This window comes from Rhizobium sp. Leaf321, from assembly GCF_001423215.1.
Classification (GTDB): Bacteria; Pseudomonadota; Alphaproteobacteria; order Rhizobiales; family Rhizobiaceae; genus Neorhizobium; species Neorhizobium soli.
In genome coordinates, this window is the sequence record NZ_LMOF01000007.1 from 74,957 (window position 1) to 131,856 (window position 56,900).

At 59.8% G+C, this 56,900-nt stretch carries 55 protein-coding genes and 3 tRNA genes (2 of these 58 running past the window's edge); 42 read left to right on the forward strand and 16 right to left on the reverse strand.

All coding sequences use genetic code 11. The annotated features are described in order from the left end of the window. Positions 1-815, reverse strand: partial view of a cysteine synthase A gene (locus tag ASF70_RS13145; protein ID WP_062580321.1) — the 5' portion only. 223 nt of this gene lie to the left of the window's left edge; only the first 815 of its 1,038 coding nucleotides appear in the window; its start codon is at positions 813-815; the stop codon falls past the left edge of the window. Between the two features lie 401 nt (positions 816-1,216). Here ASF70_RS13145 and ASF70_RS13150 point away from each other — a divergent pair, with 401 nt between their 5' ends. Further along, positions 1,217-1,768, forward strand: a complete 552-nt coding sequence (locus ASF70_RS13150; protein WP_244474036.1) for a cupin domain-containing protein — start codon at positions 1,217-1,219, stop codon at positions 1,766-1,768. Positions 1,769-1,851: 83 nt separating this feature from the next. Here the strand turns inward: ASF70_RS13150 and ASF70_RS13155 are convergent, their stop codons facing one another. Then, entirely contained in the window at positions 1,852-2,094 is a 243-nt protein-coding gene (locus ASF70_RS13155; RefSeq protein ID WP_062457603.1) for a DUF982 domain-containing protein, read from the reverse strand. Positions 2,095-2,422: 328 nt separating this feature from the next. Here ASF70_RS13155 and ASF70_RS13160 point away from each other — a divergent pair, with 328 nt between their 5' ends. Then, entirely contained in the window at positions 2,423-2,707 is a 285-nt protein-coding gene (locus tag ASF70_RS13160; protein ID WP_156461830.1) for a hypothetical protein, read from the forward strand. A 232-nt stretch (positions 2,708-2,939) separates the two neighbouring features. Here ASF70_RS13160 and ASF70_RS13165 read toward each other — a convergent pair. Next, positions 2,940-3,014: transfer RNA gene (locus ASF70_RS13165), tRNA-Asn, on the reverse strand. A gap of 181 nt (positions 3,015-3,195) precedes the next feature. On the opposite strand from ASF70_RS13165, the gene ASF70_RS13170 reads away from it, so the two are divergent. Then, a complete protein-coding gene (locus ASF70_RS13170; RefSeq protein ID WP_062457597.1) occupies positions 3,196-3,459 on the forward strand; it encodes a PGPGW domain-containing protein in 264 nt (87 codons plus the stop codon). A 63-nt stretch (positions 3,460-3,522) separates the two neighbouring features. Here the strand turns inward: ASF70_RS13170 and ASF70_RS13175 are convergent, their stop codons facing one another. Both ASF70_RS13175 and ASF70_RS23985 read right to left on the reverse strand, forming a co-directional pair. After that, the gene (locus tag ASF70_RS13175; protein WP_062580325.1) at positions 3,523-4,164 is read right to left on the reverse strand and encodes an exopolysaccharide biosynthesis protein; all 642 of its coding nucleotides are present in this window, start codon (positions 4,162-4,164) and stop codon (positions 3,523-3,525) included. A gap of 797 nt (positions 4,165-4,961) precedes the next feature. Continuing rightward, complete coding sequence (locus ASF70_RS23985) at positions 4,962-5,138, reverse strand: hypothetical protein (RefSeq protein ID WP_156461831.1); 177 nt, start codon at positions 5,136-5,138, stop codon at positions 4,962-4,964. A gap of 308 nt (positions 5,139-5,446) precedes the next feature. On the opposite strand from ASF70_RS23985, the gene ASF70_RS13180 reads away from it, so the two are divergent. Together ASF70_RS13180 and ASF70_RS13185 are read left to right on the forward strand one after the other, a co-directional pair. After that, on the forward strand, positions 5,447-6,142 hold the full coding sequence (locus tag ASF70_RS13180; RefSeq protein ID WP_139283852.1) for a hypothetical protein: 696 nt from the start codon (positions 5,447-5,449) through the stop codon (positions 6,140-6,142). Between the two features lie 139 nt (positions 6,143-6,281). After that, the gene (locus tag ASF70_RS13185) at positions 6,282-6,470 is read left to right on the forward strand and encodes a hypothetical protein (RefSeq protein WP_062580327.1); all 189 of its coding nucleotides are present in this window, start codon (positions 6,282-6,284) and stop codon (positions 6,468-6,470) included. A gap of 184 nt (positions 6,471-6,654) precedes the next feature. On the opposite strand, the gene ASF70_RS13190 is transcribed toward ASF70_RS13185, so the two are convergent. Further along, positions 6,655-6,728: transfer RNA gene (locus ASF70_RS13190), tRNA-Cys, on the reverse strand. A 308-nt stretch (positions 6,729-7,036) separates the two neighbouring features. Between ASF70_RS13190 and ASF70_RS13195 the strand changes: the two genes are divergently transcribed. The 6 genes from ASF70_RS13195 to exoR all read left to right on the forward strand — a co-directional run bounded on the left by ASF70_RS13195 (position 7,037) and on the right by exoR (position 15,123). Continuing rightward, complete coding sequence (locus tag ASF70_RS13195; RefSeq protein ID WP_062457584.1) at positions 7,037-7,234, forward strand: hypothetical protein; 198 nt, start codon at positions 7,037-7,039, stop codon at positions 7,232-7,234. Positions 7,235-7,366: 132 nt separating this feature from the next. After that, complete coding sequence (locus tag ASF70_RS13200) at positions 7,367-8,014, forward strand: protein-L-isoaspartate O-methyltransferase (RefSeq protein WP_062580328.1); 648 nt, start codon at positions 7,367-7,369, stop codon at positions 8,012-8,014. Between the two features lie 241 nt (positions 8,015-8,255). Then, complete coding sequence (locus ASF70_RS13205) at positions 8,256-9,206, forward strand: DUF2497 domain-containing protein (RefSeq protein ID WP_082471943.1); 951 nt, start codon at positions 8,256-8,258, stop codon at positions 9,204-9,206. 119 nt (positions 9,207-9,325) lie between these two features. Next, on the forward strand, positions 9,326-12,241 hold the full coding sequence (locus tag ASF70_RS13210) for a valine--tRNA ligase (RefSeq protein WP_062580330.1): 2,916 nt from the start codon (positions 9,326-9,328) through the stop codon (positions 12,239-12,241). A 376-nt stretch (positions 12,242-12,617) separates the two neighbouring features. Further along, on the forward strand, positions 12,618-13,853 hold the full coding sequence (locus tag ASF70_RS13215) for an OmpP1/FadL family transporter (RefSeq protein WP_062580332.1): 1,236 nt from the start codon (positions 12,618-12,620) through the stop codon (positions 13,851-13,853). Positions 13,854-14,328: 475 nt separating this feature from the next. Beyond that, positions 14,329-15,123 carry an exopolysaccharide production regulator ExoR gene (gene exoR, locus ASF70_RS13220; RefSeq protein ID WP_062580334.1) on the forward strand — a complete coding sequence of 265 codons (795 nt, stop codon included), beginning with the start codon at positions 14,329-14,331 and terminating at the stop codon, positions 15,121-15,123. 55 nt (positions 15,124-15,178) lie between these two features. Here exoR and xth read toward each other — a convergent pair whose 3' ends face one another. After that, a complete protein-coding gene (gene xth / locus ASF70_RS13225) occupies positions 15,179-15,988 on the reverse strand; it encodes an exodeoxyribonuclease III (protein WP_062580336.1) in 810 nt (269 codons plus the stop codon). Positions 15,989-16,083: 95 nt separating this feature from the next. Then, positions 16,084-16,413: an iron-sulfur cluster insertion protein ErpA gene (erpA, locus tag ASF70_RS13230; protein WP_062580337.1), complete on the reverse strand. Its 330-nt coding sequence runs from the start codon at positions 16,411-16,413 to the stop codon at positions 16,084-16,086. 186 nt (positions 16,414-16,599) lie between these two features. On the opposite strand from erpA, the gene ASF70_RS13235 reads away from it, so the two are divergent. From ASF70_RS13235 to ASF70_RS13295, 13 genes are all read left to right on the forward strand, one after another. Next, entirely contained in the window at positions 16,600-17,820 is a 1,221-nt protein-coding gene (locus ASF70_RS13235; protein WP_062580339.1) for a deoxyguanosinetriphosphate triphosphohydrolase, read from the forward strand. A 63-nt stretch (positions 17,821-17,883) separates the two neighbouring features. Next, a complete protein-coding gene (gene argS, locus ASF70_RS13240; protein ID WP_062580341.1) occupies positions 17,884-19,641 on the forward strand; it encodes an arginine--tRNA ligase in 1,758 nt (585 codons plus the stop codon). 212 nt (positions 19,642-19,853) lie between these two features. Beyond that, positions 19,854-22,598: an SPOR domain-containing protein gene (locus tag ASF70_RS13245; RefSeq protein WP_244474037.1), complete on the forward strand. Its 2,745-nt coding sequence runs from the start codon at positions 19,854-19,856 to the stop codon at positions 22,596-22,598. Positions 22,599-22,676: 78 nt separating this feature from the next. Continuing rightward, complete coding sequence (nagZ, locus tag ASF70_RS13250) at positions 22,677-23,693, forward strand: beta-N-acetylhexosaminidase (RefSeq protein WP_062580345.1); 1,017 nt, start codon at positions 22,677-22,679, stop codon at positions 23,691-23,693. 25 nt (positions 23,694-23,718) lie between these two features. Then, complete coding sequence (locus tag ASF70_RS13255; RefSeq protein ID WP_062457551.1) at positions 23,719-24,567, forward strand: ScpA family protein; 849 nt, start codon at positions 23,719-23,721, stop codon at positions 24,565-24,567. A gap of 17 nt (positions 24,568-24,584) precedes the next feature. Next, positions 24,585-25,280, forward strand: coding sequence for an SMC-Scp complex subunit ScpB (gene scpB, locus ASF70_RS13260; RefSeq protein ID WP_244474064.1), 696 nt, complete (start codon positions 24,585-24,587; stop codon positions 25,278-25,280). Positions 25,281-25,475: 195 nt separating this feature from the next. After that, positions 25,476-25,706 (forward strand): twin-arginine translocase TatA/TatE family subunit, encoded by a 231-nt coding sequence (locus ASF70_RS13265; RefSeq protein WP_062457545.1) that lies wholly within the window; start codon positions 25,476-25,478, stop codon positions 25,704-25,706. A gap of 31 nt (positions 25,707-25,737) precedes the next feature. Beyond that, on the forward strand, positions 25,738-26,493 hold the full coding sequence (gene tatB, locus ASF70_RS13270) for a Sec-independent protein translocase protein TatB (RefSeq protein ID WP_062580348.1): 756 nt from the start codon (positions 25,738-25,740) through the stop codon (positions 26,491-26,493). Then, positions 26,493-27,317, forward strand: coding sequence for a twin-arginine translocase subunit TatC (gene tatC, locus ASF70_RS13275; protein WP_062457539.1), 825 nt, complete (start codon positions 26,493-26,495; stop codon positions 27,315-27,317). Before tatB ends, tatC begins: the two co-directional genes overlap by 1 nt. A gap of 54 nt (positions 27,318-27,371) precedes the next feature. After that, positions 27,372-28,652 carry a serine--tRNA ligase gene (serS, locus tag ASF70_RS13280; protein ID WP_062580349.1) on the forward strand — a complete coding sequence of 427 codons (1,281 nt, stop codon included), beginning with the start codon at positions 27,372-27,374 and terminating at the stop codon, positions 28,650-28,652. An 11-nt stretch (positions 28,653-28,663) separates the two neighbouring features. Beyond that, positions 28,664-29,419 carry a 5'/3'-nucleotidase SurE gene (gene surE, locus ASF70_RS13285; protein WP_062457534.1) on the forward strand — a complete coding sequence of 252 codons (756 nt, stop codon included), beginning with the start codon at positions 28,664-28,666 and terminating at the stop codon, positions 29,417-29,419. 31 nt (positions 29,420-29,450) lie between these two features. Then, positions 29,451-30,104 (forward strand): protein-L-isoaspartate(D-aspartate) O-methyltransferase, encoded by a 654-nt coding sequence (locus ASF70_RS13290; RefSeq protein WP_062457531.1) that lies wholly within the window; start codon positions 29,451-29,453, stop codon positions 30,102-30,104. Between the two features lie 156 nt (positions 30,105-30,260). Beyond that, positions 30,261-31,850 carry a peptidoglycan DD-metalloendopeptidase family protein gene (locus ASF70_RS13295; protein ID WP_062580351.1) on the forward strand — a complete coding sequence of 530 codons (1,590 nt, stop codon included), beginning with the start codon at positions 30,261-30,263 and terminating at the stop codon, positions 31,848-31,850. Positions 31,851-31,928: 78 nt separating this feature from the next. Here ASF70_RS13295 and ASF70_RS13300 read toward each other — a convergent pair whose 3' ends face one another. Then, a complete protein-coding gene (locus ASF70_RS13300) occupies positions 31,929-32,798 on the reverse strand; it encodes an ATP-binding protein (protein WP_062581391.1) in 870 nt (289 codons plus the stop codon). A gap of 212 nt (positions 32,799-33,010) precedes the next feature. Here ASF70_RS13300 and yajC point away from each other — a divergent pair, with 212 nt between their 5' ends. The 4 genes from yajC to ASF70_RS13320 all read left to right on the forward strand — a co-directional run bounded on the left by yajC (position 33,011) and on the right by ASF70_RS13320 (position 35,249). Continuing rightward, complete coding sequence (gene yajC, locus ASF70_RS13305; protein WP_062457522.1) at positions 33,011-33,364, forward strand: preprotein translocase subunit YajC; 354 nt, start codon at positions 33,011-33,013, stop codon at positions 33,362-33,364. 58 nt (positions 33,365-33,422) lie between these two features. Beyond that, positions 33,423-33,809: an Mth938-like domain-containing protein gene (locus ASF70_RS13310; protein WP_062581393.1), complete on the forward strand. Its 387-nt coding sequence runs from the start codon at positions 33,423-33,425 to the stop codon at positions 33,807-33,809. Between the two features lie 3 nt (positions 33,810-33,812). Beyond that, entirely contained in the window at positions 33,813-34,679 is an 867-nt protein-coding gene (locus ASF70_RS13315; RefSeq protein ID WP_062580353.1) for a phytoene/squalene synthase family protein, read from the forward strand. Positions 34,680-34,769: 90 nt separating this feature from the next. Further along, positions 34,770-35,249 carry a hypothetical protein gene (locus tag ASF70_RS13320; protein ID WP_342366082.1) on the forward strand — a complete coding sequence of 160 codons (480 nt, stop codon included), beginning with the start codon at positions 34,770-34,772 and terminating at the stop codon, positions 35,247-35,249. A gap of 4 nt (positions 35,250-35,253) precedes the next feature. On the opposite strand, the gene trmFO is transcribed toward ASF70_RS13320, so the two are convergent. The 3 genes from trmFO to ASF70_RS23645 form a co-directional block, all read right to left on the reverse strand. Further along, positions 35,254-36,675, reverse strand: coding sequence for a methylenetetrahydrofolate--tRNA-(uracil(54)-C(5))-methyltransferase (FADH(2)-oxidizing) TrmFO (trmFO, locus tag ASF70_RS13325; RefSeq protein ID WP_062580357.1), 1,422 nt, complete (start codon positions 36,673-36,675; stop codon positions 35,254-35,256). A gap of 165 nt (positions 36,676-36,840) precedes the next feature. After that, complete coding sequence (locus ASF70_RS23640) at positions 36,841-36,984, reverse strand: DUF1127 domain-containing protein (RefSeq protein ID WP_082471896.1); 144 nt, start codon at positions 36,982-36,984, stop codon at positions 36,841-36,843. 258 nt (positions 36,985-37,242) lie between these two features. After that, positions 37,243-37,389, reverse strand: coding sequence for a DUF1127 domain-containing protein (locus ASF70_RS23645; RefSeq protein ID WP_082471897.1), 147 nt, complete (start codon positions 37,387-37,389; stop codon positions 37,243-37,245). A 395-nt stretch (positions 37,390-37,784) separates the two neighbouring features. Between ASF70_RS23645 and ASF70_RS13330 the strand changes: the two genes are divergently transcribed. The 3 genes from ASF70_RS13330 to ASF70_RS13340 all read left to right on the forward strand — a co-directional run bounded on the left by ASF70_RS13330 (position 37,785) and on the right by ASF70_RS13340 (position 41,309). After that, a tRNA-Leu gene (locus ASF70_RS13330) sits at positions 37,785-37,869 on the forward strand. A 146-nt stretch (positions 37,870-38,015) separates the two neighbouring features. Beyond that, a complete protein-coding gene (tig, locus tag ASF70_RS13335) occupies positions 38,016-39,500 on the forward strand; it encodes a trigger factor (protein WP_062457509.1) in 1,485 nt (494 codons plus the stop codon). 186 nt (positions 39,501-39,686) lie between these two features. Then, complete coding sequence (locus ASF70_RS13340) at positions 39,687-41,309, forward strand: ABC-F family ATP-binding cassette domain-containing protein (protein ID WP_062580358.1); 1,623 nt, start codon at positions 39,687-39,689, stop codon at positions 41,307-41,309. Positions 41,310-41,384: 75 nt separating this feature from the next. On the opposite strand, the gene ASF70_RS13345 is transcribed toward ASF70_RS13340, so the two are convergent. The 3 genes from ASF70_RS13345 to ASF70_RS13355 form a co-directional block, all read right to left on the reverse strand. Continuing rightward, a complete protein-coding gene (locus ASF70_RS13345; RefSeq protein WP_082471898.1) occupies positions 41,385-41,723 on the reverse strand; it encodes a hypothetical protein in 339 nt (112 codons plus the stop codon). A gap of 225 nt (positions 41,724-41,948) precedes the next feature. Continuing rightward, complete coding sequence (locus tag ASF70_RS13350; protein WP_244474038.1) at positions 41,949-42,392, reverse strand: GNAT family N-acetyltransferase; 444 nt, start codon at positions 42,390-42,392, stop codon at positions 41,949-41,951. Positions 42,393-42,471: 79 nt separating this feature from the next. Then, complete coding sequence (locus ASF70_RS13355) at positions 42,472-43,686, reverse strand: NADP-dependent isocitrate dehydrogenase (RefSeq protein WP_062457500.1); 1,215 nt, start codon at positions 43,684-43,686, stop codon at positions 42,472-42,474. 242 nt (positions 43,687-43,928) lie between these two features. Between ASF70_RS13355 and ASF70_RS13360 the strand changes: the two genes are divergently transcribed. The 6 genes from ASF70_RS13360 (at position 43,929) to rpsD (ending at position 49,337) form a co-directional block, all read left to right on the forward strand. Then, positions 43,929-44,459, forward strand: coding sequence for a hypothetical protein (locus ASF70_RS13360; protein ID WP_062457497.1), 531 nt, complete (start codon positions 43,929-43,931; stop codon positions 44,457-44,459). An 81-nt stretch (positions 44,460-44,540) separates the two neighbouring features. Continuing rightward, positions 44,541-45,380: an RNA methyltransferase gene (locus tag ASF70_RS13365; RefSeq protein ID WP_062580361.1), complete on the forward strand. Its 840-nt coding sequence runs from the start codon at positions 44,541-44,543 to the stop codon at positions 45,378-45,380. Further along, on the forward strand, positions 45,364-46,161 hold the full coding sequence (gene murI / locus ASF70_RS13370; protein WP_062580363.1) for a glutamate racemase: 798 nt from the start codon (positions 45,364-45,366) through the stop codon (positions 46,159-46,161). The genes ASF70_RS13365 and murI overlap by 17 nt, the downstream gene beginning before the upstream one ends. A gap of 61 nt (positions 46,162-46,222) precedes the next feature. Then, positions 46,223-46,861 carry a LysE family translocator gene (locus tag ASF70_RS13375; RefSeq protein WP_062580365.1) on the forward strand — a complete coding sequence of 213 codons (639 nt, stop codon included), beginning with the start codon at positions 46,223-46,225 and terminating at the stop codon, positions 46,859-46,861. Between the two features lie 111 nt (positions 46,862-46,972). Beyond that, the gene (locus ASF70_RS13380) at positions 46,973-48,496 is read left to right on the forward strand and encodes an ATP-binding protein (protein WP_062457485.1); all 1,524 of its coding nucleotides are present in this window, start codon (positions 46,973-46,975) and stop codon (positions 48,494-48,496) included. 223 nt (positions 48,497-48,719) lie between these two features. Then, positions 48,720-49,337, forward strand: a complete 618-nt coding sequence (gene rpsD, locus ASF70_RS13385; RefSeq protein WP_062457482.1) for a 30S ribosomal protein S4 — start codon at positions 48,720-48,722, stop codon at positions 49,335-49,337. 123 nt (positions 49,338-49,460) lie between these two features. On the opposite strand, the gene sthA is transcribed toward rpsD, so the two are convergent. Beyond that, positions 49,461-50,960: a Si-specific NAD(P)(+) transhydrogenase gene (gene sthA / locus ASF70_RS13390; RefSeq protein WP_062580367.1), complete on the reverse strand. Its 1,500-nt coding sequence runs from the start codon at positions 50,958-50,960 to the stop codon at positions 49,461-49,463. Positions 50,961-51,195: 235 nt separating this feature from the next. Here sthA and ASF70_RS13395 point away from each other — a divergent pair, with 235 nt between their 5' ends. From ASF70_RS13395 to ASF70_RS13415, 5 genes are all read left to right on the forward strand, one after another. Then, a complete protein-coding gene (locus tag ASF70_RS13395; protein WP_082471899.1) occupies positions 51,196-51,963 on the forward strand; it encodes a FadR/GntR family transcriptional regulator in 768 nt (255 codons plus the stop codon). A 78-nt stretch (positions 51,964-52,041) separates the two neighbouring features. After that, positions 52,042-53,550: an ABC transporter substrate-binding protein gene (locus ASF70_RS13400; protein WP_062580371.1), complete on the forward strand. Its 1,509-nt coding sequence runs from the start codon at positions 52,042-52,044 to the stop codon at positions 53,548-53,550. A 64-nt stretch (positions 53,551-53,614) separates the two neighbouring features. Continuing rightward, entirely contained in the window at positions 53,615-54,562 is a 948-nt protein-coding gene (locus ASF70_RS13405) for an ABC transporter permease (RefSeq protein ID WP_062457470.1), read from the forward strand. Then, positions 54,559-55,431 (forward strand): ABC transporter permease, encoded by an 873-nt coding sequence (locus ASF70_RS13410; RefSeq protein ID WP_062580373.1) that lies wholly within the window; start codon positions 54,559-54,561, stop codon positions 55,429-55,431. Before ASF70_RS13405 ends, ASF70_RS13410 begins: the two co-directional genes overlap by 4 nt. A 38-nt stretch (positions 55,432-55,469) precedes the next feature. Then, on the forward strand, positions 55,470-56,900 hold the 5' portion of the coding sequence (locus tag ASF70_RS13415) for a gamma-glutamyltransferase family protein (RefSeq protein ID WP_062580375.1). It continues 354 nt past the right edge of the window; only the first 1,431 of its 1,785 coding nucleotides appear in the window; its start codon is at positions 55,470-55,472; the stop codon falls past the right edge of the window.

Consider the following 56,900-nt stretch of genomic DNA (forward strand, 5'->3'; position numbering starts at 1 on the left):
TCGTTCTCGATCAGATCGAACACGATCGGCAGCGCTTCAGCGTCCGAGATGCGATAGGAAAAGTCAGGCGCAAACCCTTCGAGATTGGCGGTGATACGTCCCTGACCGATGCCCTCGGTGATCGAACTTCCCTCGGATTTCATCTCGCCGTGCGCATAAAATTCGTAGAGTGCCGCGCCTTCCGGATCCGCGATGCCGATCTTGACGCCGGGCTTAAGCGCCCGCAACGCCATGGCTGTACCGACCAGCGTACCGCCGGAGCCGACTGCGCACACGAAGCCGTCCACCTTGCCGCCCGTCTGTTCGAAGATCTCCGGGCCCGTCATCTCGATATGGGCCTGCCGGTTGGCAACATTGTCGAACTGGTTTGCCCAGATCGCGCCCGCGGGCTCCGTCTTGGCAAGCTGCTCGGCAAGGCGACCGGAAACCTTCACATAGTTGTTCGGGTTCTTGTAGGGAACAGCTGGTACTTCCACGAGCTCGGCGCCCATCAGTCTCAGCGCGTCCTTCTTCTCCTGGCTCTGGGTCTCCGGAATGACGATGACGGTTCGATACCCCAATGCCTTCGCGACCAAGGTCAGACCGATACCGGTATTGCCGGCGGTCCCTTCGACGATCACTCCGCCCGGCTTCAGAAGCCCCTTCTTCTCGGCATCTCTAATGATATAGAGCGCTGCGCGATCCTTGACCGACTGACCGGGATTGAGAAATTCGGCCTTGCCGAGAATTTCGCATCCGGTTGCATCGGATGCAGCCGCCAGCCTGATGAGCGGCGTATTGCCGATGAGGTCGAGAACAGAAGATTGTATTGCCATGGGAAATGCCTTCTTTTTCAAGGATCATGTAATCAGGCTGCATTCGGCGGGCAAGGCATCCGCGCCAAGAAAATCCTTTCCGCGCATCGCGCGCGATGGGATCGCCCCCGCATACCGAGGACTGTCATCTACCGGACAATACCGGCAGGTTTATCGACATGGCTCGGATGCAACTGTATAATACATCCTTCGCCCTGCACTACGCAGAGTGGAGCGCTCGGTTTTGGTTTCAGACGATTCGACCTGATGGCATTGATTTTGAGAACTGAATTTCGTTCACGCCAACGATTGCGGCTTAGTTTATGCATCTGAATATTGAGAGAGTCGATTTTCTGATCTCGCAATACGTAGCCGGCTCTCTGCCAAAGGCAGCCCACGTCTTGTTAGGTTCCCATCTGCAGATGCAGAAACCCAATGCCCAGCTTGTCGATGCCCTTCAGCGACTGGCCGGCGACGGGTTGGAAGACATGACCTGCGATGAGACGTTGTCCCGTGAATTTCGAGACAGGGCCATCAGCGATATTGTCAGATCGGACCCGCCGGCATGGAGCGTGTTGCCACCGGAGCAAGGTTCCCAGTTGCCGGCACTGTTGCGCGGTTATACGGGGAAAGACCTGACCTCTATTCCGTGGCGGCGCAAGCTGCCGGGACTGCGCGAGCATGTTATCGAGCGGTCGCCCGACGTGGAAGCGAGTCTCCTCTGGGCCCGTCCTGGGAGGGCACTTCCAAACCATGGCCACAACGGTCTCGAACTCACGCTGGTGATCGAAGGCGAATTCCACGATCACCGCGGAAACTTCACGCAGGGCGACATATCGGTCGCTGACGAGACGCTCGATCACCGGCCGATCGTTGGTGATTCGGGGCCGTGCGTCTGCTTTTCCGTCCTGTTTGCACCGATCGCTCTCAGCGGATCGCCGATCCAGCTCATGGGCGATATGATCGGACTTTAAAGCCGAACACTGTCATCGAATGGTTGGTCCGCTGCCAACCATTCGTCAATCGGCCAGAACTGAAGACGCAGCAGTCAGACCAATCAGTTTACGTGCATTTGCGCTTCGCTCACGGCCTGCTCGAAAAACTGTCGTGCGTCCTCCGGCGAACGACGGCCGTCGAGGGCAGCCCGGCAGGCACTGCGCGCCCGCACGAAATGCGGACCCCGAAGATCCGGCCAGTGGTCCAGTAGCAGGATGAGGGCCTCGGATGGCCCATTGATTACCTCGGTCCCAAGATTCCCAAACGCGACTTTGACCGGTTTTTGCCAGTTCGGCTGCGGCATAGTTGTCTCCTCCCTAAGTCAACTGTCCTCTACCTCCAGCCTAGCGCAATGTTCCATTAGGACAAGCGGATTTTCCCGGTTCGGATGTGTGTTGGGAGCATTTAAGGGGCGGCATCGCCGGGCACTGTGCCCAGGGACGGGGCGTCGTGACACCGCCCCAACGAACGCGATCGAATTAGCCTGTCTGCTCACTTCAAGGCACGAGAACAACTGTCGCCACTCGCGACGTCGCGCGGCACCAGCCTGCAACAGTCGCGTCGGTGAGGCGTCTCCGCTGGACGCGGAACTTCGGCCAGATACGCATGTTCTGGTTTCAGGAGGAAAAATAATGGCTAATTACATGTGGTTTATCGTCGTCGCAGGCGGAGCAGCAATGCTTGGGCTCGCACTTGCGTACGGTTCCTACAAGGAGAGCCGACATCGCTCTCTGATTCCGTTGGCCGGCTTGGCCGTTGCGATCGCCGTCGGCGTCGCGGTTAGCATCGGCGTCACGCAGGCTCCGACCGCCAACAGTGTGCCGCCCGATCCGCAGGGCACGCATTACGATACGCCGGCTGCCCCATCCCGCGAAAACGCGCTTCCCGGCACGCCCGCACCCTCGGATCAGAAGTGAAGACGACTTTGAGATGAGCGCGGGGAGCAAACACAGAACTCACGTTGCGACTTAGCGGACGCGACCGGCTTTCTTCTTTGGCAGTGGAACTGCACGCAACAGCGTTACACATCCCCGAACGCGAAACCAATCGCCATATCAAGTTGCTTTTTCGCTTTGTCAAAATAGGGGAAGTGGAGAAGCGCCTGTCTTCGGATACGGATCAACAAAAACAGGCGCTTATCGCAGAATTTGGCTCCCCGGGCCGGATTCGAACCGGCGACCTGTCGATTAACAGTCGAATGCTCTACCGCTGAGCTACCAGGGAACAACCGCGCTTGCGGTGTGAGCGGGGTAATACAAATGCTTCACGCATTTGCCAAGCGGTTTTTTCAAAAAAATTAGGTCCGGCTTGTTTTATCCCCATGCATCCCCATCTCGCCCCTACAAAAAAGCGTTTAGTTGGAGCCGTATACGTGGTGGAAAAACCTCAAGGCAGGCGGTTTGGAATGGATCCGGGGCAGGGTCGTCTCTTCATCGCAGGACGGTCCATTCCGATGCCGCGCTCGCGCGTGGCGCGGCTCTGCATCGGAACCGTTCTTATCGTCGGCGGCATTCTGGGCTTCCTGCCGATTCTGGGCTTCTGGATGGTGCCGCTGGGTATCTTGATCCTGTCGCAGGATCTCGCTTTCGTCAGACGTCGTCGTCGTCGTCTGGAAGTCTGGTGGGGTCGCAGGCGCCGCGAGAAACAAGCAGCTTCGCTTCGGAAATGACATGATGTCAACCAGACCGGGAGAAGCTGTCGCCTGGTGCGAGAGCTTCTCCCGGAATGAGGCTTATCCGGCGAGTGACGCCAGGCCCTGGCCGGCGGCGAACGCGCCATAAGCAAGCGCCCCGAAATAGACGATCGTTGCAAGGTTGAAGAAATAACCGCCGAGAACGACGAGACCATCCCGCTGAACCATGCCTGTCGACAGAAGCAGAATAGCAATGCCGGGCAGCGTGTTGGACAGGGGGATGAGGCCGAGCGGAAACATCAGCAGCACACCGGCGAACGTGATTGCGAGGCCATTGACCCTGTTGGCAATGGGCCCGGTCGTGATGCCGGCCATGCGGTGCTTCAGATATTTGTCGAGCCTGGAGACGATTTTCACACCTTTCTCAAGGGTCGGCACCAGCTTTGCGCTGTCGAGTTCCCGATCGAGAATCGCACGAGGAAGCCAAGGCATCCGGTTCAGCACCACAGCAATGCTGATCATTATGATGGCCGCGCCGAACACGGTGCTAACACCCGGGATCGAAACGGGCAGCAGAAAGGGGAGGGATGTGACCGCGCAGATCAGCAGAAGACCCTGTTCACCGACGCCATCCATCAACTGACGCAGCGTCACGGTGCCGCCGTCAATCCGACCGATCAATTTCCTCAGCGTTTCGCTGAGACCTGCCGATGTATCTTCGAATTCCGCGTTATCCTGCAAAGCTGCACCTCTATCATAAGAAATGCAGTCTGAATAACAGCAGAAACAAGCAACTCAAAGGCAACAAAACGAACTCGCGCGACGCGCGGCGCGTCAGTCGACCATCAAGCCGCCTCCAGATGTACCGGTTATTGACACGAGCAACGCGTCGCGATTTCCCGGCTGCGCATGCAATCCACTATTTCGGTTGCGCCCAGCGGTCGTAGAGGCCGCAGGCCACCACGACAGCAAGAGTGCACAAAACGAATGGATTCAACGCGGCTACAAAATCGAGATACTGCATAACGGTCTCCTCTTCCCGTTACCCAAGCCGCCAGATGTCTCCCACACCTGACTTCAGACACTCTAACACGATTTTGATCCGTGAGCGAGAATGTTGATCAGGGCGAGCGTGCGGCTTGTGGGGGACGAGGAGAGGCCGTCAGTCAGCGTGTCTCGGTGAGACCGTCAAAACAGGGCAACGAAAAGATGCCCCACATAAATGATGCTGACGAGGGATATAATAGTCGTGAACGCCATGACGGCGTCGGAAGATGAGAGCTTCATATCGAACCATCGCCGTCATGGCGATCCTCTGACAAGGGTATGGCGGCAACATCGCCGTCTGCCTATTTCTAGGACAAATAGTTTAACGCAGCCCTATGGAGGAACGTTAATATCTGGTTACGACCCGATCGTGAAATGTTGCGGCATCGTGTCGATGCTATGGGCGGGGCTCTCTCGGCACCCGCGCAGACCCCATACCGCTGCGCGACCATGTGATCACGGCAAGCTTGTCCGATACGAGCCGTTCAAGTCTAATTGATGCTGTTTGGGAGAGGGGTTTTGGGCTCGTCCGGCTTGTCGCGGCCGGCCGGCAGAAGCTGACCGGACAGTTCCACCAGCGGCGTCTGCGACAATGCCTTGGCTGCCTCCGCAAGCAGTGCGAGTTGCCGCGCAATATCTGCGAGTTGTGTGGCGGGATCATCCTTCAAATCGGCCTCGCTGCGATCATTCCGTGAGGGGCCGGAAATAGACGCGCCTGCAGAAATGTAAAGGAAATTTGCTAATAGAAGCAATAAATCAACGGCGTGAAGGACTGCTCGACAGTTTTTCGGGTTTGCCGGTTTCCTTGGAAACAGGGGCCGAGCAGAATCTGTCCGCCGTCAAAAACATGGACTACCGGCTTCTCCAGTAGTAGACCGTTTTCATCCAGAATCGGCGCGCACGGCACCGGTCAGCGGTCCGCTAAGCGGTCCACGCCCTCAATCAACACTCGTCGACATGAATTTTGAGAATCGAAATGCTCCCACACCACGCCTACGCTGTTACTTCCCGTCCTTGGTATCTTTTGACACTGGCATTGGTCGGGGCTGCCGTTCTGTTCGCTATAGACCTTGCGAGTAACGGTTTTACGACAGCACTGACGAAGGAAACCGGCGCGCTCGAGATTTCGACGGCCCTTCTTTACGCCTATACCGCAATGGTGTGGCTGTGGACGCGCACCGGCGACATATGGCGGCGGGACTGGCAGGTTGCGGCCATCATGCTGTTGATGATGGGGCGAGAACTCGACCTCGACAAGCGGCTGACCAGTGTCGGCATGCTCAAGAGCAACCTCTACCTGACGAACATGGCGCAACCTGTCGAGCGCGTCTTTGGCGTTCTGGTGATCCTGTTCGTGGCAACCGTCGCGTTCCGGCTGATCGTTCGCAACGGCCCTGAGCTTCTCTCCGGCGTCAGGTATCGCGCGTCCTGGGCTTGGAACATCATCGCGGCGATCGGTCTTGCCATTGTGTCCAAGTCGATCGATGGGCTGGATCGCAAGCTTGCGCCTTTTGGCGTCATTGTCAGCGATCACACCAATCTTCTGTTGGGTATCGTCGAAGAAGTGCTGGAATTCGGCATTCCGGTCATGTTCCTGGTGGCGACCATAAGCTCGATCGATCTTTCCGCGGCAGCCAGGGGACGCAAGCCGGCAGCGGCGTCTGCTCTCTGACATCATCACGCTTCGCGCCCAATCCTTGAATTCTTGACACAAACCAGCGACCGGTGCCGATAAACGTCCGGTCTCTGGCATCCCGCTTATTGCCTCGAACGCAAAGCGCGGTAGTTGTTCCGGTTCACAGGAGCCGAACATGCAGCCGGAAAATCGCGTCCAACGCTATAAAGACACTATCCAAATCCTTCGTGCGGACATCGAGTGGCTAACCACGAGCGGGTTCAGGACGCAGACGACATCGAACGAGACCCTCATCGCGGAGTTGGAACTGGCCGCAGAGGCGTATCGTGGCTTGGTCGAAGAACTGGTGCGGCCGGTGGGCTGATCCGGGCAGGCGACAGCTTCAGTCGCGAATTGGCGGAAGGCTGGCGGGCGTGAAAGAAGATCCGCTGGCGTTCTCGTGCACCAGTCGCAATACCTAAATAACATCGAGGAATGTGCGCGACCGGACATATCGTGTCGATCGGCTGGAGCCGATGCTAACCTATTGCGATATATCAAGAAAGGGATGGAGGCCTCGCCCGGAATTGAACCGGGGTACGAGGATTTGCAGTCCTCTGCGTCACCACTCCGCCACGAGGCCATCCGATGCTAAAAAAGCGAGTGGTGGCGCCGAATTAGAACGAATCTCCGATGGGTGCAATACCCTTCTGTTCAATCCTCGACGTTTTTATCCACTTCGTCAGCGGCGCCTGTCTGTACCGGTGATGAAGGGCGCCTGCAAAACGCGGCGTCCTCGGAAGATACCCCTGCGGGGGAGGCTGTATGCAGCGTGTTCGCGTCATCTGGCTGTGTTGATCCTATGGTAAATATTTCACGAATATTCCTCGCGGTCAGGGGAACGGAACCGAGCTCTTCCGACTTTAGTGAGCGAAGCCCACGGAGTGAAAAATGCTGAACCGATTGATCACCGCACTCTACAGACCCGTCACCGAAGATGATGCGACTGGCACGTTTGCAGATGGAGCCTTTCATCTGAGTGCTGCCGAGCAGTTGGCATTCGATCGCAGCCATAGCCTGCGCAAATCCTACGGACACGATGTCGTCCTCGCCAAGAAGCGCGAGCTTCCGACCCTTATCCTGCACTAAGCAAGAGTTGCACGAGCGCCTGCATCACCGTGTTTTTTCCAATCGATGCGCGCGCTATCTTGAAAGCGCAGCGAGAGGCAAGTAACACGGCTGAAGGATTGGCCGGTACGCCGGCGCTGTGAGGCAGATGACATGATTGATTTCGAAGCAGCCCGTGTGAAGATGGTCGAGAACCAGATCCGCACGACAGACGTGACGGCACATTCCGTGCTTCAGGCGTTTCTCACGGTACAGCGCGAAAACTTTGTTCCGGCCAAGTCGAAGTCACTGGCCTATATCGACAACGATGTTGAAATCTGTCCCGGTCGCTTCCTTATGGAAGCCTCGCCTCTGGCCAAGCTTTTGCAGTTGGCTGCGATTACCAAGTCGGATACGGTGCTCGAGGTCGGCACAGGCAGCGGATACATTTCTGCGCTTTTGTCGCTTCTCGCGAAATCGGTCGTGTCGATCGAATCCGATGAAGCGCTCGCCGAGCAGGCAATCGCCAACCTCGCGGGCGCCCACAACGTGACTGTCGTCACGGGCGACATGGAAAAAGGCGTTGCGAACCAGGGCCCTTACGATGTCATCTTCATTGCCGGCTCGATCGAAGACGTGCCGGCTGAACTTAGTGCGCAGCTCAAGGATGGCGGGCGTCTGGTCGCCGTTCTCGGATACGGAAATGCCGCGCAGGCGACGCTCTTCGTCAAAGAGCAGGGTGCACTGTCAAAAAGCGCTCACTTTAACGCGTCGATCAAACCGTTGCCGGGATTCCGCCGCGCGAAGGATTTCGTATTCTAAAATCGGCTTGCTGACGATTTGCGAAGTTTAGAAAGGGGGCCTTGGCCTCCTTTTTGTTTTTCCAGCGCGATACAAATCGGCAGCGGGGATTCACGTCGGCAACAAATCTGTGTATCGCTAGAGTCGTTGATGCGCCCGTCGTTGTATCGCGAGACGAGGTTCGTAAAGTGAAAACGAATCAGACCTTTGAAAAGAGGTCGTCTGCCGACCTGGCACCCAGTCGGCGAGAACGGGGATGAAAATGGCTCAGCCAAGTGTAGCGCGTGAACCGTCAATGGAAGAGATCCTGGCTTCGATCCGCCGGATCATCGAAAGCAACGAGCCGGTCGGCGAGGGTTCACCAGATCAGGCATCGCGTTCGCCCTATGCGGATGACGATCTGATCGACGATATCGACGATACGGACTTTGCGTCCGATCTTGCCGCTGGCATCGCTGCAAACGACCCGGGCCTTCCTCTTCGTGCCCATTCACCGGCCCCGATGCCGTTCCAGTCGGAACCCTACGCCCCCGCATCTGCAAACGACGCACCCAAGCCTGTTTCCGCATCGACAGTCGACCCTGAGATTTCATCATCGGGTGAGCGCTCGCTCTCGCTTGCCGACGTTGCGGCCCGCGTCCGCGCCGCTTCGGCCCGCCAGCAGGAAAATGCGATGAGCCGCCCGGCACCGGCGCCGCGCCTGTCGATGCCCGCAGCCGAGAAGGCATCCGCTGCAATCTCGGCCTTTGCCGACGTCGCGCTGCGTGACACCATCGCCCCTCTCGAAACAAGGCCTGCGGCAATGGTATCCAAGCCGATCGAGACCCCTATGGCGAAAGACGTCGAGCCTGCAGGACCATCGCCCATTCCAGCGCTGAAGCCGCAACCGGCAGTCGCGCAGCAGCCGGAGATGTCCGAGCCGGTCGAACAGCCGGCACCGAAGGCGCAACCGGCTCAACAGGAAAATCTTCCTGCGATGATCGAGGAGGCCGCTGCAACGCTCCTTTCGGTCGAAGCGGGCGCGCAGGTGACAAAATCGTTCAACGAACTTGCAGCCGTCTTCGATGGGCTCGAGCGTCGCTCTGTCGAGGATATGGCGCAGGAAATGCTGCGTCCGATGCTGCAGGAATGGCTGGACGACAACCTGCCGACACTGGTGGAGCGTCTCGTGCGCGAGGAAATCGAGCGCGTCGCCCGCGGCCCGCGTCGCTAAATCGCCTCCAATGCCTGTCATCAAGGCCGCTCCAACCGGGGCGGCTTTTTTATTGACTTCACGGCCTCCACGTCTTTAACACCGCACCATCTCATTCAAAAAGAAAAACGGGTCAGGAAATGCTCGAAAAGACCTACGATTCCGCCGCCGTCGAACCGAAGATCGCCAAAGCCTGGGACGATGCGGACGCCTTCCGTGCCGGTGCCAACGCAAAGCCTGGTGCGGAAAGCTTCACCATCGTCATCCCGCCGCCGAATGTGACCGGCTCGCTGCACATGGGGCACGCGCTCAACAACACGCTGCAGGATATCATGGTCCGCTTCGAGCGCATGCGCGGCAAGGACGTGCTGTGGCAGCCGGGCATGGACCATGCGGGCATTGCCACGCAGATGGTCGTCGAGCGCCAGCTGGCCGAGCGAAAGCTTCCCGGCCGTCGCGAGATGGGCCGCGAGGCCTTTGTCGAGCGCGTCTGGGAATGGAAGGAAGAGTCGGGCGGCCTGATCTTCAACCAGTTGAAGCGCCTCGGCGCATCCTGCGACTGGTCGCGCGAACGCTTCACCATGGACGAGGGTCTGTCCAAGGCCGTTCTCGAAGTCTTTGTCACGCTCTATAAGGAAGGCCTGATCTACCGCGGCAAGCGGCTGGTCAACTGGGATCCGAAGTTCGAAACGGCGATCTCCGATCTTGAAGTTGAGTCCAGGGAAGTCGAAGGCCACATGTGGCACTTCAAATACCCGCTGGCCGGCGGCGAGACCTATACCTATGTCGAGAAGGATGCGGACGGGAATATCGTGCTTTCCGAAGAGCGCAATTATATCTCGATCGCCACGACGCGTCCCGAAACCATGCTGGGTGATGGTGCGGTTGCCGTCCATCCGTCGGACGAGCGCTATGCGCCGATCATCGGCAAGCTGTGCGAAATCCCTGTCGGCCCGAAGGAGCATCGCCGCCTGATCCCGATCATCGCTGACGAATATCCGGAACCGGATTTCGGCTCGGGCGCGGTCAAGATCACCGGCGCGCATGACTTCAACGACTACCAGGTCGCCAAGCGCAACAAGATCCCGCTCTATCGCCTGATGGATACCACCGCCTCGATGCGCGACGATGGCGACGCTTATTCTGTCTATGCGGCCAAGGCGCTGGAGATCGCCAAGTCCGGCGAACTGCCGGGCGAAGCCGATATCGACGAGATCAATCTGGTTCCGGAAGAGTATCGCGGCCTCGACCGCATGGTCGCCCGCAAGAAGATCATCGAGACGATCAATGCCGAGGGCCTTGCCGTTACCGTCAAGGACAGCGAAGGCAACGACATTCCGTATGTCGAGGCAAAGAAGATCATGCAGCCGTTCGGCGACCGCTCCGGCGTCGTCATCGAGCCGATGCTGACGGATCAGTGGTTCGCCGACGCCAAGACGCTGGCAGAACCGGCGATTGCTTCGGTTCGCGAAGGCCGCACCAACTTTGTCCCGAAGAACTGGGAAAAGACCTATTTCGACTGGATGGAAAATATCGAGCCCTGGTGCATTTCGCGCCAGCTCTGGTGGGGACATCAGATTCCTGCCTGGTACGGTCCTGATGGTCAGTGCTTCGTCGAAAAGTCCGAGGAAGAAGCACTCGACGCGGCCATCCAGCATTATCTGGCACACGAAGGCCCATGGAAGGCCTGGGTTCAGGAGAAGCTCGAGAACTTCAAGCCTGGCGAGATCCTGATCCGCGACGAGGACGTGCTCGACACCTGGTTCTCGTCGGCACTGTGGCCCTTCTCGACGCTGGGCTGGCCGGACAAGACGCCGGAACTGGAGCGCTATTACCCGACCAGCGTTCTCGTCACCGGCTTCGACATCATCTTCTTCTGGGTTGCCCGGATGATGATGATGGGCATGCATTTCATGAAGGATGCGGAAGGCGAGCCTGTCGAGCCGTTCCACACGATCTACGTTCATGCGCTGGTTCGCGACAAGAACGGCCAGAAGATGTCGAAGTCGAAGGGCAACGTCATCGATCCGCTCGACCTGATCGACGAATACGGCGCCGATGCGCTGCGGTTCACGCTGGCCATCATGGCGGCACAGGGTCGCGATGTGAAACTCGATCCGGCCCGTATCGCCGGCTACCGCAACTTCGGCACGAAGGTCTGGAACGCAACGCGCTTCGGGGAGATGAACGGCGTCAAGCGTGATGCGGGCTTTGATCCAAAGAATGCCAAGCTGACCGTCAATCGCTGGATCCTCACGGAACTGTCGAAGACCGTTTCTGACGTTACCACCGCGATCGAGACGCAGCGCTTCAACGAGGCTGCCGCTTCGCTCTACCGCTTCGTCTGGAACCAGGTTTGCGATTGGTATGTCGAGCTGTTGAAGCCGATCTTCATGGGCGAGGATGAAGCCGCCAAGGCCGAGGCGCAGGCCTGCATGGCCTATGTCCTGGAGCAGAGCTACGCGCTTCTCCACCCGTTCATGCCGTTCATGACCGAGGAGCTCTGGGCTCACACGGCAGCCCGTGACGGATTGCTCGCCCATGGCGACTGGCCGGTCTCCGGTTTTGCGGACGCTGACGCTGCCGACGAGATCAACTGGCTTGTCGATCTGGTATCCGGTCTCCGCTCTGCACGGTCCGAAATGAACGTCCCGCCATCGGCGACAGCACCGCTCATCATGGTTGGTGCCAATGCGGTCACCTCGTCGCGGCTCGCGCGTCACGAGGCGGCAATCTGCCGGCTCGCGCGTGTCGAGAGCATCTCGACAGCTGACGTCGCCCCGAAGGGTGCGGCACAGATCATCGTCGGCGAGGCGACGGCCTGCCTGCCGCTCGGCAACCTGATCGATCTCGGCACGGAGAAGGCCCGAATCGAGAAGGCGATCGTCAAGAACGAGCAGGAAAAGGACCGTCTCGGCAAGAAGCTCTCCAACGAGAAGTTCATTGCCAATGCCGATCCGGACGTGGTTGCCGCTGACCGGGAGCGCCATGCCGAGCTGGAAGGTCAGCTCGAAAGCCTCAAGATCGCTCTGCAGCGGGTCATCGAAGCCGGCTGATGACCAAGGTCTCCGCCGTGCTCTAGGCCGGCGCCAACGAACGAATCTCTGAAAGCCGCGGTCCTGTGACCGCGGCTTTTCGCTGCGCTTCGACCCAGAAGTTCCGTTTGCGTGCACATGCACAACGGGAGAAAGCCGCAATGTTGCCGCATTGTCACATCGCCGCGCCCATGCGGGATGGTGTTCTAATTCCAGCTACGGTACGGCCCCAGATTAGGTAATTTTGTTCCCAACCACCGATTCGGTGGCGATTGTTCCTCCGCTTACGTAAATTAGCGACCGTTTTGCAGCGCAAGATCGGGGACAGCCGAAAGTTGTTATTTTGGGCAGAGTATTTAGAATTGTCTCAATGACTTGCCTGGGAGTGGGAGACGAGATGCAAAGCAATTACATCGCCAAGGGCGCCTTTGTTCTGATGGCTGGATGGAGCGTTTATTCGCCAGCGTTAGCGGGCGGACTGGAACGTGGGGGATACAATATCGACCTTCTGTTTGACAGGTCGCCCTATGCCGCCGAAGCGACGGCAACCTACGTCATGCCGCAGCGGAAGCTGAAAAACGCGCAAGACACCATCACCGGACCGGACGGCAACCTCAGCACGACACCCGGCTATTCCTATTCGAGCACTGCTGACGACAGCGAGAGCTACTGGTCGCCGCGGATCGGCATCAAGGCGGGTATCGGCGATTCCGTCGACTGCATGTTCGACTATTCTCAGCCCTATGGTGCGCATACCAATCCCGGCGCCAACTGGGCGGGTGCCAACGACAACATCGAGACGAAGGTCGACAGCGACAACTACGCAGCCACCTGTTCCTACCGCTTCGATGCCGGCCCAGGCCAGCTTCGCCTGATCGGCGGCGCGAACTATCTGCGCATGGATGGCTTCAAGGAACGGCTGTTGATCGCCCCTGAAGCGCTTGGCTTCGCGTTCAGCGGTGTTGGTCGTCTGGACCTGGAAGGCGACGGTTGGGGCTGGCGTGCCGGTGCGGCCTACGAAATCCCGGAATACGCATTCCGCGCGAGCCTGATGTATTATAGTCAGGTGAAGCTCGACGAGGTCACCGGTACGGTCGATCTGACGCAGGTCCCGGTCGGCAGCGTCTACGCCGGTACCGTCGTGCCGGTTGAGGGCTCGACTGCTATGCCGGATGCCCTCGAGCTGAAGCTTCAGTCGGGTATCGCACCGGACTGGCTTGCTTTCGGTTCGGTCAAGTGGACGGACTGGAGCCAGCTGCAGCGTATCCCGTTCTACAACAACGGCGTCGAGATCACATCACTCGATCTCGGCTATCGCGACGGCTGGACGATCACCGGCGGCATCGGCCACAAGTTCAACGAACAGTGGAGTGGGGCTCTGAGCCTCACCTGGGATCGCGGCACGTCGCAGGAATTCGGAACGCAGACAGATACCTGGCTATTCAGCGCCGGCGTTTCCTATGCCCCGACCCAGCACGTCGAGATTCGCGTTGGCGGCGTGCTCGGCATCCTGACGGGTGGCGAGTCCAGCGCATCGTCCATTGACGGCATCCCGGTCGGCGACGAAGCGAGCTACGAATATGATAACGACCTGGTTGCAGCACTTTCTACGTCGTTGAAGGTAAAGTTCTGAAAACAGTTACTAATTAGCAAAAGCCCGGTTCGAGCCGGGCTTTTTCGTTTGTGGCGCGTTTTCGCCGACCCCTCCGAATTTGTGACGATTTGGCAACAGTCTTGTGCCACGATGAGCGGGTCGGCGAACAACGGAGATTTTGTCCATTTCCCGCCACAAACAGGGAGCAGCGGTAAAGGAATAACGGACACGGACCGCGGGGGCGGCGCGTGTGAATTGGAGTACCATGGGCGGGTTTTTCAATAGAATACGGGGCTTTGGCCGCGTTGTCGCAGGCGGATCGGATCGCCGCGCACAACTTCGGCGCGTTTTGCCGGCAGGTCCTACTCTTGCCGAAAACGGGACGTACAGTTTCCATTCTAGAACGGCAGCGATAGCTGGCGTCTCGCTGATCGCCGGTTGGCTGATCGGGCCGTGCAATCGGTCGGAGATGGCAAGCTCTATGACTTCCGGGTGTATGGGAAGAAACTGAAACATGTCGAAGTTTGGCATTGTGTCCATGAAAGTATTGCTTCTTGGCGTGTCGCTCACCTCGGCTGTGGTGGGCTCGGCAGCTGCGTTCGACATCCAATCCGGCGTGACCAAGGAATCGGGTCCCTTCGACCTCTTCAAGTTCGGCTTCAAGGCCCACAAGAACGGCCAGAAGGAAGACGCGGTCGAAGCGTATCGCTATGCCGCCGAGAAGGGACATACCGGTTCCCGCTGGGCATTGGCGAACATGTACGCCTTCGGCGATGGCGTCACGAAGAACGATCTCGAGGCGTTCAAGATCTATAACGAGATCGCCACGCAGGGCGTCGAACCCGGCTCGGAAGATACCGGTTTTTTTGTCAACGCGCTTCTGTCGCTTGCGACCTACTATCGCCGCGGCATCCCCGATACACCGGTGAAGCCCGATCTTGCCCAGGCGCGGCAGATCTATTTTCAGGTCGCTTCGACCTTCGGTGTCGCGGAGGCGCAGTTCCAGCTTGCCAAGATGATTCTTGCAGGCGAGGGCGGATCGCCAAACCTTCAGCAGGCGAAGAAGTGGCTGAACCAAGCCCGCAAGAGCGGCCATCCGGGCGCCATGGCCGTTTTCGGCAACATCCTGTTCGACGAGGGACAGACGGTCCGCGGTCTCGCCTTCCTGACGGCTGCACTCGACAAGTGCAGCACGAAGGACTGTATCTGGATGGAGCCCTTGCAGGAGCAGGCTTTTTCTATGGCAAGCGAGGAAGACCGTCGCGGTGCGATCGCGCTTTCGCATGAGTTTGCCAAGGGTATGGACTGAGGAAGCGGCGTCCGCTGCTTCCTGTTAGATCCGGGCGATCAGGGACAAAAACCGCTCAGACCGGCGCGAAATCAAAAATCCCGGCGACCGGGACATGGTCGGACGGTTTTTCCCATCCGCGCACATGCTTCTCGATGACAGTCGCCTTCAACCGGTCGGCAGCTTCCGGCGACAGCATCAGATGATCGATGCGGATGCCGTTGTTCTTCTGCCAGGCGCCCGCCTGATAATCCCAGAACGTATAGAGCTTGGCGGCATCCGTGGTTGCGCGAACGGCGTCCGTCAGGCCAAGATTTTCGAGCGCACGGAATGCCGCCCTCGTTTTCGGCAGGAAGAGCGCATCTGTCGCCCATGCGGCCGGATCGAAACAATCGTGCGGTTCGGGAATGACGTTGTAGTCGCCGGCAAGTATCAGCGGCTCCTCGAGTGCCAAGCATTGCTGGGCATGCAGCCGCAGCCGTTCCATCCAGGCAAGCTTGTACGGGTACTTGACCGGGTCATCGGACGGGTTGCCGTTGGGCAGGTAGATCGACGCAACGCGGATCACGCCGCCCTGAACGGAAAAGACGCATTCGATGTAGCGCGATTGCTCGTCAATTTGTCCGTCGGGACCGACGGCACCGGGTAGACCGCGCATCACTTCGTCGGGTTTTATCTTCGACAGGATCGCCACCCCGTTGAAGCCCTTCTGGCCGTGTGTCTCGACATGATAGCCGAGCGATTCGATCTCTAGCCGCGGAAAGCCTTCGTCGACGGATTTGATCTCCTGGAGGCAGGCGATGTCAGGCGACGAGTCGGCAAGCCATTGACGCAGATTATCGATCCGCGCCTTGACGCCGTTGATGTTCCAGGTGGCAATCTTCATTGCTGTCGTCCTTCCGTCTTCAGCCTATCCTTTTAGCGAAAGACAAGCTGATGGGAAGGGTCGAGTGGCAATCTGATCGGGACGACCGGAAGATCTTAGATGGAGAAGCTGGTACCGCAGCCGCAGCTTGCGACCGCGTTCGGATTCTTGATCTGGAATGACTGGCCAAGCAGATTATCGACGAAGTCGATCTCTGAACCTTCCATGTAGACGATGGACAGGCTGTCGATCAGCACCTTGGCATCGCCGTTGGCGATCACCACGTCATCTGCTTCCGGCGCGCCTGCGAGGTCGAACTTGTAGGAGAAACCGGAGCAGCCGCCGCCTTCAACAGAAACACGCAGAGACTGCTTTTCAGATTCTGCCGCAACGATTTGGGCGATCCGCTTGGCTGCAGCATCGGAGAGAGTTACGTTCATCGTCATTTCAATGGTCTCCTGCCGGGGTAAAGGCCCGGTGAGTCTTGGGTAAAGGCACCCTGATAACTCGAAGATGGATGTCACTGCCGTTGCACACGGCAACACTATAGGTATGAAGACCTGAACGGCGCGTCAATGGGGCGTACCCATACACGACAACACGCGGGCACGCTTGAGGCATTAAGGACGGTTATGGCGATCGATACGGGGGTACTTGGTTTCGGTGGGGGCGAGCGTGCGTTATATGCATCCAATCCCTGGGCCTCGCGGGGCCGCCTGTTTCCCGAAGCGAGCAGCCTGACGCGCTCGGAGTTTCAGCGCGATCGTGACCGTATCGTCCATACGACGGCGTTTCGCAGGCTCAAGCATAAAACACAGGTGTTTATCAGTCCTGACGGCGACCATTACCGAACGCGGCTGACCCATACGATCGAAGTGGCGCAGGTGGCCCGCGCGCTGGCCCGTGCCCTGAAGCTGGATGAAGATCTGGCAGAAGGCGTCGCGCTCGTTCACGATTTTGGCCACACCCCCTTCGGACATACGGGTGAGGATGCGCTCGATGAGCTGATGAAGCCATATGGCGGGTTCGACCACAATGCCCAGTCGCTGCGGATCGTCACCAAGCTTGAGCGGCGATACGCGGAGTTCGACGGTCTCAACCTGACATGGGAAACGCTTGAGGGTCTCGTCAAGCACAATGGCCCTTTGATGATGGCCGACGGCAGCGAGGGTTCCCACGGTCCTTTGCCGCAGCCGATCCGCGACTACTGCCTCCTGCACGATCTCGAGCTTTCGAGCTATGCCAGCCTGGAGGCCCAGGTCGCGGCGATTTCCGACGACATTGCCTACAACACCCACGATATCGACGACGGGCTTCGCTCTGGCCTGCTCACTTTCGATATGCTGGAGGAGGTGCCGTTCCTCGCCGGACTGATGCAGGAAGTGAGGACGAAATACCCCAATCTGGACCCGACCCGCTTTGCCTACGAAGTGACGCGCCGCCAGATCACCCACATGGTCGAGGACGTTATCGCGGTCTCCCAGAAGAACCTTAGAGAGCTTGCACCCGAGAGCGCACAAGATGTGCGCATGGCGGGAAGGGTGATCTCGACCTTCTCCAACGAGATGGCGCAGACCGACAAGCAGATCAAACGAGTGCTGTTCTCCCGGATCTACCGGCACCCCGAAATCATGCGCATCCGGGCCGGCGCCTCGCAGATCGTCGTCGACCTGTTCCATCGCTACATGGACGACCCGGCGCTGATGAAAGGCCACTACTGGGTCAAGCAGATGAACGGCGTCCCGGAGGCGGCCCGTGCGCGCCACGTTGCAGATTATCTTGCCGGTATGACCGACACCTACGCAACCCGCGTCCATGCCGAGTTGTTTGACCAGACTCCTGATTTGCGCTAGGGCCTGCCCGACACCAATGGCTTCGAGGGGCCCGCCCAAAACACTTTGAGCGGATGTAAACATATGAATCTTTTTGCCGAATTCGACAATAGAATTAAGAATGCGCTAGAAACTCTCGAAATCATTCGAGAAAATCGAAGTGCGGTTGATTTCGGACGCCTCACGGTCGAGCCTCCGCGCGATCAGAGCCATGGCGACGTCGCGACCAATGCAGCGATGGTGCTTGCCAAGCCTCTCGGCACCAACCCGCGCGCGCTCGCCGAGATCATCGCCGAAGCGTTGCGTGGCGACGCGGATATTTCGGAAGTCTCCGTTGCCGGTCCCGGCTTCATCAATATCAGGCTTTCCACCGGATACTGGCAGCAGATGCTCGCCAAGATGATCGCGCAAGGGACGGACTACGGCCGCTCGGATGTCGGTGCCGGTCGCAAGGCAAACGTCGAGTATGTCTCGGCCAATCCGACGGGGCCGATGCATGTCGGTCATTGCCGCGGCGCTGTCGTGGGCGATGCGCTCGCCAATCTGATGGCCTTTGCCGGCTATGACGTCACCAAGGAATACTACATCAACGACGCTGGCAGCCAGATCGACGTTTTGGCCCGCTCGGTCTTCATCCGGTACCGCGAGGCGTTGGGCGAAGCAGTCGGTGAGATTCCGGCTGGCCTCTATCCGGGCGACTACCTCGTCCCGGTCGGGCAGGCTCTGGCCGCTGAATACGGTCCCCGGCTGCATGCCATGCCCGAAGACGAGTGGATGCCGATCGTCAAGGAGAAGGCCATCGACGCGATGATGGCCATGATCCGCGAAGATCTCGAAGCCCTCAACGTGCATCACGACGTGTTCTATTCCGAGCGCACGCTGCATGCGGACGGCGCGCAGCGCATCCGTGCAGCGATCAACGACCTGACGTTCAAGGGCCATGTCTACAAGGGCAAGCTGCCGCCGCCGAAGGGTCAGCTTCCCGAAGACTGGGAAGACCGCGACCAGACGCTGTTCCGCTCGACCGAAGTCGGCGACGATATCGATCGTCCGCTGATCAAGTCGGACGGCAGCTACACCTATTTCGCCGCCGACGTTGCCTACTTCAAGGACAAGTTCGACCGCGGCTACGATGAGATGATCTACGTGCTCGGTGCCGACCACGGTGGCTACGTCAAGCGGCTCGAGGCCGTGGCGCGAGCCGTCTCCGAAGGCAAGTCAAAGCTCACTGTTCTTCTCTGCCAGCTCGTCAAGCTTTACCGCAACGGCGAGCCGGTCAAGATGTCGAAGCGCTCCGGCGACTTCGTGACCCTGCGTGACGTCGTGGACGAGGTCGGTCGCGACTCAGTTCGCTTCATGATGCTCTACCGGAAGAGCTCGGAGCCGCTCGATTTCGATTTTGCCAAGGTGACCGAGCAGTCGAAAGACAACCCTGTCTTTTATGTCCAGTATGCCCACGCCCGCTGCATGTCGATCTTCCGCCAGGCAAGGGAGGCGTTTCCGGGTCTGGATACAGAGGCGCTCGATTTCGCTGAAAACATTGGCGAAATCACCGACAAGAGCGAGCTTCAGCTGGTCGCGAAGCTTGCGGAATATCCGCGAATCGTCGAAGCTGCAGCTCTGGCCCAGGAGCCGCACAGGCTCGCATTTTACCTCTATGATCTGGCCAGTTTCTTCCATGCTCACTGGAATAAGGGCAAGGACCAACCGGAATTACGGTTTGTTAACGATAAAAACCGACAATTGAGCATTGCCAGGCTTGGACTGGTGCACGCAGTCGCCTGTGTCCTGAAGTCGGGACTTGCAATCACAGGTACAGCGGCACCTGAGGAAATGCGGTAGAAACGCCCTCATTTCCCCACATTGCACTGGCAGATGAGTTGTAATGGTGGTGAGTGGACGAGCGAATGGCGGACAACAACCTAGCGCGTAGCCGGAATGACGCCCCGGAATTTTTTGCTGACGGCGATCCTCTGGCAGAGCTCGCTCGCATCGTAGGCTACGAGGAACGGACAGTCGCTAATCCGGCTGCCCCTTCCGTGGGTTCTGCGCCAATGGCGGCATCTGCCCGCCGCGAGCCGGCCTTCAATCTCGAAGACGAGTTGCTGCGGGAATTCGAGCAATACGATACTCCGCGGATTGATCCGGTCAACGATATCCCGCTCGACGCCAAGCCTTCCCGCGTGGAGGCGCCTTTGCCGGTCGATCACGGCTATCAGGCTGCGCCTTCTATTTCCTATGAGCCTCCCATCGAACGCGAGCCGGTTTTCGAACAGCCGGTCCAGTCGGTGGTGTCGCAGAAGCAGGAAGATCTCAACCCTTTCGATGCTCCGGAATTTTCCGTCGATCCATTTGGTGCAGCACCTGCAGAGGCGGAAGCTGTTTCCCCTGCCGTCGATGCTCACCGTGCACCGGCCGAGCCGAATTTCGACCCGTCAAATTTCCATGGCCTTCCGACACTCCGTGCGGAGGTAGAGGGCGCCGATGACTATCAGCCTGCGACTCAGTCCAGGCAGGAACCGTCGGTTGACGCTTTTGATCTCGCGTCTGAGCTGGAGAGCTCGTTCGCCGTTGCAGCCGAGCCAGTCGCTGCAGCTCCCATGGTTTCGGCGCCGGAGCCTGTTCGGGCTGAACCCCGCAAGAGCACCGGTTACACGCCGGGCTTCCGCATGCCGCTTGCGAATTTCGGTCTGAATGCCGGTGTCACGCCGCTGGAACGCCCCGTCGAAAAGCCGCCGGTTGTCCAGCCAAAGGCCGTTGCTGCCCCGGTTGAACAGCCTCGCGCGGCTGAACCGGTCGCTGTGAAAGAGGTCGTCCAGCCCACTTTGGAGGCGCAGAAATTTTCGCCGCTTGACGAGCTGGTTTATGACGTTGCCCGTTTCCCGGTCAGCCAGGAAGCTCCTGCGACTGTTCGCGCCGAGCCGAAACTCGAACTGCCGCAGGCTCCGGTCTCCAAGCCGCAGCCAATCGCCGTCGCTCCGATCGTTGCCGCTGTGGCGGCGCCCGTGATCCCGACGCCGGTTCCAACGCCGACTGTTCAGCAGGCGGCACCCGTCGCCGACCTGGCAGATGACTTCGATCCTTTCGCCGACGAAGACTTCGAACTGGCGCTTGACGATCTCGAACTCGATCTAGCCGACATCGTGGTGGCGGAAAACTCCGTTCAGCCGGTGGCACCTGCCGCGGCAATCCCTGCCGCCGTCTCGACGCCCGCGGCTGCAGCAGCACCCATCGTTGCAGCAGCGCCTGAGCCGGAAGAAGAAGTCGCCGTCGTCGAAGCGGAAATGCCGTTCGATGCGGCGATGATTTCCGAATCGGAAGAGCATGTCGAGGCGATCGCCGATCTCAACGTGCCGGACCTGCCGGTCGAGCAGCCGGAAGAAGAGCCTGCCTACGCGTCCGAGTACGATATCGATATCGATGCAGAACTCGCGGCGCTCTTGGTAAACCCGACGTCGCAGACTGCTCCGGCACCGCGGCATCAGGAGGCGGCTGCCCCGGCTTCCGTCGCTGCCGGCAATTTCCCAGAGCAGCCTCGGCAGACATCGGGCAGCGCTTACCCCGACCTCGACGATTTCGAGCGGGCCCTGGAAGAAGACTTCCGTCGCAGCCTTGTCGCGCCGCTTCCGGCCAACGACCATGACAGCGATCTCAACGGATACGAAAACGACCTCGACCAGCGTTCGCCCCGGTCGGCGTCCCGGACGTGGCTTCTTCCCATCGCCGTTGTCGGCGTCCTGGTCGTTGCTGGCGCAGGTGCCTACACGATGCTGGGTAGCGGACCTTCGCGGATGATGGGCGGCGAGCCGGTCGTCATCGCAGCCGATACCGATCCGGTAAAGGTTGTCCCGGAAAATCCGGGTGGCAAGACCGTTCCGAATCAGGACAAGGCTGTTTACGACCGCGTTGCCGGCGCTGCATCCGAAACGCCGAAGCAGGAAGCGCTGATCTCCAGCGAAGAGCAGCCGGTCGATGTCGTTCAAAAGACGCTGATGCCGGAAAGCCTTCCGCTCGAAGGCGAAAACGATATCGATCCGACCGATACCGGCGAGACCCAGGATGCACGTCTGCTACCCGATCAGGGCCAGCAGGTTGCTTCGACGGGCGGACAGGATCCTCTCACCGTTACGCCGCGTCGGGTAAAGACGATGATCGTGCGTCCGGATGGGAAGCTCGTCGAACAGGAAGTGCCGGCTCCGGCGCTCGCTGCGGCGCATACAGGCAAGATGCCGGCGGCTTCGGTGAAGTCTCCGGAACTGGCCCAGCCAGTCACTCCGGCCGCTGCGATCGCCGCATCTGCACCTGCTGCCAGCACGGTTGCCGAAATCATCCCGGCGTCTGCGCCGATGACGGCAGCCACTATGGCGCCACTGGCCACTTCGGCACCTGCTGCTGTCGCGAAGGCGCCCGTCCCGAAGGTTCGTCCTTCGCAGCAGCCGGTCAATGTCGTCGCATCCGTCAGCGATCAGGGCAACGTTCGCGCTCCCGCAGCACAGGTTCAGCCGGTTTCGGCAACTCCTGCCGCTGCCAATGCACAGGTCGCGTCGGTCGGCGAGGGTGGCTACGTCATCCAGATCGCATCGCTGCCATCCCAGGCTGACGCTCAGAGGTCTTACCAGAACCTGTCGTCGAAGTTCGGCAACGTGATCGGCGGGCGCGGGGTCGATATCAAGGCTGCTGAAATCGCCGGCAAGGGTACCTTCTATCGCGTTCGGATCCCGGCCGGCAGCAAGACGGAAGCCGTAGCACTCTGCGAAAAGTATCGCGGTGTCGGCGGCACCTGCCTCGTCGCTCGCTGAGATCTTTGACGAGAAACCATCGAACGGGGCGCACAGCGCCCCGTTTTCTATTCTGCTCCCAGCATTCTAGGATCGAACATGACTGAATCGAAAGCGATGATCCTGGGCTCCAGCGGCCCGCAGCTTACCCAGGACGAAATCCTGCTCTACCGGGATGAGCGTCCCTGGGGTTTCATTCTCTTTGCCCGCAACTGTGTCGAGCCGGCCCAGATCACCGATCTGGTGGCAGCCATGCGTGACACGGTCGGCCGTCCGGATGCGCCTGTCCTGATCGACCAGGAGGGTGGCCGCGTTCAGCGTATCCGTCCGCCAATGATCGAGCGTTATCCCTCGGCTGCCGCCTTAGGGTCTCTCTACAAGAATGACCGTGAAATGGGCTTGCGCGCCGCATGGCTGATGTCGCGGCTGCACGCCTTCGATCTCATGAAGCTCGGGATCAACGTCGACTGCCTGCCGGTCCTGGACGTACCGGTGGAAGGCGCCAGCAACGTCATCGGCGACCGGGCCTATGGCTTCGATCCGAAGACGGTGTCCGAGATGGGGCAGGCTGCGGCCGATGGCCTCAAGGCTGGCGGCATGCTTCCTGTGATGAAGCACATCCCGGGCCACGGCCGCGGCTTGGCCGATTCGCATCATGAACTGCCGGTCGTATCGGCATCGCGGGCGGAACTCGAAGCGCATGACTTCCTGCCCTTCGTGGCGCTCAAGAACGAGTTGATGGCGATGAGCGCGCATATCGTCTTCACCGCGATCGACACGGAAGAGCCGGCAACGATTTCTCGGAAAGTCATCGAGGATGTCATTCGCGGTCATATCGGCTTCGATGGCCTGCTGATGTCCGACGACAGCTCGATGAACGCCCTAAAGGGCACGATCGGCGAGCGCGCGGCGAGAATCGTTGGGGGCGGTTGTGATATCGTCTTGCATTGCAACGGCCTGATGGACGAAATGAAGGCGGTTGTGAACGAGGCGATCCCGCTTGGCGGCGAGGCGCTTCGACGTGCCAAAGCGGTGGAGCAAGGTTTCCCGGTTGCTGATGATGCACAGGAAGACACGCTTCGCGACGAATTCCACGGACTGATTGGGGTCGCCTGACCGCCGACAGTGAAGACGGATCGGAATGGCGATGACAAAAGCTGAAAATGCCATTCCGATGGACAAGATGTGGCAAGACGTGACCGAGCGGGCGATCGATGATCCTTCACTGGTGATCGACGTCGCGGGCTTCGAGGGACCGCTCGATCTTCTGCTGCATCTTGCGCGCAGCCAGAAAGTGGATCTGTCGCGGATCTCGGTCCTGGCACTCGCCGAGCAGTATCTCACATTCGTCGACAGCGCGCGGCGCGTCCGGATCGAACTGGCGGCCGACTATCTCGTGATGGCAGCTTGGCTCGCCTATCTCAAGTCGCGGTTGCTGATCCCCAAGCAGATCAAGATCGACGACGGCCCGACCGGCGAGGAACTGGCGGCAACGCTTGCCTTCCGGTTGAAACGGCTGGAAGCGATCCGCGATGCAGCAGCCCAGCTCGTCAACCGTAACCGACTCGGTCGCGATATTTTTGCACGTGGGGCACCGGAGCATATCCCGCAGCACAGGCCGTCGGCCTATGACGCATCGCTCTACGACCTGTTGTCGGCCTACGCCAATCTCCGGCAGCGCAACGCCATCACCCATGTCACGATCGAACGCCGCAAGGTCTGGTCGCTGGTTGAGGCGAGGGACCTTCTCAACCGCATGCTGGGCGAGATCGGCGATTGGACGGCCCTGCAGCAGTACCTTCTGCCTTATCTGCCGCCGCAGGATCGCGTCACTGCGACTGCCAGCGCCTTTGCGGCCTCGTTGGAACTGGTGCGCGAAGGACAGCTCGAGATTCGCCAGGATGGCGCTTTCCAGACGATCTATCTCAGAAAGGGACCCGGACGGCCGAAGGCCGAGACGTTGCCTCTAAAGGCAGGGACCGCCGAATGAGCCCGGTCGAGGACGCGATGGACGACGACGCGGCAGTGGATGACATTGTGCCGGTGCCCTACTCGTCGGAGGAGATCGAGCGGATCGCCGAAGCCCTCGTGTTTGCATCGGCCGAGCCTGTCTCTGAAGCTTTTCTGGCTGAGCGTCTTCCACGGGGAGAAGATATCCAGGCCGTGATGCAGAGACTGGCGCGCATCTATGCCTCACGCGGAGTGAACCTGGTCAAGGTGGCCGATCGCTGGGCTTTCCGCACGGCAGCAGACCTTTCCTTCGTCATTCGCAAAGACGACAGCGACGTGAAGAAGCTGTCGAGGGCCGCCCTCGAAGTGCTTGCCATCATCGCCTACCACCAGCCTGTGACCCGTGCCGAGATCGAGGATATTCGCGGCGTCCAGACCTCAAGAGGTACACTTGACGTACTGATGGAAGCCGGCTGGGTTCGTTTCCGCGGTCGGCGTCGGTCGCCGGGCAGACCGGTGACACTCGGAACGACAGGAGATTTTCTCGATCATTTCGGGTTGGAAGAGCTACGCGATCTTCCTGGTCTCGAAGAATTGAAGGGCGCGGGACTTCTATCTGGCCGCATTCCATCCGGCTTTTCGGTGCCGGTTCCGGGCTCTGAGGACGAGCTTTCGGACGAGGAAGACCCCATCACCCAGCTTGATCTGGAGGAGCTTGGCTTGCTGCCGCCAACCGGCGACGGTGATGGCTAGCAGGGCTTTCAGCCAGCTTTCCCCTTATTATTCCCGTGTTCCCGAATATGGACCATGCGTGATCGTCCGTTGCCGACAGCAGCGTCGCTAGATCGCGAAAGTCATCCGTTCATAGCTTTTCGTGCAACGTATTTGGTGTTTGAAAAACAAACTTAAAAAGCTTACATCGGGGTCACGTTCCAATGGAGTTAGACTATGGGTTCTTTTAGTGTGTGGCACTGGCTGATCGTTCTAGTCATCGTGCTTGTCCTGTTCGGACGCGGCAAGATTCCTGAGCTGATGGGCGACTTTGCCAAAGGCATCAAGAGCTTCAAAAAAGGCATGGCGGACGAGGATGCCCCTGAGGCAAAGCCTACCGATACTGTGAACGGCGGCAGGACGGTCGATCACAAGCCCGACGAGATCAAGGAAACCACCCGGTCTTAATTGGTCGGGAGGGTTTCAGGAGCCTCGCTGAATGTTGGATATCGGTTGGACCGAGCTACTTGTCATTGCCATTGTGCTTATCGTGGTCGTAGGTCCCAAGGACTTGCCGCCCATGCTGCGCGCTTTCGGGAAGATGACATCAAACCTGCGCAAGATGGCGGGTGACTTTCGGACGCAGTTCGACGAGGCGCTTCGCGAGGCAGACATGGATGACGTCCGGAAGACGATTTCGGACGCCAAGAGCCTCAATCCCGCCAACAGCCTGCGCGACGCGATAAATCCGCTTCGCCAGATGGGGCAGGACATCCGAAACGATCTGCAAAAGGCGACGCATATGCCGTCGACGCCGACGCCGGTGAGCACGGATGTCGAAGCGCAGCATGCTGTCGAAGGTGCTCCGGTCGCCGATACGGCGCCTGTTGTTGCGGCTGTACCGGTTACGCCCGTCACGGCATCTCCTGTTGCTGCGCCGACGTCCTCTGCTGTGACGCCGGCACCAGCGGAGGCGACAACGCCTGCCGAACCCGGTCGCGTTAGAAAGCCTCGCGCACCGAAGTTGGCGGCCACGGGTGAGCCGGCAGCTGTGGATAAGCCTGCAACGACACGCAGATCCACGAGGGCGGAGAAGCCTGCCCCAGTGGCGACGTCTGACGAACAGCCGAAACGTGTTCGCGTGGCCAAGGTCCCGGTGTCCGCACCTGAAACGACTGAGACGGCCGTCAAGCTTGCAGCCGCCCGCAAGCGTACCCCGAAGAAGCCTGTCGATACCCCGAAGGACGATGCCTGATGAGCGGTGATTACGAAGATAAGCCGCAGCCGCTTATCGAGCATCTGATGGAGTTGCGGACAAGGCTCATCTGGTCGATCGGCGCTTTCTTCCTCGCCTTCGTCGTGTGCTTCTTCTTCGCAAAGCAGCTCTTCAACCTTCTCGTCATTCCCTACAAATGGGCGGTCATCTGGGCAAAGCTCGATATCGCGAAATCCGAACTGATCTACACCGCGCCGCAGGAATTCTTCTTCACCCAGGTGAAGGTTGCGATGTTTGGCGCGCTGGTCATTGCCTTTCCGGTGATTGCCTCGCAGATCTACAAGTTCGTAGCTCCCGGCCTCTACAAGAACGAGCGGGCAGCCTTCCTGCCGTTCCTGATTGCCTCGCCTGTGTTGTTCCTCCTTGGAGGGGCACTGGTCTACTTCTTCTTCACGCCGATGGTGATGTGGTTCTTCCTGGCCATGCAGCAGGCGCCGACCGAAGGTGAAGTGGGGATCTCGCTTCTTCCGCGTGTTTCGGAATATCTCAGCCTCATCATGACGCTGGTTCTGTCATTTGGACTGGTTTTCCAGCTTCCCGTCGTCACGACACTGCTTGCTCGCGTGGGCATCCTGTCCAGCAAGTGGCTGCGCGAGAAGCGCAAGTTCGCGATCGTCATCGCCTTCGTCGTTGCCGCCGTCCTGACACCGCCGGATCCGATGTCCCAGATCGGTCTTGCTATACCGACCATCCTTCTCTACGAGATTTCCATCTACGCCGCGCGACTCGTCGAGCGCAGACGCGATGAGGACGCTTCGAGTGATGAGGCCTCGTCTGACGTCGCAGAGACGGAGAAGGCCTGAGGTTTTTCTCTCGATCGATATCGCAGCGGCCTCATGCTTTGAAGGCCAAGAATCATGCTCGATATCAAGTGGATCCGCGATAATCCGGAAGCTTTCGACGCAGCGCTGAACAAGCGCGGCGCCGAGCCGATGGCTGCCACCCTGCTTGCGATGGACGATACCCGCCGCAGCGTCATCCAGACGCTTCAGGATATGCAGTCGCGCCGTAACGCCGCCTCCAAGGAGATCGGCAATGCGATGGCGCAGAAGAATACCGAACTCGCCGAGAAGCTGAAGGCGGAAGTCGCCACCATCAAGGACACGATGCCGGCCGCCGAGCAGGAAGAACGGGCAGCTGTCGCAGCGCTCGATGATGCGCTGTCGCGCCTTCCAAACATTCCTCTAGACGATGTCCCCGTCGGCTCGGACGAATCAGGGAACGTCGTCACGCGCACGATCGGAACGAAGCCCGGCTGGAATCATCCCGCCAAGGAGCATTTCGAGATCGGCGAAGCGCTCGGCTATATGGATTTCGAGCGAGCCGCAAAACTCTCGGGCTCGCGCTTTACGGTGCTGACCGGACCGCTTGCCCGTCTTGAGCGGGCAATCGGTCAGTTCATGATCGACATGCACACCAGCGAGCACGGGTACACGGAAGTGTCGTCGCCGCTGATGGTAAAGTCCGAGGCAATGTACGGCACAGGCCAGTTGCCGAAGTTCGAGGAAGATCTCTTCAAGACGACGGATGGCCGCTACCTCATCCCGACGGCTGAGGTGACGCTGACCAACCTCGTGTCGGGCGAGGTTCTGGACGCCGAAAAGCTGCCGCTGCGCTTTACGGCGCTTACCCCGTCCTTCCGTTCGGAAGCCGGTTCTGCGGGTCGCGATACGCGCGGCATGTTGCGCCAGCACCAGTTCTGGAAATGCGAACTCGTCTCGATCACGGATCAGGAATCATCGATCGCTGAGCACGAGCGGATGACCGAATGCGCCGAAAACGTCCTCAAGCGTCTCGGCCTGCATTTCCGGACGATGACGCTCTGCACCGGCGACATGGGCTTCAGCGCCCGCAAGACCTATGACATCGAAGTCTGGTTGCCGGGACAGGATGCGTTCCGCGAAATCTCGTCCTGCTCGGTCTGTGGCGATTTCCAGGGCCGCCGGATGAACGCGCGCTATCGCGGCAAGGACGACAAGGCTTTGAAATTCGTTCACACGCTGAACGGCTCGGGCACCGCTGTCGGCCGATGCCTGATCGCAGTCCTCGAAAATTATCTCAATGAAGACGGCTCCGTCACGATCCCGGACGCGCTTCTGCCCTATATGGGCGGACTGACCAAAATAGAAAAAGCATAAGGCAGCCCTGAATGCGCATCCTGCTCACCAACGACGACGGTATCCACGCGGAAGGCCTGGCGGTTCTCGAACGCATTGCCCGCCAGCTTTCCGATGACGTCTGGATTGTTGCGCCAGAAACCGACCAGAGCGGTTATGCGCATTCCCTGACCCTGTCGGAGCCGCTGCGCCTGCGCGAGATCAGCGACCGGCACTATGCCGTGCGCGGCACGCCGACGGACTGCGTCATCATGGCGATGCGCCACGTCATGGGGGGCAAGCCGGATCTCGTTCTGTCGGGTGTCAACGTCGGCGCCAACCTTGCTGACGACGTGACCTATTCCGGCACGGTCGCAGGCGCCATCGAGGGCACCCTGCAGGGCGTCCGGTCGATCGCGCTCAGCCAGGCCTACCGCAAGGAGAACGGTCGCGTCCTGCCTTGGGATACGGCCGAATCGCATGGCCCGGGCCTGATCCGCAAATTGCTGGATACGGACCTTCCGGCCGGCACGTTTCTCAACGTCAATTTCCCGGCCTGCGCGCCTGACGACGTCCAGGGGACGGAAGTCACGTCTCAGGGCAAGACCGATTTCGATGTGGCGATCGACGAACGCCAGGATGGTCGAGGCTTCCCATACTATTGGCTGTACTTTGCCTCGCGTGTCGGCCGCCAGGCGGAGGGCACCGACATCAACGCCATCAAGGCCAATCGCATTTCAGTAACACCGCTGAAACTGGACCTGACCGACTATTCGGTGCAGGATCGCTTGATGAAGGCGCTGGGTTGAACCCAGATAACGTGGCAGGCGGAGTGACAGCTTGAAATCGGGCATGGTCGAGAAGGAAGGGTTTGCTGCACTTGTCTTGCGGCTCCGGTCCGCAGGCATTTCTAATATCGACCTTCTGACTGCCGTCGAGCAGACGCCTCGTTCGCAGTTCGTGCCGCCCACGCTTTCTCAGGAAGCCTATTCCAGCCGCACGGTCCCGATCGATTGCGGTGCCTTTATGGAAGGGGCAGATCTTGCGGTTCGCCTTCTGGCCGCTCTGCAGGTGAAACCCGGTCATCGCGTTCTCGAAATCGGTACCGGCAGCGGTTTTACAGCCGCCGTCATCGGCCGCATCGCAGAACGGGTTCTGACCGTAGATCGCTATAAGACGCTCACCGTTGCGGCGCAGGCCCGCGTTGACGCGCTTGGAATGCGCAACGTCATTGTACGACAGGCGGATGGCAGCAACGGGATGCCGGGCGAGGGCACGTTCGATCGGATATTCGTGACCACGGCATTTACGGTTCTGCCGCGATTCTATGCGGAGCAGCTGACCCATGGCGGTTCGATGGTTGCGCCGCTGATCGGCGACGACGAGACCTGCATGATGGTGAGGCTCACCAAGACCGGGAGCCGGTTTGAACGGGAAGACCTGTTCACCGTGCCATTCCTGCCGATCATTCCGCAGATGGCGGCAGCGCTTTAAGCTGGTTCGGCTTTGGTTCCGCTCCTGCCAAGCGCTTCCAACTCATGGTTAGCGAATTATCAAAAAAATCGCATCTCTTCCGACACTTTAACCCCACAGTAAGACTAACGCGCTTTAATGACTCCCACGATGGTTGCGTGAGTGTAGGTCGAGTCCATGCGTGTCAACAGTGCACAAAAAGTCGGAAAATCAGTAGCTAAGCTCGCAGTTGCGGCTTTGCTGGCGAGTGCGGCCACTGGCTGCAGCTCGGATTCGAGCCGTTTCTCCGGGCTGTTCTCCAAAGATGAGCTGACAACGGCTTCAATACCCCAGCGTCCGGTCGGCGGGGCCTATGGCCAAGCGCCAATGCCGCGCGACGATGTGCGGTCGGGCCAGGCGGTGGCACCGGTTCAGCAGGATTACGGTTCGCGAAATACCGCGATGAACCAGCCTTACCCGGCCCAGTCCGGCGGCTATTCATCACCGGCCCGCGCCGCTTCGGCGCCGATGGCTGTCCAGCGCAACGAGTTGGCAGCTCCCGGCATGCCGTCTGCTCAGGCGTCCGCTCCCATGGCGTCCCGTGCACCGATGGCGGCTGACCGCGGTCAGGGCACTCGCCAGGAATCCATGGCCCAGTCATACCCGGGTCGTAGCGGTGGTTCGCAGTCTCTGACGGCTCCCACACCGTCGACCGCTCGAGGCGACAACCTGACAACGGCTTCGACGAAGCCGATGTCCGGCTGGTCTTCGGTCAACGCTCCGCGGGTAACGCTCAAGGCAGGCGAGACCGCATCGACCCTGTCTTCCCGCTACGGCGTTCCTGAAAAGGAAATCCTGAAGGCCAATGGCGGCGCTGTGAAGCCGGGCCAGACGATTGTCATCCCGACCTTCGGCCCGTCCCGTAATTCCGCGAAGACTGCGGCGTCCGATATCGACCTGCAGAACAAGGCGCCAGCGCCCACCCAGCAGACCGAGCAGAAGGTTGCCGTTCTGCCGACGCCGACCCGCGACAAGGCGATGGCGGAGCCTGGCAAGATCACACCTCCGGGCGGCAAGCCTCTCGGTGGCACCTACACGGTCAAGCCTGGCGACAGCCTTGCAAAGATCGCTCGCGAAACCGGCACGCCGATTGATCAGCTGAAGGCCGCAAACGGTCTGACGACGGACGGTGTGCGGGTCGGCCAGAGCCTGAAGGTCGGTGGTAGCTCGGTTGCGACCGATCCGGTCAGAACCGCATCCATCCCGGAAAAGCCGGCTGCCCAGCCGAAGCCTGCTGCACCGTCGCCTGTCGCCGAAGCAGCACCCGCAAAGCCTGCGCCACAGGAAACAGCATCGCTGTCGGACGTCGAGAAGAAGTCCGATGTGTCTGCCGCTGCACCGCAGTCGACCGGCATTTCGAAATATCGCTGGCCAGTCAGTGGCGCGGTCATCGCCGGCTACGGCGCCAACGTCAACGGCAGCCGCAATGACGGTATCGACATCTCGGTTCCCGAGGGCACGCCGATCAAGGCCGCTGAAAACGGCGTCGTCATCTATGCCGGCAACGGCCTGAAGCAGCTCGGAAACACCGTTCTGGTTCGCCACGACGACGGCAAGGTCACCGTTTACGGTCACGCCGGCAACATCAACGTCACGCGCGGCCAGAAGGTCACCCGTGGCCAGACTGTCGCCGCGTCCGGCATGAGCGGCGACGCTCAGCGCCCGCAGGTCCACTTCGAGGTGCGCAAGGATGCGACACCGGTTAACCCCATCACTTTCCTTGAATAATTGTAGTGCGTTTCAAGGGGACGGGAGAAAAGCGCAGCTTCGGCTGCGCTTTTTTCGTTTGCGGGCGGCTTCACGACATCACGGCGTGAGTGTCTTGCGCATCCGCCCGGCGAGATCCTGGATATACTGCCACGCGACGCGGCCGGAACGCCCGCCGCGCGTCGTCGCCCAGGCGAGCGCCTCGTGGTGCAGGGTTTCGCGGTTGAGGCCGAGATCGAAATGGTCGGCATAGCCGTCGATCATGGTCACGTAGTCGTCCTGACTACACTTGTGGAACCCGAGCCAAAGCCCGAAACGATCCGAGAGCGAAACCTTCTCCTCGACCGCTTCGGACGGGTTGATCGCCGTCGACTGCTCGTTTTCCAGCATATGCCGCGGCAAAAGGTGGCGCCGGTTCGATGTGGCGTAGAACAGGACGTTGTCCGGCCGGCCTTCGATGCCACCGTCGAGCGCTGCCTTCAGAGACTTGTAGGCCGTATCGTCGTGGTCGAAGGACAGATCGTCGCAAAACACGATGATGCGATGGCTGGATGCCTTGAGGATGTCGAGTAGCGCCGGCAGCGAGGCGATATCCTCGCGGTGGACTTCGACCAGTTTCAGCGAGACACCGGTCGACGCGCGGATATCCTCGTGCACGGCCTTGACCAGCGACGACTTGCCCATGCCGCGCGCGCCCCAGAGAAGGACGTTGTTTGCCGGATAACCTTCGGCAAACCGCAACGTGTTTTCCTGCAGGATGTCGCGCACGTGGTCAACGCCACGGATCAGGGTGAGGGCGACGCGGTTGGGGCGTGGCACGGGCTGCAGGCGCTGGTTTGTCGGCACCCAGACAAAGCAATCCGCGACAGTCCAGTCGTTGACCGCTGGTGGAGGGCCCGCCAGCCGCTCGACTGCGTCGGCGAGCCGGCGCACTTCAGACAGGATCAGGGCGTTGAGCTCGTCGGTCATCTGGTATTCCTCAAGACTTTTTGTCATCGGTCGCGCCCTCTCGGCCGCTTTTTTCAGCAGGTAACATGCTCGTTATTGCATCAAAAGCCGTAGAGCCGTGGATTCAGTACGCGGGAGGACCGCTTTCTGTTGCATTCCCCCGTGTCACAACTATATTCCGGCGGCTTATGACAGGGGGCTCGGCGCCTCCGCTTATCGTTTAGGAGTTCTTGATGTTCATTACTGAGGCATTCGCGCAGGCGGGTGGAGCGGCGCCGGCGGCTTCCGCAACAGACTCGATTCTGCAGATGGTGCTGCTCTTCGCACCTCTGATGGTGGTCTGGTATTTCTTCCTGATCCGTCCGCAGCGCGCCCAGGCCAAGAAACGCCAGGAGACCCTGACGAGCATTCGCCGTGGCGACCAGGTTGTGCTGGGCGGCGGCCTCGTCGGCCGGGTTTCGAAGGTTGTCGATGACAACGAAGTCGAAGTCGAAATCGCCGACGGCGTAAAGGTCCGCGCAATGCGCGCCTACATCGCCGAAGTCCGCGTCAAGGGCGAGCCGGTCAAGGCCGACACCGCGTCCTGACATCCGGCAGGCCCGCTCTGGCGGGCCTTTCCATTTTTAATCAATCAAGGACGCGATGATGGCAAAAGGGATCGAGATACGCGAAGCCCATTTCCCCGGTCGCGCCCAGATCGATGCCTACGGCAATGGCGGTTTCCGTTTTGCCGACATGTCGCATCGCGGGTCGATCCTCTGCCTTCCCTCAGGGATACACGGCTGGGATCTGGGCGAAGGTGAGCCCCTGACGGTTTCCTCCCTCTACAAGGTCCTCGACGAAGCCTCAGGCATTGAGGTCTTGCTGATCGGCACGGGCCAGAACCTGAAGCCGATACCTGCCGAGGTGAAGGCCGCATTGAAGGCGAAGGGCATCTCTTCCGACCCGATGAGCACCGGTGCTGCCGTGCGCACCTACAATATCATGCTCGCCGAATCCCGTGCCGTCGCCGTCGCGCTGATTGCCGTCTGACCCATGAGTGACGATCGTTCAACGAATGGCGAACTCTGTCTCGCGACGCTGCGAGACACGGACCGCGACCGCTATCTCGCATGCCTCCTGTCTCCGGAAGACAAGCGCCCGGCGCTCGCCGCGCTCTACGCCTTCAACGCCGAAATTGCGCGCGTCCGGGACATGGTCCGCGAGCCGCTTCCGGGAGAGATCCGCCTGCAATGGTGGCGGGATTTCCTTGAGGGTGGAATTCAGGCAGACGGGCTGGGAGACACGGGCGGCAATCCGATCGCTGCAGGACTGCAGGATGCGATCGAAACCTATCGGCTGCCGCGTCAAACGCTTGTCGCCATGACGGAAGCGCGAATCTTCGATCTCTACGACGATCCGCTCACTGACCGCAACGCGCTGGAAGGCTATGCTGGCGAAACCGCCTCGGCTTTGATCCAGCTTGCAAGCCTCATCCTTTCGCCCGAAGATGCCGCAAGGTCCGCACAGGCGGCCGGCCATGCGGGTGTTGCGCAGGCGATCGCCGGTTTCATCCTGCTTTTGCCGATCCATCGGCGCCGCAACCAGCTTTACCTCCCGCTCGATCTTCTGGCTGCCACCGGTCTTGACCGCGACAGCTTTCTGGCCGGCAGCGACAAACCTCGCATTTCCGCAGCAATTCAGGCCTTTGCCGGCCTTGGCCTCGAGCATCTCGACAAGGCACGACGTGCCGGTCCTCTTCCGCCCGCGCTCGTGCCGGCCTTCGTGCCGGTAGCGCTTGTCGAGCCGGTTCTGAAGCGCGCTTCACGCCGGGGTGCCGATGCTCTCGACGGAGACATGCAGTCTCCCCAATGGCGTCGTCAGTTGCAGATGCTGAAGGCTGCCGTCCTCAAACGCTTCTAGCAATCACCAGTCGCCACGCTTCACGCAAGCCTTGAGGGATAAATGCCCTCTATCGGCAGGTGCGCATCTGCCATCAGTGGAGAAGCAGTCTTGAGCCCTTTGGTAGTTTGGTCGATCGCCATCGGCGTGATGCTGGCCTTGGCCTTTTATGTTACCCGCCTGGTCAAGCACAGTGACGAGGACAGCCTTCACGATATGGGACTGGCGATACTCGAATTCGGTCGCGCCTATCCTGCCGAAGCCATCAGGAGCCTGCACAGCACAGCCGATGCGAACACGATCTTTGTGCGACTGCACGACAATAAGTCAGGCATCATGCGCAACCGTGGCAATCATTTCGCATGCCACGTAATCCGGCCCGGCCGCGTGCGGGTCACGCCGACGCCCGAACCGAAAGGCTTTTCGGCCGAATTCCTGGACTCCCCGACACAGAACGGAACTTTCGTGTTCAAGAATGAAAACGAGGCGGCAGAAGTGTCGCTTTGGCTTCTCGACAATTACGTGAGCGTTGCCGATCGACAGCTTCCGGCCGAACCGCAGCCGGCTTCAAACACCGGCCGCTCCGATTAGGCCTTTAAGCGATACCCAGCCACTCACGGCAGTCCTTCAGCGCGCGAACCGACATCAACTGCCGTTTCATGATCGTCTTGTCCTTGCCGCGAAAGCGTTTGACGCCTTCGGGTTTGACGATCGAGCCGGGAGCAAGATCCGGGAACAGGCCGAAATTGACATTCATCGGCTGGAAGGACCGTTTGCCGGGCTCTTCGTCGTGGACCAGATGCCCCCCGGTGATATGCCCAAGCAGAGAACCGAAGGCCGTTGTCGCCGGCGGCGGGACGATTTCTTCGCCCTTGCGCTCGGCAGCCGCAAAACGACCAGCCAGAAGACCGATTGCCGAACTCTCCACATAGCCCTCGCAGCCGGTGATCTGACCGGCGAATCGCAGGCCCGGCCGGCTCTTCAAGGTCAGCGAGTGATCGAGCAGCATCGGTGACTGGATATAGGTGTTCCGATGGAGGCCGCCGAGCCGTGCGAATTCCGCGTTCTGCAGCCCGGGGATCATCCGGAAGATCTCAGCCTGCGCGCCATACTTCAGCTTGGTCTGGAACCCGACCATATTGTAGAGCGTGCCAAGTGCATTGTCCTGCCGCAGTTGGACGACGGCATAGGCCTTGACGGTCGGATTGTGTGAATTGGTAAGCCCCATCGGCTTCATCGGACCGTGGCGCAGCGTTTCGCGCCCACGCTCCGCCATGACCTCGATCGGCAGGCAGCCATCGAAATAGGGCGTGCCTTCCCATTCCTTGAAGCCGACCGTATCGCCCGCAATCAGTGCATCGAGAAAGGCATTGTACTGCGCTTCGTCGAGCGGGCAGTTGATGTAATCCTTGCCTGTGCCGCCGGGCCCGACCTTGTCGTAGCGCGACTGGTACCAGCAGATATCCATATCGATCGATTCGCGGTGGACGATCGGCGCGATCGCGTCGAAGAAGGCGAGCTGGTCCTCTCCGGTCTCGGCCTGGATCGACTTTGCGAGATCGGGCGACGTCAGAGGACCGGTCGCGACGACGGCCAAGTCCCATTCCTCCGGCGGTAGACCGTGGATTTCCTCTCGCACAACGGTGATCAGCGGATGGTTTTCGATCGCCTGCGTGACTGCATGAGAGAAACCGTCGCGGTCGACCGCAAGTGCGCCGCCGGCCGGGACCTGATTTTTGTCGGCGCAGGCCATGATCAAAGAGCCGGCCAGCCTCATTTCTGCATGGATGACGCCGACGGCATTGGCCGTCGCATCATCGGAGCGGAAAGAGTTCGAGCAGACGAGCTCGGCGAGACCGTCCGTGCGGTGGGCATCGGTGCCGCGCACGCCGCGCATCTCGTGGAGAATGACGGGGATGCCGGCCTCAGCGATCTGCCAGGATGCTTCGGAGCCGGCAAGGCCGCCACCGACGACGTGGATTGGGGCAGGGGTAGGCGAATTCGATATAGTGCTCATGTCCGGCTCATTATCACGGCATTCGAACGGCCGGAATCAAAAAGGCACCTAAAAAGGTGCCTCTGATCATTCCTTGGGTGTCTCTTTGATCTTTTCGGATCATGGCGACTATCGTTCTCTCGCCATCACGACATCATATCGCGCTGGTCCATCACAATGGATGGATTAACGGAAGGAACGAGCGGCGATGCCGCGGATGTCGTAGCGGGTCAGACCAATGTCGTTGAGCGCCTGGTTGGAAAGGCTGCCGAGTTCATTGATCGTACGGCGGTAGCTGATCCAGTTCTTAGCGATGCGGATCGGGTTCATTTGGTGTTTCCTCAATCATCTTTTTCCCAGTGATCTATCGTCACCGGCGATGAGCTTCATATAGGTGAGACGCGCCGAAAGGTGCAGTGCAAAAAATGTGCGACTGCCATGCGTTTGTGCAATGAGTTGATGCTTTTTGCAGCTTCGTTCGAAAAAGCAGCAGTAGCCGTTTCGCTGCGTGAAGCACTATGCGCAAACGAAAAACGCCTCCCGAAGGAGGCGTTTTTAAACGGTAGACCGTTGGTCATTCTTTAGATCTTAGAAGCCGACTGCCGTGCGTGCAACGCGACGGATGTCGGAGCGGCCAATACCGAGGTCAGAGAGTTCGCGGTCCGACATGCGGCCGAGTTCCGAAACCGTTTCGCGGTACTTGCGCCAGTCGTTCAGCTTCTTTGCGATTTTCATGGTCGTTTCCTTCGTTGGTCAATGCCGGCTAATTGCTACCGGCTGCGTTGCTAATCGTTTTAAATGCTGCGCTGCGAAGGAAAAAGCGCGCATTTCGTATGCCACCTATGCATCTGTTGCATTGCATGCAGAAGGATCGTGCGGAAACTAGCTGTATCTGACCATAATTTGATCAGGCGCTGAATTTTTACGTCTATTACACCCACAATGAAGGCGCGTCGGGCCGTTTCTGTCCTGCTTGTCAGCTCGACCCGAGGCGAACGCAGTCTCCCTTCTGATCATCATCAAACAGGCGTCACAAACCTTCATTTTTCCTTTGCGTGTAGGAAAACGGGTGTTATAGAGACGCGCGCTCCGGAAGGCCTCTGGCCGCTAGAGTTTCGATGCCTAGGGGCGCGGGTATGGTGAAATTGGTAGACACGCCAGATTTAGGTTCTGGTGCCGCAAGGCGTGGGAGTTCAAGTCTCTCTACCCGCACCAGGATCGCTGGACGCGCTGTTCGCCGGTAACGGCAGGACGCGCTGCTTATGAAAGCCGCGGCTGGTCACTTTTTAGTTCCGGTGGTGTGCTCACGAAAAACACGAACGGCTGTATGGGCGCCGCCGCCACGATAAGAAGGTATAAAAATGCAGGTTACCGAAACGCTCGCTGAAGGGCTGAAGCGCGAAATCAAGGTCGTTATCCCTAAGCAGGATATGGAAGCCGAGCTCAACGTTCGTCTGGCCGACGCCAAGGACAAGGTTCGCATCAACGGATTCCGTCCGGGCAAGGTGCCGCTTTCCCACCTCAAGAAGACCTATGGCAAGTCGATCATGGCTGATCTCGTCAACGAGATCGTCCGCGAACGCCCCACCAAGATTCTGTCCGAGCGCGGCGAGAAGTCGGCAACGCAGCCTTCGGTATCGATGACCGAAGACGAGGCGGAAGCCGAAAAGATCCTCAATGCACAGGCTGATTTTGAATTCACCCTGACCTATGAAGTGATCCCGCCGATCGAGCTGAAGTCGACTGACGGTATCACCGTCGAGCGCGAAGTCGTTGAAGTGTCGGAAGACGAAGTCAACGAGCAGATCCTCAAGATCGCCGAGAGCGCCCGCACATTCGAGACAAAGGATGGCGTTGCCGCTGAAGGCGATCGCGTCACCATGAACTACCTCGGCAAGGTCGATGGCGAAGCCTTCGATGGCGGCACTGCTGAAGACGCAGAACTGGTCATCGGTTCCGGTCGCTTCATCCCGGGCTTCGAAGACCAGCTGGTCGGCGTCAAGTCGGGCGACGAAAAGCAGATCACCGTGACCTTCCCGTCCGAATATCCGGCTCCAAACCTGGCTGGCAAGGACGCGACCTTCGACATCACCGTCAAGGATATCGCTGCTCCGGCTGCCGTCGAGATCAACGACGAACTTGCTTCGACGCTTGGCATCGAATCGGTCGATCGTCTGAAGGAAATCGTCCGCGGCCAGATCGAAAGCCAGTACGGCAACGTCACGCGTCAGAAGGTCAAGCGTCAGATCCTCGACCAGCTCGACGAGATGTACAAGTTCGACGCGCCGCAGGGCCTCGTTGACGCCGAGTTCGACAACATCTGGCGCCAGATCAACACCGATCTGCAGCAGTCGGGCAAGACGTTTGAAGACGAAGAAACGACTGAGGAAGAAGCACGCGAAGAGTATCGCAAGCTTGCCGAACGTCGCGTCCGTCTCGGCCTGGTTCTCTCCGAAATCGGCGAAAAGGCCGGCGTCGAAGTAACCGAGGAAGAAATGCAGCGTGCACTCTACGCACAGCTGCAGCAGTTCCCGGGCCAGCAGAAGGAAATCCTCGATTTCTTCCGCAACACCCCAGGCGCTTCCGCTTCGCTGCGTGCCCCGATCTTTGAAGAAAAGGTCGTCGATCATCTCCTGTCCGAGGTCAAGGTCACTGACAAGACCGTGACGAAGGAAGAGCTGCTCGCTGAAGAAGAAGGCGAAGACGCGGACAAGCCTGCCAAGAAGAAGGCCTCGCCGAAGAAGGCAAAGGCTGAAGCTTCAGAGGCTGCAGAAGGCGAAGAAGCCGCTGCTCCGAAGAAGAAGGCAGCACCGAAGAAGAAGGCCGCTGAAGACAGCGCAGAGTAATCTTCTGAGATACAAATTGACAAAAGGCCGGGCAGGAAACTGTCCGGCCTTTTGCGTTTCAGTTTGTCGAGTGCTGCTTGAGCCACACACCTTGATGCTTGCGGTTATGGCACCATGAAACCCCGCGACATCCGGCCCATCCCGTGACATAAGGCTCGCCGAACGCGTCCTCACTTTCCGGCAGCCATGATCCGCATCGAGAATATCAGCAAGTCCAACAGTTCCCGCATCCTCTATATCGAGACCTCTGCGGCCCTGAACCGCGGCGAAAAGATCGGTCTCGTTGGCCCGAACGGGGCGGGCAAGACGACTCTGTTCCGGATGATCACCGGCCAGGAACTGCCCGATGAGGGACAGGTCACGGTCGAGAAGCATGTGACGATCGGCTACTTCAACCAGGACGTCGGAGAAATGTCGGGCGTCAGCGCCGTCACCGAAGTGATGGACGGGGCAGGGCCAGTCAGCAGCGTTGCCGCCGAACTGCGCTCGCTCGAAGCCGCGATGGTCGATCCCGACCAGATGGACGAGATGGATGCCATCATCGATCGCTATGGCGAGGTGCAGGCTCGTTACGAGGAGCTGGACGGCTATGGCCTGGAGAGCCGCGCCCGCGAGGTTCTGGCAGGCCTCTCCTTCAGCGAAGAGATGATGGACGGCGACGTCGGCAAACTGTCCGGCGGATGGAAGATGCGCGTGGCGCTTGCCCGCATCCTCTTGATGCGCCCGGACGTCATGCTGCTGGACGAACCGTCCAACCACCTGGATCTCGAAAGCCTGATCTGGCTTGAGGAGTTCCTCAAGAACTACGATGGCGCCTTGCTGATGACCTCGCATGACCGCGAGTTCATGAACCGCATCGTCAACAAGATCATCGAGATCGATGCCGGCTCGCTCAACACCTATGCCGGCGATTACGGCTTCTACGAACAGCAGCGGGCGCAGAACGAGAAGCAGCAGCTGGCGCAGTTCGAGCGGCAGCAGGCGATGCTGGCGAAAGAGATCAAGTTCATCGAACGCTTCAAGGCGCGCGCGTCGCACGCAGCCCAGGTGCAGAGCCGTGTTAAGAAGCTCGACAAGATTGAGCGGGTGGAACCGCCGCGTCGCCGCCAGACGGTCGCTTTCGAATTCCAGCAGGCACCGCGTTCCGGTGAGGATGTTGCAAACCTCAAGGGTGTCCACAAGGCCTATGGCAGCCGCGTGATCTATGACGGACTGGATTTCATGATCCGCCGCAAGGAACGCTGGTGCATCATGGGCATCAACGGCGCTGGCAAATCGACCCTTCTCAAGCTGATCGCAGGTTCGGCGGCACCCGACGTCGGATCCGTCGCGATCGGCGCCAGTGTAAAGATGGGCTATTTCGCCCAGCATGCCATGGATGTGCTGGATGGCGAGCAGACCGTGTTCGAATGGCTGGAGTCCGAGTTCCCGCGGGCCGGGCAGGGCGCGCTTCGCACCCTTGCCGGATGCTTCGGCTTTTCAGGCGATGACGTGGAGAAGAGATGCCGGGTTCTGTCCGGCGGAGAAAAGGCCCGTCTCGTCATGGCGGCCATGCTGTTTGATCCGCCGAATTTCCTGGTGCTGGACGAGCCCACCAACCACCTGGATCTCGATACCAAGGAAATGCTGATCAAGGCGCTCGCCGACTATGACGGCACGATGCTGTTCGTCAGCCATGACCGGCATTTTCTGGCCGAGCTGTCCAACCGGGTGTTGGAAGTGACCGCGGACGGCGTTCATCGTTTCGATGGCGGCTACACGGAATATGTCGAACGCACGGGTTACGAGGCGCCGGGTCTCGCAAGCTGATCCTGGACCAACCGACGCATCGTGAGGAGTCACAGTGAGCAGCCTACATCACCGGGTGGTGATGTAGGCACGGTGTCACTCGTGGATCGTGTAGGATCCCATCTTGCAGAGATCCTGCGAGTCTTCGAGGTCCTCGAGGCCTGAATCCTCGGTGAACTCGAAGCGCAGATCGTATTTGCAGACCCTGCGACCGTCAGCGATGGTGATCTCGATACTCTCGCCGGGCTCGAGAACATCCTTGCCGAACACATCTTCTTCCCAGTCGTCAACACCGACGGGCGACGTATAGAAACGCTCAAGCGTGCCGCTGGTCTTGTTCTTCAAGGTAAAGACGAGATCCGAGGCGTTGGATGTAGTGGTGCATGCAAAAAGAGCCGCCAGTGCAGCGGCCGCAATAAGTACAGTCTTTCTCACGGTAGTGTCCCTCAACCCAGAATTGGGGTAGGGAACATCTATCATTTCCATAACCGCAGACAACTAGCATGTTGGTTCATCATTAATTGTAGAGTATTGATAAACCGCAACTAATTAAGCCGTGCAGCATTGTCGGTGTCATCGGCGGAACGCGAGGTATCGCTGTGAAACCCGGCAGGAATACTGCTCAAAGTCCGGTTTAAGCCGCCTTGCTGGAAGCGTCTCTCAAAGCGGCTTGCGATACTGGATAAACCCTGGCGCCACAGCGAGACGGTCATAGAGACGCCTCGCGGCTGTGTTGTCTTCCTGCGTCAGCCAGTAGAGCCGACCGGCATTCTGGTCGCGCGCGAGCAGCGCCACCTTCTCGATCAGGGCTTCCCCCACGCCGCGTCCACGCTGGCTGCTGTCGACGTAGAGGTCCTGCAGATAGCAGGTCATGTCAGGTAACCAGGTCGAGCGGTGGAAGACCACATGCACGATGCCGACCATCTTCCCGTTCTCGTCGAAAGCGCCAAGTGCCTGCAGGGGCTCGTCATCATGGTGAAAGCGGGACCACGTGATGTCGTACTGTTCTTTCGGCAGTTCCGACTCGTAGAACTCGAGATAGGCTCTGAACAGGGGTTCCCATGCGGCACGGTCGGCAGGCTCAAGCGGGCGGATTGTCGTCACGGGCATCTCCTCGAGCAAAAAACAGAAACGGCGGGGATTATACCCCGCCGTTTGTCGAATTCTACTGAAGAGATGAGGCTTAGGCAGCCATAGCCGTCTTCAGGTTTTCATCGATCTTGTCGAGGAAGGCAGTCGTGGACAGCCAAGGCTGCTCCGGGCCGATCAGAAGCGCCAGATCCTTTGTCATGTAGCCCTGTTCGACGGTGTCGACGCAGACGGTTTCGAGCGTGGTGGCAAAGGTTGCCAGTTCGGCGTTGTCATCCAGCTTCGCACGGTGCGCGAGGCCACGCGTCCAGGCGAAGATCGAGGCGATCGAGTTGGTCGATGTCTCCTGGCCCTTCTGGTGCTGGCGGTAGTGACGGGTCACGGTGCCATGCGCAGCTTCGGCTTCGACCGTGCGGCCATCCGGCGACAAGAGAACCGAGGTCATCAGGCCGAGCGAGCCGAAGCCCTGTGCAACCGTGTCGGACTGGACGTCACCGTCGTAGTTCTTGCACGCCCAGACGTAACCGCCGGACCACTTCAGAGCCGACGCCACCATGTCGTCGATCAGGCGGTGTTCGTAGGTGATGCCGATTTCGGCGAACTTCGCCTTGAATTCGGCCTGGTAGACTTCTTCGAAGATATCCTTGAAGCGGCCGTCATAGGCCTTGAGGATGGTGTTCTTGGTCGACAGGTAGACCGGCCACTTCCGCATCAGGCCGTACATCATCGAAGCGCGCGCGAATTCGCGGATCGATTCGTCGAGGTTGTACATCGCCATGGCAACGCCGGCGCCTGGGGCGTCGAACACGTCCTTTTCGATAACCTGGCCGTCTTCACCGACGAACTTGATCGTCAGCTTGCCCTTGCCGGGGAACTTGAAATCGGTCGCCTTGTACTGGTCGCCGAAAGCATGGCGTCCGACAACGATCGGCTTGGTCCAGCCGGGAACGAGGCGCGGCACGTTCTGGCAGATGATCGGCTCGCGGAAGATAACGCCGCCGAGGATGTTGCGGATCGTGCCGTTCGGGCTCTTCCACATCTGCTTGAGATTGAATTCCTTCACGCGGTCTTCGTCCGGCGTGATCGTCGCGCACTTGATGCCGACGCCGTGCTTCTTGATTGCGTGAGCCGCATCGACGGTGACCTGGTCGTTCGTCGCATCACGGTTCTCGACGGAAAGGTCGTAATATTCGATGTCGAGATCGAGATAGGGAAGGATCAGCTTGTCCTTGATGAGCTGCCATATGATGCGGGTCATCTCGTCGCCGTCGAGATCGACGACCGGGTTCGCTACCTTGATCTTCTGCATGGACTTCCTCTTGCCGTAATGGGCCGTTTAGGCCTCAAAAATGATCAACGGGGGCGCTATAGCATCGCGGGGAAGAGAACGCAAAGATGGTGCGGTCTGATATGGCGCGATTCGGTTAGAAAATTGGAACATGCGCTCGCCATCATCATACTGCCTGAAATTGGCCCTCAAGATTGAGCATTGCCAAACATCGGGCGCGGCGTAATGTCCGCCAAAACTCATCGCAGCACTGGATCTATGATATGCGGATACTCCCGCTTCTTTCTCTCTTCACCCTGATTTCCACCGGCGTTCTGGCGGCGGATGTGACCGATCCGGTAAAGGCGGTGATGAAGATCACCGAAGACAACTGGAATACGGTTGATAGTGACTGGAAGTCGCTGTTCGATCCCGAGCCGATCCAGCAGAATTTTAGCAAGTCGTTCCAGACTGCCTACTCGGAAGCGTCCAAGCACCCCGCTTACGAAACCGAAAACAATGCCCCCGGCGATCCGTTCGGCTACGACGTCGTCACGAGTTCGCAGGACGGCTGCCCGCTGAAGGACGTCACCATCGTGCCGGCACCGGCGGCAAATGGCGTGTCGGATGTGAAGGTCACGTTCAAGCAGTGGGCCTGCATCGATGATGCGGAAATGAAGGACAGCGTTTCGGAAGTGCATTTCGACGTCATCGAGGAAGACGGCAAGCCGGTCATCAAGGACATCCACCGCGTTGTCGAGAATGAAAGCGATTCGCTCGTCGAAGAGATGCAATCGATCGCCAAGGGCGAGTAGAGGGAAGCAAACCTTCTGAAAGCCTTGCTCTTCATCCATCCGGCGGCTATCTGCCCAGCCTGAAATTGTTGGGATTAAGCGATGTCAGGTACGAATAGCGAGCGCGAGCTCATTGCCGAGGGCCCGGCCATCATTCTGGTGGAACCGCAACTGGGCGAAAACATCGGCATGGTGGCGCGCGCCATGGCCAATTTCGGCTTGGCGGAACTGCGCCTCGTCAGTCCTCGTGATGGTTGGCCGAACGAGAAGGCGAGGTCTGCCGCGTCGAAGGCCGACCACGTCATCGATGGAGCCGTCGTTTTCGAGACGCTGGAAGACGCGACCCGCGACCTGAACTTCGTCTATGCCACGACGGCGCGCGAACGCTACGGCTTCAAGCCCGTTCGGTCACCGGTCTATGCGGCGTCCACATTGCGTGAGAAATTCAAGGCGGGTGAAAAGACCGGCATTCTGTTTGGCCGCGAACGCTGGGGTTTAAGCAACGAAGAGGTGGCGCTCGCCGACGAGATCGTCACCTTCCCGGTCAATCCGGCCTTCGCCTCGCTCAATATCGCCCAGGCGGTTTTGCTGATGTCCTATGACTGGATGAAATCCGGCATGGACGATATCGAGGAAACCCGCTTCCAGCCGATCGAGCAGCGGCCCTCGACGAAGGACCAAGTGTTCGGCATGTTCGAGCAGATCGAGGAAGCGCTCGATGCCCGAGGCTACTTCCATCCGCCTGAGAAGAAGCCGAAGATGATCGACAATCTGCGCGCGGTCCTTTCGCGGCGGAGCTTTTCGGAGCAGGAAGTCAGCGTGTTTCGCGGCGTGATCAAGTCGCTGGATGCGTTTCCACGTCAATGGCCACGAAAAACCACGCCGAGGCAGAAGAAGGCCGACGTGACCGAGGAGACCGAAGGCAATGGCGGCGACGAATGACCTGAAGCCGGTGCTGATGTTCGATTCGGGAATCGGCGGACTGACTGTGCTGCGTGAGGCCCGCGTGCTGATGCCAGAGCGCGGTTTCATCTATGTCGCCGACGACGCCGGTTTCCCTTACGGCGGCTGGGAGGAGGAGGCGCTGACGGCGCGGATCCTGTCCCAGTTCGAGCGCCTGCTGAACGACTACCAGCCGGAAATCGCCATCATTGCCTGCAATACCGCCTTCACCCTGGCGGGAGCGGCGCTTCGTGAGCGCTTCCCCGAGATGACCTTCGTCGGCACCGTGCCGGCGATCAAGCCTGCAGCCGAGCGAACCCGCTCCGGCCTCGTGTCCGTCCTCGCAACTCCCGGCACCGTCAAGCGCGCTTATACGCGTGATCTGATCCAGTCCTTTGCCACGCAGTGTCACGTGAGGCTTGTCGGATCGGAAAATCTGGCCCGCATGGCGGAAGCCTATATCCGCGGCGAGACCCTGTCGGACGACGCTGTCCTAGCCGAAATCATGCCCTGCTTCGTCGAGAAGGACGGCCGCAAGACCGATATCGTCGTTCTCGCCTGTACGCATTATCCCTTCATGGCGAACCTGTTCCGCCGCCTGGCACCCTGGCCGGTCGACTGGCTCGATCCGGCCGAGGCGATCGCCCGACAGGCCCGGCGCAAGGTGCCGCTTCTGGATGGTGTGCAATACCCCGGCGAGTTCGACTTCGCGGTGTTCACGTCGGGCAATCCGGATTTTGCCACGCAGCGTCTGATGCAAGGGTTTGGTTTGCGGGTCTAGCCCTCTTGTCATCGGCTAAATTCGGTGGCTTGCTCGGCCTACCGGATCAGGAGCAGACACGATGTCGATTGAAAACTGGCTGGCCTTCGTCGCCGCATCCACGATTCTTCTGGCCATTCCCGGACCGACGATCCTGCTCGTCATCTCCTATGCGATGACGCACGGACGAAAGGTGGCGACCGCGACAGTCGCTGGCGTGGCACTCGGGGACTTCACGGCAATGACCGCCTCGATGCTGGGGTTGGGCGCCTTGCTCGCCACGTCTGCGATGCTGTTCACGATCCTCAAATGGGTGGGCGCCGCCTATCTGATCTATCTCGGCATCAAACTGTGGCGCGCACCCGTGATGGATCCAGAGGTCGCAGCCGGCGAGGGGGAGCTGCCGCAAGCCAGACCGTTGCGCATCCTGCTGCACACCTACGTGGTCACCGCGCTCAATCCGAAGGGCATCGTGTTCTTCGTCGCCTTCCTGCCGCAGTTTCTCGATCTGTCAAAACCGCTGTTCTTTCAGATGGCTGTCTTCGAGATGACGTTTCTGGTTCTGGCGACGATCAACGCCACGCTCTACGGGCTTCTCGCCTCCCTGGCCCGCAACCAGATCCGCAGGCCACGGGTACAGAAAATCGTCAACCGGACCGGTGGTTCGCTGATGATCGGGGCAGGGCTTCTGTCGCTCGGCTTCAAGCGGGCAGCGGCCTGACCGCAAAGCCTGTGCATTTCCTCTCTTGCACGGCGAAACGAATCCCTTTCTCTGTTAGTGAGAATGTTTGGCGGTCTTTGACCGCGTGTAGACGGCATACGAGGTAAGGCATTGCAGGTCGGCATCGATATGGGAACTCTGACCGGGGGTGATCCGGCCAAGCTCGATATCGAGGAGCTTCTGGCAACGCGTCTCCTCGTCCAGGGCAACTCGGGCTCGGGTAAGTCGCATCTTCTGCGGCGACTGCTGGAACAGTCGGCGCCATGGGTCCAGCAGGTCGTGATCGATCCGGAAGGTGATTTCGTCACGCTGGCCGACAAATACGGTCACGTCGTCGTCGACGGCGAACGCACCGAAGCCGAACTCGCGGGCATTGCCAACCGTATCCGCAAGAACCGTGTTTCCTGCGTCCTGACGCTCGAGGGGCTTGATCTCGAAGAGCAGATGCGTGCCGCTGCCGCCTTTTTGAACGGCCTGTTCGATGCCGATCGCGACTACTGGTATCCGGTTCTGGTCGTGGTCGACGAAGCGCAGATGTTTGCCCCATCCGTTGGTGGCGACGTCTCCGAAGACGCCCGCAAAATGTCGCTCGGGGCCATGACCAACCTGATGTGCCGCGGCCGTAAGCGCGGTCTGGCCGGCGTCATCGCCACGCAGCGCCTGGCAAAGCTTGCGAAGAACGTCGCGGCCGAAGCCTCCAACTTCCTCATGGGCCGCACGTTTCTCGATATCGACATGGCCCGCGCCGCGGATCTGCTCGGCATGGATCGGCGTCAGGCGGAAATGTTCCGTGATCTCAAGCGCGGCAACTTCGTCGCGCTCGGCCCGGCTCTGTCGCGTCGGCCGCTGCCGATCATCATCGGCAATGTCGAGACATCGGCCCGTTCGTCCAGCCCGAAGCTGATGCCGCTGCCGGATGCGCATCTGGATGTCGAAGGTCTCATCTTCACGCCGGATCCAGAAGAATTCACCCGGCCTTTGACGGCGAACCGCCGCCAGGCGCCGGCGCCACGGCCGACCACCGACATTCTGGCGGAACTCTCGCGCTCGACGCCTGCTTCCCTTCAGCCGGCTGCCGCCGAGCCGCGGACGCCGCTGCCCGTGCTTACGGTCGAGGAGCGTGAGGATCGGCTGATGGCGGTCATGGCGGAGATCCTCGATGATCCGCAATCTGCCTATCGAACGGATGCGGTTCTCTATCAGGACTTCCTCGTTCGCGCCCGCATGCGTCGTCTGCCGGGCCCGCCGCTGTCACTCAGCGATTTCCGTCGCCGCACGGCGATTGCCCGTTCCGGCGTCGATGCTGCGATGGCATCGAGCGAAGCCTGGACGACGGTGCTGTCCATGTCGAACAGTGTTTCGGATGATCTTCAGGGCGTGTTTCTGATGATGGCAAAGGCGGCACTCGGCGGCGAACCATGCCCGTCCGATGCACGGATTGCCCGCGCCTACGGCACGCACTCCGCACGCCGCGCACGCCGTCTGCTGGGCTACTTCGAAGAGCAGGGGCTGGTCGTGGTCCATTCCGACTTTACCGGCAAGCGCATCGTCGCGTTTCCGGAGCTGCAGGCGGAAACGGCGCCCGGCAGTGCCGAAGCGCCTGACGAGGGCGATCTCAAGATTGCTGCGGAATAAGCCCGCAGCGACCCGGCTGCTGTTGACATTTTGATGACAGCCGCCTAAAGACCCGCCAACGCCGGGTGGCAACACCGGGTGTTTCAACGACATGTCCCGTGGCACTCTCCGAACGCTTTTCGTGAGAAGCCTGTCAGAACCTCTAAATCGAGGTTCAGAGGAGGGCGTGTTTCCTTCATCCGGTTCGGCAACGAACCGGTGTAACTTTCTGAAAGGAAATACGATGAGCAAGCGCGAATCGTCTAAGTACAAAATCGATCGCCGTATGGGCGAAAACATCTGGGGCCGCCCGAAGTCGCCGGTTAACCGCCGCGAATACGGTCCTGGCCAGCACGGTCAGCGCCGCAAGGGCAAGCTTTCCGACTTCGGTGTGCAGCTGCGCGCCAAGCAGAAGCTGAAGGGCTACTACGGCGACATCCGCGAGAAGCAGTTCCGGGCGATCTATGAAGAAGCCAACCGCCGCAAGGGCGACACCGGTGAAAACTTGATCGGCCTGCTGGAATCGCGTCTGGACGCCATCGTCTACCGCGCAAAGTTCGTTCCGACCGTGTTCGCTGCTCGTCAGTTCGTCAACCACGGCCACGTCACGGTCAATGGCGTCAAGGTCAACATCGGTTCGTACCGCTGCAAGGCTGGCGACGTTGTCGAAGTTCGCCAGAAGTCGAAGCAGATGGTCACCGTTCTGGAAGCCGTTTCGCTCGCAGAACGCGACGTTCCTGACTACATCGAAGTCGATCACAACAAGATGGTTGCCACCTTCGCTCGCATCCCGAGCCTGGCCGATGTACCCTACGCGGTCATCATGGAACCGTCGCTGGTCGTCGAATTCTACTCGCGTTAACAGCGACACCATTTCAGACAAATGGCCCCGAGAGGGGCCATTTTTGTATCTGGTGTCATGTCGAACCCACAAAAAAAGCCGCTCCTTTCGGGGCGGCTTTTTGCTTGTCTCTTACAGTCATTCTTACCTGGAAGAGGTTTTCTTCTTTTCCGCCGTAACAGACGTCTCGACAGTAGTCGACGTGTTGGTGTCCGTCAGCTGGACCGTCTCGTGTTGTGCATCGCCCTTCGGCAGCTCGCCCATCCGGTTCCAGGCATCAAGGCCGGCGATCTTGTAGGCTTCGGCAAGCGTCGGGTAGTTGAAGGTGTTCTCGACGAAATATTCCACGGTACCCTTCAGGTTGAGAACCGCCTGGCCGATATGCACGAGTTCGGTGGCGTTTTCGCCGATGATGTGCACGCCGAGAAGGCGGCGCGTCTTCAATGAGAAGATCAGCTTCAACATGCCGTGGTCGAGGCCCATGATGTGGCCGCGCGAAGTCTCGCGGAAACGGGCGATACCGCATTCGTAGGGAATGCCGCGCTCCTTCATTTCCTCTTCCGTCAGGCCGCAGGTCGAAATCTCCGGCACGGCGTAGATCCCGTAAGGAAAATACTTCGGTGGCTCCTTGGCAATTGCGCCGACGGCGACGCGAGCGGCAATTCGGCCCTGTTCCATCGATGTCGAGGCAAGGCTCGGAAAGCCGATGACATCGCCCGCGGCATAGATGCCGGGGACTGAGGTCTCGAAGGTTTCCGGATTGACCTTCAGACGGCCGCGGTTATCGGCGTCGAGGCCGGCTGCTGCCAGGTTGAGGCTGTCGGTCGCGCCCATGCGGCCGGCGGCAAACAGCACCATGTCGGTGATGATCTTGCGTCCGGTATCGATCGTGACCGAGACCTTACCGTCGGCAAGGTGCTCCACCTTCTCGACCTTCTGGCCCAGCAACAGCTTCATGTTGCGGTCGCGCAGCTGGTAGGTGAAATCCTCGATGATCTCCTTGTCGATGAAGTCGAGCATCGTCGCCTTCGGGTCGATCACCGTGACGGCGGTGTCGAGCGCGGAAAAGATAGTCGCATATTCGATACCGATAACGCCGGCACCGATGACGACCATCGAGCGCGGCAGTTTTTCGATTTCGAGCAGTTCGTCGCTGTCGATGACCGTCTTGCCGTCGAAGGGCATGTAGTCGGGGCGGAACGGGCGCGTGCCGACAGCAAGCAGGATGCTTTTGGCTTTGACCTGAACCGCTTCTCCGTCGTCCTTCAGCACTTCCATCGTATCGGTCGACAGAAAGCTCGCCTTGCCACGGAGGTGCTGGACGCGGTTGCGGGCGAACTGGTGTTCGAGCACCTCGACTTCATGGTCGAGCGTGATCAGCAACCGGCGCCGAAGGTCCTCGGCACTGATCTCTTCCTTGACCCTGTAGGATCGGCCGTAGAAACCGCGCTCGCGCCAGCCGGAGAGGTTCAACGCGGTTTCGCGCAGCGTCTTCGACGGGATGGTGCCGGTATGCACGGAAACGCCGCCTACCCGTCGGCCCTGCTCGATGACGAGCACTTTCCGGTCGAGCTTGGCGGCTTGAATGGCTGCGCGGCGACCGGCAGGGCCGCTGCCGACAACAATGAGGTCGTACTGGTTCATGGACTGCTCCGCTTCTCGAATCCCGCTGTTACGCTGCAATAGCCTACCTGCGTCGTCTCCTACCAATCTATTCTGAATGTTTGATTGCAGGAAAGGCCGCAAGCGTAGAACGGCTGTCTCGGGTTGCGTATGTTTTGTGCAGAAAAATAGGATGCACAAAAAACGTCTTGACCCTCGCCGGGAAATGTCTTTCATTCGAACCAATCATGAATTGGTCCGGACAATGGTACGTTCAATGCAGACGGAACCCCAAGACAATTCCTACTACGCGTTGGAGAAGCTCCGCGATCTGATTCACTCGGAGAAATTCGGAGCGGAAGGGCGGCTGCCGACGGAGCGGGCGCTTGCTGAAACGCTCAATGTCGGGCGCCGTGCTGTTCGACGGGCGCTTGAGGTGCTCGAGTCGGAGGGGCTAATCTGGCGCCGCCAGGGTGCCGGAACCTTTGTCGGCGAAAAGCCTGACGGATGGAGCGACCACGTCGACGCGCTGGTTGCCGGTACCGACATCATGGAAATCATGGAGGTTCGCCTTCGCCTGGAGCCACAGCTCGCGCAGCTAGCAGCGATGCGTGCAAAGCCTGCCGAAATCGAGCGCATGCGCTACCTGGCAGACAAGACCGGCCAGAGTTCGGATGCGGATTACAAGGAACTCTGGGATGGATCGCTGCACCGCCAGATCGCGCAAAGCGCCGGCAACAAGCTGTTCCTGTCGATCTTCGACGTGGTCAACCGCATCCGTCAGGATGCCGCGTGGCAGTCCATTCGCGAGCGTGCGCGCAAGACCGGAACCAATGGCCGCACGTCGTACCAGCAGCATATCGCAATCGTCGACGCCATCGCCGCCCGCGATCCGGGCCGGGCAGGCGAGGCGATGCGCGAGCATCTTCTGATGCACCAGGAGCGGCTGATCCGGGCCACCTCGCTCGAGGCCCTCGATGACCATTCGCCGGAAGGCGAGCAGATCGGTATCCGCGACGACGACACGCTCAGCGTTGCGTCCTAGCCATCTCAGACTGCCGGCCACAAAGGCCGGCCAACAAGAACAATGACCGACAAACCTGAATGGACCAGAGGAACAATGATGAAGAAATTTGCCACGCTCACTGCCGCACTGCTCGCCAGCGCGATCATGTCTCTGCCTGCCATGGCAAGCGAATTGCGCATCGGTCTCAATGACGATGCCGACGTTCTCGATCCGGCGCAGTCGCGCACCTTCGTCGGCCGCATCGTCTATACCGCGATGTGCGATAAGCTGGTCGACATCTCGCAGGATATGAAGATCATTCCGCAGCTTGCGACCGAATGGAACTGGTCTGAAGGCGGCACAGTGCTGACCATGAAGATCCGCGACGGCGTCAAGTTCCACGACGGCGAAACGCTGGATGCCGCAGCCGTCGTCGCAACGATCGAGCGCAACATGACGCTGCCGGAGTCGCGCCGCAAGAGCGAGCTTTCCTCGGTCGCCAAGGTCGAGGCCAGCGGTCCGCTTGAAGTCAAGTTCACGCTGAAGTCTCCGGACGTGACGCTTCTTGCCCAGCTTTCCGACCGTGCCGGCATGATCGTTGCGCCGAAGGCCGCCAAGGAACTCGGTGCCAATTTCGGCTCGAAGCCCGTCTGCGCCGGTCCTTTCAAATTTGTCGAGCGCATCCAGCAGGACCGTATCGTGCTCGAGAAGTTCGCCGACTACTGGGACAAGGACCGGATCCTCGTCGACAAGATCACCTATCTGCCAATCCCGGACACGACCGTAAAGCTCGCCAACCTGCGGTCGGGTGACCTCGATATCGCCGAGCGCATCTCGGCGTCCGATGCCGAATCGGTAAAGAGCGACCCGAACCTCACCTATGCCGACGTCATCGGCCCGGGCTACATGGCGATGTATGTCAACCTCGCCAACGGTCCCCGTGCGGACAACCCGCTCGGCAAGGACAAGCGCCTTCGCCAGGCCTTCTCGCTGGCGATCGACCGCGAAGCAATCGGCCAGATCGTCTTCGAAGGCACGTCGCTTGCTGGTAACCAGCCGTTCCCGTCGTCCAGCCCCTGGTTCAACAAGAACCTGCCGGTGCCGGCGCGCGATATCGAAAAGGCGAAGCAGCTCATGAAGGAAGCGGGCCACGAGACGCTCGACATCGAGCTGCAGCACGCCAACAGCACCACCCAGACCCAGATGATGCAGGTCATCCAGTCGATGGTGGCGGAAGCGGGCTTCAACGTCACGCTGAAGGCAACCGAATTTGCGACGCTTCTGTCGGAACAGACGGCCGGCAACTACCAGCTCAGCCGCTCCGATTGGTCGGGCCGTATCGATCCCGATGGCAACCTACACCAGTTCGTCACCTGCAAGGGCGGCATCAACGACGTGAAGTACTGCAATCCGGAAGTCGACAAGCTTCTCAACGAAGCCCGTACCTCGCCGGATGAGTCGGTCCGCAAGGAAAAGTACGATGCCGCAGGCGTCATCCTCAACGACGACATGCCGATCATCTACCTCGGCCATCAGCCCTACGCCTATGCCATTTCCAACAAGGTCGAAGGTTTCGTGCCGTCGCCGGATGGCATGATGCGCTTCCTTGGCGTCTCCAAGAAGTAATTTCCCATCGCATACCGCGCGGAAGACATTCCGCGCGGTCACCTGAAATCACGAGGGCGATGCCATGCCTGTCTATATCGGAAAGCGCCTGCTGGTCGCGATCCCGACCCTGCTGATCATCTCGATCTTCGTCTTCTCGCTGCAGAAACTGCTGCCGGGCGATCCCATCCTCGCCATGGCCGGTGAAGAGCGGGATCCAGCGACGATCGAATTCCTGCGCGAAAAATATCATCTCAACGATCCCATCATCACCCAGTATCTCTCCTGGGTTGGCGGCATCATGGTCGGCGACTTCGGCGTCTCGCTGCGCACCAACCAGCCGGTGCTGGAACTGATCGGCCAGAAACTGCCGGTCACGATCCAGCTCGCGGTGATGGCCATGATCCTGGCCATGCTGATCGGTATTCCGGCCGGCATTCTGGCAGCGGTCTACAAGAACCGCACGCTCGATTACGTCGCCAATGTCGTCGCGCTGTCTGGCCTGTCGATCCCGAATTTCTGGCTGGGAATCATGCTGATCCTGCTGGTGTCGGTCAATCTCGGATGGCTGCCGGCATCCGGTTACGAATCGATCTTCGTCGATCCGGTCCGCTCGCTCAAGACCATGATCATGCCGGCTTTCGTCCTCTCGACGGCGCTTGCGGCGCAGCTGATGCGCCACACCCGCTCGGCCATGCTCGGCGTGTTGAGTTCCGACTATATCCGCACCGCCCGTGCCAAGGGTCTGTCGCCGCGCGAAGTCATCCTCAGCCACACGTTTCGCAACGCGCTTCTGCCGATCATCACCCTGTCGGCGCTGCTGTTCGGCGAGCTGCTTGGCGGTGCCGTTCTCACAGAGCAGATCTTCACCATCCCGGGCTTCGGCAAGCTGACCGTTGATGCCGTGTTTACCCGCGACTATGCCGTCGTCCAGGGCATCGTCATGTGCACGGCCATCGGCTTCATCGTCATGAACCTGATTGCCGATATTCTCTACGTTCTCCTCAACCCCCGCCTGAGGGCAACGCTATGACCGCTATCGAACAGACTGCACCGATCGCAAAGCCGCGCCAGAAAAGCAGGGCATGGCGCAAGATGCGCGCCAACCGCGGATCGATGGTCGGCATGGTGATCATTGCCTTCTTCGCGATCATCGCCATCGCCGCCCCGATCCTGCCGATTGCCGACCCGATCGCGACCAGCTGGTCGGCGCTGCGCAAAGCGCCGTCTGCCGCCCACTGGCTCGGCACCGACGATCTCGGCCGCGATATCCTCTCGCGCATGATCTGGGGCGCCCGTGCATCCCTTATGGCAGGCGTCGTCTCCGTTGCCATCGCGGTTGCCATCGGCGTTCCGTTCGGACTGTTGTCAGGTTATTTCGGCGGCTGGGTCGATCAGGTCATCCAGCGTGTCACGGAAGCGCTGCTGGCCATGCCGTTCCTGATCACCGCGATTGCGCTTGCCGCCTTCCTCGGCCCGAGCCTCACCAATGCGATGATCGCCATCGGCCTGTCCGCCATGCCGGTCTTCGTGCGGCTGACGCGTGGTCAGGTGCTTGCGGTGAAGACGGAGGATTACGTCGAAGGGGCACGCTCGATCGGTCTCAACCACGTCGACATCATGACCCGCTACATCCTGCCGAACGTGTTTGCCCCGATCATCGTTCAGGCCACCCTGACGGTGGCGACCGCGATTATCGCCGAAGCCAGCCTGTCCTTCCTCGGCCTCGGTCAGCAGGCGCCGGCACCAAGCTGGGGTTCGATGCTGAACACGGCCAAGAACTTCCTGAGCCAGGCACCCTGGATGGCCATGTGGCCAGGGATTGCAATCTTCCTCGTCGTCATCGGCTTCAACCTTCTGGGCGACGGCCTGCGCGATGCACTGGATCCGCGCGAGGCGTAACGCCCGGCGGACAAGAGAATTATACAAGGATACCTGGAATGACCGAATTCACCACGCGCCCCGAAATCCTCGGCACCTTCGGTGTCGTCACCTCCACCCATTGGATTGCCTCCGCCGTCGGCATGGCGATCCTTGAAAAGGGCGGCAATGCTTTCGACGCTGCCGTCGCCACAGGCTTTGTACTGCAGATCGTGGAACCGCATCTGTGCGGTCCGGGCGGCGACATGCCGGCCGTCTTCTACTCGAAGAAGACCGACAAGGTCGAAGTCATCTGCGCCCAGGGGCCAGCACCTGCCGGCGCCAACATCGAGCATTATACGTCGGAAGGTCTGAAGCTCATTCCCGGCGACGGCCTTCTCTCGACCGTCATTCCCGGCGCATTCGACGGCTGGATGCTGATGCTGCGCGACTATGGAACGATGACCGTTCGCGAGGTCCTGGAGCCGGCGATCTACTACGCCGAGCATGGCCATCCAATGCTTCCGCGCGTGTCGAACACGATCAAGGGCCTGGCTGAGTTCTTCCAGAAGGAATGGCCGACATCCTATGAGACGTGGCTGCCGGGCGGCGTCGCGCCGGAAGCGCTCTCCAATTTCAAGAACCCTGTTCTGGCCGAAACCTACAAGCGGATCATTTCCGAATCGGAAGCCAAATCCGGACGCGAGGATCAGGTGCAGGCGGCCCGTGACGCGTTCTATCGCGGCTTTGTGGCCGAGGCGATCGACACCTATCTGAAGACTGCCGAGGTGATGGACGCGAGCGGTTCCAAGCACAAGGGCGTGCTCACCGCCGACGACATGGCCAACTGGAGCGCCACCATCGAAGCGCCGCAAACGCTCGATTACCAGGACTGGACGATCGCCAAGACGCCGGCCTGGGGGCAGGGACCGGTGCTGCTGCAGTCGCTGGCGCTTCTAAAAGGCTTCGATCTCGAGGCGATGGACCCGGCCGGTCCCGATTTCGTCCATACGGTGGTCGAGGCGATGAAGCTCGCCTTCGCCGACCGCGAGGTCTATTACGGCGATCCGGAATTCAGCCAGATCCCGACCGAATACCTTCTCTCGGAAGGCTACAACGCCGAACGCCGCAAGCTGATCGGCAGCACTGCTTCCATGGAACTGCGCCCCGGCACGGTTCCGGGCTACGAGCGCCAGGTCGACGCCACGATGGCGATGCTGGCCGAGATGAGCGGCACGGGCACGGTCTACGAGCCAACCATGTCGCACCTTACCGAAAAGCGCGGCGACACGGTGCATATCGATGTCATCGACCGCTGGGGCAACATGGTTTCGACCACACCGTCGGGCGGCTGGCTGCAGTCGTCGCCGATCGTTCCGGGTCTCGGCTTTGCGCTCAACTCGCGTGCCCAGATGTTCTGGCTGAAGGAAGGCTTGCCGACGTCGCTTGCGCCGGGAAAACGCCCGCGCACGACGCTGACGCCGTCGCTCGCTCTCTATCAGGGTAAACCC

Coding starts and splice junctions, on each gene's coding strand:
- ASF70_RS13170 (WP_062457597.1), top strand. CDS start 3,196: ATGGATCCGGGGCAGGGTCGTCTCTTCATCGCAGGACGGTCCATTCCG.
- ASF70_RS23645 (WP_082471897.1), bottom strand. CDS start 37,389: ATGAAAATCGCAAAGAAGCTGAACGACTGGCGCAAGTACCGCGAAACG.
- ASF70_RS13405 (WP_062457470.1), top strand. CDS start 53,615: ATGCCTGTCTATATCGGAAAGCGCCTGCTGGTCGCGATCCCGACCCTG.
- xth (WP_062580336.1), bottom strand. CDS start 15,988: ATGAAGATTGCCACCTGGAACATCAACGGCGTCAAGGCGCGGATCGAT.
- ASF70_RS13205 (WP_082471943.1), top strand. CDS start 8,256: ATGGCTCAGCCAAGTGTAGCGCGTGAACCGTCAATGGAAGAGATCCTG.
- exoR (WP_062580334.1), top strand. CDS start 14,329: ATGTCGAAGTTTGGCATTGTGTCCATGAAAGTATTGCTTCTTGGCGTG.
- ASF70_RS13310 (WP_062581393.1), top strand. CDS start 33,423: ATGGCAAAAGGGATCGAGATACGCGAAGCCCATTTCCCCGGTCGCGCC.
- tig (WP_062457509.1), top strand. CDS start 38,016: ATGCAGGTTACCGAAACGCTCGCTGAAGGGCTGAAGCGCGAAATCAAG.
- yajC (WP_062457522.1), top strand. CDS start 33,011: ATGTTCATTACTGAGGCATTCGCGCAGGCGGGTGGAGCGGCGCCGGCG.
- serS (WP_062580349.1), top strand. CDS start 27,372: ATGCTCGATATCAAGTGGATCCGCGATAATCCGGAAGCTTTCGACGCA.
- ASF70_RS13185 (WP_062580327.1), top strand. CDS start 6,282: ATGCAGCCGGAAAATCGCGTCCAACGCTATAAAGACACTATCCAAATC.
- ASF70_RS13375 (WP_062580365.1), top strand. CDS start 46,223: ATGTCGATTGAAAACTGGCTGGCCTTCGTCGCCGCATCCACGATTCTT.
- sthA (WP_062580367.1), bottom strand. CDS start 50,960: ATGAACCAGTACGACCTCATTGTTGTCGGCAGCGGCCCTGCCGGTCGC.
- ASF70_RS13245 (WP_244474037.1), top strand. CDS start 19,854: ATGGCGGCATCTGCCCGCCGCGAGCCGGCCTTCAATCTCGAAGACGAG.
- ASF70_RS13155 (WP_062457603.1), bottom strand. CDS start 2,094: ATGCCGCAGCCGAACTGGCAAAAACCGGTCAAAGTCGCGTTTGGGAAT.
- murI (WP_062580363.1), top strand. CDS start 45,364: ATGGCGGCGACGAATGACCTGAAGCCGGTGCTGATGTTCGATTCGGGA.
- tatB (WP_062580348.1), top strand. CDS start 25,738: ATGTTGGATATCGGTTGGACCGAGCTACTTGTCATTGCCATTGTGCTT.
- ASF70_RS13265 (WP_062457545.1), top strand. CDS start 25,476: ATGGGTTCTTTTAGTGTGTGGCACTGGCTGATCGTTCTAGTCATCGTG.
- scpB (WP_244474064.1), top strand. CDS start 24,585: ATGGACGACGACGCGGCAGTGGATGACATTGTGCCGGTGCCCTACTCG.
- ASF70_RS13150 (WP_244474036.1), top strand. CDS start 1,217: ATGCAGAAACCCAATGCCCAGCTTGTCGATGCCCTTCAGCGACTGGCC.
- ASF70_RS13235 (WP_062580339.1), top strand. CDS start 16,600: ATGGCGATCGATACGGGGGTACTTGGTTTCGGTGGGGGCGAGCGTGCG.
- ASF70_RS13195 (WP_062457584.1), top strand. CDS start 7,037: ATGCTGAACCGATTGATCACCGCACTCTACAGACCCGTCACCGAAGAT.
- ASF70_RS13160 (WP_156461830.1), top strand. CDS start 2,423: ATGGCTAATTACATGTGGTTTATCGTCGTCGCAGGCGGAGCAGCAATG.
- nagZ (WP_062580345.1), top strand. CDS start 22,677: ATGACTGAATCGAAAGCGATGATCCTGGGCTCCAGCGGCCCGCAGCTT.
- ASF70_RS13300 (WP_062581391.1), bottom strand. CDS start 32,798: ATGACCGACGAGCTCAACGCCCTGATCCTGTCTGAAGTGCGCCGGCTC.
- rpsD (WP_062457482.1), top strand. CDS start 48,720: ATGAGCAAGCGCGAATCGTCTAAGTACAAAATCGATCGCCGTATGGGC.
- ASF70_RS23640 (WP_082471896.1), bottom strand. CDS start 36,984: ATGAACCCGATCCGCATCGCTAAGAACTGGATCAGCTACCGCCGTACG.
- ASF70_RS13410 (WP_062580373.1), top strand. CDS start 54,559: ATGACCGCTATCGAACAGACTGCACCGATCGCAAAGCCGCGCCAGAAA.
- argS (WP_062580341.1), top strand. CDS start 17,884: ATGAATCTTTTTGCCGAATTCGACAATAGAATTAAGAATGCGCTAGAA.
- ASF70_RS13295 (WP_062580351.1), top strand. CDS start 30,261: ATGCGTGTCAACAGTGCACAAAAAGTCGGAAAATCAGTAGCTAAGCTC.
- trmFO (WP_062580357.1), bottom strand. CDS start 36,675: ATGAGCACTATATCGAATTCGCCTACCCCTGCCCCAATCCACGTCGTC.
- ASF70_RS13200 (WP_062580328.1), top strand. CDS start 7,367: ATGATTGATTTCGAAGCAGCCCGTGTGAAGATGGTCGAGAACCAGATC.
- ASF70_RS13215 (WP_062580332.1), top strand. CDS start 12,618: ATGCAAAGCAATTACATCGCCAAGGGCGCCTTTGTTCTGATGGCTGGA.
- erpA (WP_062580337.1), bottom strand. CDS start 16,413: ATGACGATGAACGTAACTCTCTCCGATGCTGCAGCCAAGCGGATCGCC.
- ASF70_RS13340 (WP_062580358.1), top strand. CDS start 39,687: ATGATCCGCATCGAGAATATCAGCAAGTCCAACAGTTCCCGCATCCTC.
- ASF70_RS13400 (WP_062580371.1), top strand. CDS start 52,042: ATGAAGAAATTTGCCACGCTCACTGCCGCACTGCTCGCCAGCGCGATC.
- ASF70_RS13315 (WP_062580353.1), top strand. CDS start 33,813: ATGAGTGACGATCGTTCAACGAATGGCGAACTCTGTCTCGCGACGCTG.
- tatC (WP_062457539.1), top strand. CDS start 26,493: ATGAGCGGTGATTACGAAGATAAGCCGCAGCCGCTTATCGAGCATCTG.
- surE (WP_062457534.1), top strand. CDS start 28,664: ATGCGCATCCTGCTCACCAACGACGACGGTATCCACGCGGAAGGCCTG.
- ASF70_RS13210 (WP_062580330.1), top strand. CDS start 9,326: ATGCTCGAAAAGACCTACGATTCCGCCGCCGTCGAACCGAAGATCGCC.
- ASF70_RS13255 (WP_062457551.1), top strand. CDS start 23,719: ATGGCGATGACAAAAGCTGAAAATGCCATTCCGATGGACAAGATGTGG.
- ASF70_RS13360 (WP_062457497.1), top strand. CDS start 43,929: ATGCGGATACTCCCGCTTCTTTCTCTCTTCACCCTGATTTCCACCGGC.
- ASF70_RS13355 (WP_062457500.1), bottom strand. CDS start 43,686: ATGCAGAAGATCAAGGTAGCGAACCCGGTCGTCGATCTCGACGGCGAC.
- ASF70_RS13180 (WP_139283852.1), top strand. CDS start 5,447: ATGCTCCCACACCACGCCTACGCTGTTACTTCCCGTCCTTGGTATCTT.
- ASF70_RS13365 (WP_062580361.1), top strand. CDS start 44,541: ATGTCAGGTACGAATAGCGAGCGCGAGCTCATTGCCGAGGGCCCGGCC.
- ASF70_RS13395 (WP_082471899.1), top strand. CDS start 51,196: ATGCAGACGGAACCCCAAGACAATTCCTACTACGCGTTGGAGAAGCTC.